Annotated in this window: 42 protein-coding genes (1 of these 42 running past the window's edge); 25 read left to right on the forward strand and 17 right to left on the reverse strand. The window is 73.7% G+C overall.

Annotated features, from left to right (window positions below; translation table 11 throughout):
• Together FHS88_RS17820 and FHS88_RS17825 are read left to right on the forward strand one after the other, a co-directional pair.
• Positions 1-1,052, forward strand: partial view of a DUF4159 domain-containing protein gene (locus FHS88_RS17820; RefSeq protein WP_184486828.1) — the final stretch only. Its footprint begins 1,684 nt before the window's first position; 1,052 of the gene's 2,736 nt are visible here — the last part of the coding sequence; its start codon lies beyond the left edge, outside the window; its stop codon occupies positions 1,050-1,052.
• 94 nt (positions 1,053-1,146) lie between these two features.
• Positions 1,147-3,234 (forward strand): hypothetical protein, encoded by a 2,088-nt coding sequence (locus FHS88_RS17825; RefSeq protein WP_184486829.1) that lies wholly within the window; start codon positions 1,147-1,149, stop codon positions 3,232-3,234.
• A 120-nt stretch (positions 3,235-3,354) separates the two neighbouring features.
• Here the strand turns inward: FHS88_RS17825 and FHS88_RS17830 are convergent, their stop codons facing one another.
• On the reverse strand, positions 3,355-3,777 hold the full coding sequence (locus tag FHS88_RS17830) for a hypothetical protein (protein WP_184486830.1): 423 nt from the start codon (positions 3,775-3,777) through the stop codon (positions 3,355-3,357).
• A gap of 129 nt (positions 3,778-3,906) precedes the next feature.
• Between FHS88_RS17830 and FHS88_RS17835 the strand changes: the two genes are divergently transcribed.
• Positions 3,907-4,554, forward strand: a complete 648-nt coding sequence (locus FHS88_RS17835; RefSeq protein ID WP_184486831.1) for an ankyrin repeat domain-containing protein — start codon at positions 3,907-3,909, stop codon at positions 4,552-4,554.
• Positions 4,555-4,958: 404 nt separating this feature from the next.
• Here FHS88_RS17835 and metX read toward each other — a convergent pair whose 3' ends face one another.
• Entirely contained in the window at positions 4,959-6,113 is a 1,155-nt protein-coding gene (metX, locus tag FHS88_RS17840; protein ID WP_184486832.1) for a homoserine O-acetyltransferase MetX, read from the reverse strand.
• Between the two features lie 99 nt (positions 6,114-6,212).
• Between metX and FHS88_RS17845 the strand changes: the two genes are divergently transcribed.
• The 3 genes from FHS88_RS17845 to FHS88_RS17855 are packed head-to-tail and all read left to right on the forward strand — an operon-like array spanning position 6,213 to position 9,008.
• On the forward strand, positions 6,213-7,049 hold the full coding sequence (locus tag FHS88_RS17845) for a chorismate mutase (RefSeq protein WP_184486833.1): 837 nt from the start codon (positions 6,213-6,215) through the stop codon (positions 7,047-7,049).
• Positions 7,046-8,128: a histidinol-phosphate transaminase gene (gene hisC / locus FHS88_RS17850; RefSeq protein ID WP_184486834.1), complete on the forward strand. Its 1,083-nt coding sequence runs from the start codon at positions 7,046-7,048 to the stop codon at positions 8,126-8,128. Before FHS88_RS17845 ends, hisC begins: the two co-directional genes overlap by 4 nt.
• Positions 8,121-9,008 carry a prephenate/arogenate dehydrogenase family protein gene (locus FHS88_RS17855; protein WP_184486835.1) on the forward strand — a complete coding sequence of 296 codons (888 nt, stop codon included), beginning with the start codon at positions 8,121-8,123 and terminating at the stop codon, positions 9,006-9,008. Before hisC ends, FHS88_RS17855 begins: the two co-directional genes overlap by 8 nt.
• Positions 9,009-9,023: 15 nt before the next feature.
• Here FHS88_RS17855 and FHS88_RS17860 read toward each other — a convergent pair whose 3' ends face one another.
• Genes FHS88_RS17860 through FHS88_RS17870 form a run of 3 tightly spaced genes read right to left on the reverse strand, consistent with a single transcriptional unit; the run spans position 9,024 to position 11,830 of the window.
• Positions 9,024-10,307, reverse strand: coding sequence for a bifunctional folylpolyglutamate synthase/dihydrofolate synthase (locus tag FHS88_RS17860; RefSeq protein ID WP_184486836.1), 1,284 nt, complete (start codon positions 10,305-10,307; stop codon positions 9,024-9,026).
• 5 nt (positions 10,308-10,312) lie between these two features.
• Positions 10,313-11,227: an acetyl-CoA carboxylase, carboxyltransferase subunit beta gene (gene accD / locus FHS88_RS17865; protein WP_184486837.1), complete on the reverse strand. Its 915-nt coding sequence runs from the start codon at positions 11,225-11,227 to the stop codon at positions 10,313-10,315.
• A 51-nt stretch (positions 11,228-11,278) separates the two neighbouring features.
• A complete protein-coding gene (locus FHS88_RS17870; protein WP_184486838.1) occupies positions 11,279-11,830 on the reverse strand; it encodes a Fur family transcriptional regulator in 552 nt (183 codons plus the stop codon).
• A gap of 199 nt (positions 11,831-12,029) precedes the next feature.
• Between FHS88_RS17870 and FHS88_RS17875 the strand changes: the two genes are divergently transcribed.
• The 4 genes from FHS88_RS17875 (at position 12,030) to FHS88_RS17890 (ending at position 17,402) form a co-directional block, all read left to right on the forward strand.
• The gene (locus FHS88_RS17875) at positions 12,030-12,932 is read left to right on the forward strand and encodes a LysR substrate-binding domain-containing protein (protein ID WP_184486839.1); all 903 of its coding nucleotides are present in this window, start codon (positions 12,030-12,032) and stop codon (positions 12,930-12,932) included.
• Positions 12,933-13,007: 75 nt separating this feature from the next.
• Entirely contained in the window at positions 13,008-13,340 is a 333-nt protein-coding gene (locus FHS88_RS17880; RefSeq protein WP_184486840.1) for an FKBP-type peptidyl-prolyl cis-trans isomerase, read from the forward strand.
• Positions 13,341-13,482: 142 nt separating this feature from the next.
• Positions 13,483-14,823 (forward strand): diaminopimelate decarboxylase, encoded by a 1,341-nt coding sequence (gene lysA, locus FHS88_RS17885; protein WP_184486841.1) that lies wholly within the window; start codon positions 13,483-13,485, stop codon positions 14,821-14,823.
• The gene (locus FHS88_RS17890) at positions 14,820-17,402 is read left to right on the forward strand and encodes a TIGR02302 family protein (RefSeq protein ID WP_184486842.1); all 2,583 of its coding nucleotides are present in this window, start codon (positions 14,820-14,822) and stop codon (positions 17,400-17,402) included. Before lysA ends, FHS88_RS17890 begins: the two co-directional genes overlap by 4 nt.
• Before the next feature lie 401 nt (positions 17,403-17,803).
• Here the strand turns inward: FHS88_RS17890 and FHS88_RS17895 are convergent, their stop codons facing one another.
• The 3 genes from FHS88_RS17895 to FHS88_RS17905 are packed head-to-tail and all read right to left on the reverse strand — an operon-like array spanning position 17,804 to position 20,565.
• A complete protein-coding gene (locus FHS88_RS17895) occupies positions 17,804-18,952 on the reverse strand; it encodes a CaiB/BaiF CoA transferase family protein (protein WP_184486843.1) in 1,149 nt (382 codons plus the stop codon).
• Entirely contained in the window at positions 18,949-19,914 is a 966-nt protein-coding gene (locus FHS88_RS17900) for a hydroxymethylglutaryl-CoA lyase (RefSeq protein ID WP_184486844.1), read from the reverse strand. The genes FHS88_RS17895 and FHS88_RS17900 overlap by 4 nt, the downstream gene beginning before the upstream one ends.
• Positions 19,915-19,938: 24 nt before the next feature.
• Positions 19,939-20,565, reverse strand: coding sequence for a DUF938 domain-containing protein (locus FHS88_RS17905; RefSeq protein ID WP_184486845.1), 627 nt, complete (start codon positions 20,563-20,565; stop codon positions 19,939-19,941).
• A 415-nt stretch (positions 20,566-20,980) separates the two neighbouring features.
• Between FHS88_RS17905 and pnp the strand changes: the two genes are divergently transcribed.
• Together pnp and FHS88_RS17915 are read left to right on the forward strand one after the other, a co-directional pair.
• Positions 20,981-23,212 carry a polyribonucleotide nucleotidyltransferase gene (pnp, locus tag FHS88_RS17910; protein WP_184486846.1) on the forward strand — a complete coding sequence of 744 codons (2,232 nt, stop codon included), beginning with the start codon at positions 20,981-20,983 and terminating at the stop codon, positions 23,210-23,212.
• Positions 23,213-23,301: 89 nt separating this feature from the next.
• Positions 23,302-24,702, forward strand: coding sequence for an NAD(P)H-dependent flavin oxidoreductase (locus FHS88_RS17915; RefSeq protein WP_184486872.1), 1,401 nt, complete (start codon positions 23,302-23,304; stop codon positions 24,700-24,702).
• A 21-nt stretch (positions 24,703-24,723) separates the two neighbouring features.
• Here the strand turns inward: FHS88_RS17915 and FHS88_RS17920 are convergent, their stop codons facing one another.
• Complete coding sequence (locus tag FHS88_RS17920; protein WP_184486847.1) at positions 24,724-25,701, reverse strand: Bug family tripartite tricarboxylate transporter substrate binding protein; 978 nt, start codon at positions 25,699-25,701, stop codon at positions 24,724-24,726.
• 168 nt (positions 25,702-25,869) lie between these two features.
• Here FHS88_RS17920 and secB point away from each other — a divergent pair, with 168 nt between their 5' ends.
• From secB to FHS88_RS17935, 3 genes are read left to right on the forward strand one after another with little or no spacing between them, the layout of a single operon-like run.
• The gene (secB, locus tag FHS88_RS17925; RefSeq protein WP_184486848.1) at positions 25,870-26,370 is read left to right on the forward strand and encodes a protein-export chaperone SecB; all 501 of its coding nucleotides are present in this window, start codon (positions 25,870-25,872) and stop codon (positions 26,368-26,370) included.
• A gap of 37 nt (positions 26,371-26,407) precedes the next feature.
• Entirely contained in the window at positions 26,408-27,517 is a 1,110-nt protein-coding gene (hemH, locus tag FHS88_RS17930) for a ferrochelatase (protein WP_184486849.1), read from the forward strand.
• A complete protein-coding gene (locus FHS88_RS17935; RefSeq protein WP_184486850.1) occupies positions 27,514-28,161 on the forward strand; it encodes an HAD family hydrolase in 648 nt (215 codons plus the stop codon). Before hemH ends, FHS88_RS17935 begins: the two co-directional genes overlap by 4 nt.
• Positions 28,162-28,188: 27 nt before the next feature.
• On the opposite strand, the gene FHS88_RS17940 is transcribed toward FHS88_RS17935, so the two are convergent.
• Complete coding sequence (locus FHS88_RS17940; RefSeq protein WP_184486851.1) at positions 28,189-29,223, reverse strand: enoyl-CoA hydratase/isomerase family protein; 1,035 nt, start codon at positions 29,221-29,223, stop codon at positions 28,189-28,191.
• Between the two features lie 84 nt (positions 29,224-29,307).
• Here FHS88_RS17940 and FHS88_RS17945 point away from each other — a divergent pair, with 84 nt between their 5' ends.
• From FHS88_RS17945 to FHS88_RS17975, 7 genes are all read left to right on the forward strand, one after another.
• Positions 29,308-30,411: an ABC transporter ATP-binding protein gene (locus FHS88_RS17945; protein WP_184486852.1), complete on the forward strand. Its 1,104-nt coding sequence runs from the start codon at positions 29,308-29,310 to the stop codon at positions 30,409-30,411.
• 38 nt (positions 30,412-30,449) lie between these two features.
• Positions 30,450-31,493: an ABC transporter substrate-binding protein gene (locus FHS88_RS17950; protein ID WP_184486853.1), complete on the forward strand. Its 1,044-nt coding sequence runs from the start codon at positions 30,450-30,452 to the stop codon at positions 31,491-31,493.
• An 85-nt stretch (positions 31,494-31,578) separates the two neighbouring features.
• Positions 31,579-31,797 carry a DUF4170 domain-containing protein gene (locus tag FHS88_RS17955; RefSeq protein ID WP_184486854.1) on the forward strand — a complete coding sequence of 73 codons (219 nt, stop codon included), beginning with the start codon at positions 31,579-31,581 and terminating at the stop codon, positions 31,795-31,797.
• 75 nt (positions 31,798-31,872) lie between these two features.
• The gene (locus tag FHS88_RS17960; RefSeq protein ID WP_184486855.1) at positions 31,873-32,871 is read left to right on the forward strand and encodes a tripartite tricarboxylate transporter substrate binding protein; all 999 of its coding nucleotides are present in this window, start codon (positions 31,873-31,875) and stop codon (positions 32,869-32,871) included.
• A complete protein-coding gene (locus FHS88_RS17965; RefSeq protein WP_184486856.1) occupies positions 32,868-33,326 on the forward strand; it encodes a tripartite tricarboxylate transporter TctB family protein in 459 nt (152 codons plus the stop codon). The genes FHS88_RS17960 and FHS88_RS17965 overlap by 4 nt, the downstream gene beginning before the upstream one ends.
• A 97-nt stretch (positions 33,327-33,423) precedes the next feature.
• Positions 33,424-34,920: a tripartite tricarboxylate transporter permease gene (locus FHS88_RS17970; RefSeq protein WP_184486857.1), complete on the forward strand. Its 1,497-nt coding sequence runs from the start codon at positions 33,424-33,426 to the stop codon at positions 34,918-34,920.
• 10 nt (positions 34,921-34,930) lie between these two features.
• On the forward strand, positions 34,931-35,560 hold the full coding sequence (locus FHS88_RS17975) for a glutathione S-transferase family protein (RefSeq protein ID WP_184486858.1): 630 nt from the start codon (positions 34,931-34,933) through the stop codon (positions 35,558-35,560).
• Between the two features lie 21 nt (positions 35,561-35,581).
• Here the strand turns inward: FHS88_RS17975 and FHS88_RS17980 are convergent, their stop codons facing one another.
• The 5 genes from FHS88_RS17980 to FHS88_RS18000 form a co-directional block, all read right to left on the reverse strand.
• The gene (locus FHS88_RS17980; protein ID WP_184486859.1) at positions 35,582-36,304 is read right to left on the reverse strand and encodes a hypothetical protein; all 723 of its coding nucleotides are present in this window, start codon (positions 36,302-36,304) and stop codon (positions 35,582-35,584) included.
• Positions 36,305-36,533: 229 nt separating this feature from the next.
• Positions 36,534-37,511 carry a Bug family tripartite tricarboxylate transporter substrate binding protein gene (locus tag FHS88_RS17985; protein WP_184486860.1) on the reverse strand — a complete coding sequence of 326 codons (978 nt, stop codon included), beginning with the start codon at positions 37,509-37,511 and terminating at the stop codon, positions 36,534-36,536.
• Positions 37,508-39,610: a hydantoinase/oxoprolinase family protein gene (locus FHS88_RS17990; protein WP_184486861.1), complete on the reverse strand. Its 2,103-nt coding sequence runs from the start codon at positions 39,608-39,610 to the stop codon at positions 37,508-37,510. Before FHS88_RS17990 ends, FHS88_RS17985 begins: the two co-directional genes overlap by 4 nt.
• Complete coding sequence (locus FHS88_RS17995) at positions 39,607-41,259, reverse strand: hydantoinase B/oxoprolinase family protein (protein WP_184486862.1); 1,653 nt, start codon at positions 41,257-41,259, stop codon at positions 39,607-39,609. The genes FHS88_RS17990 and FHS88_RS17995 overlap by 4 nt, the downstream gene beginning before the upstream one ends.
• A 129-nt stretch (positions 41,260-41,388) precedes the next feature.
• Positions 41,389-42,789: an aminotransferase gene (locus FHS88_RS18000; RefSeq protein ID WP_184486863.1), complete on the reverse strand. Its 1,401-nt coding sequence runs from the start codon at positions 42,787-42,789 to the stop codon at positions 41,389-41,391.
• A gap of 140 nt (positions 42,790-42,929) precedes the next feature.
• On the opposite strand from FHS88_RS18000, the gene FHS88_RS18005 reads away from it, so the two are divergent.
• From FHS88_RS18005 to FHS88_RS18015, 3 genes are all read left to right on the forward strand, one after another.
• Positions 42,930-43,907 (forward strand): aldo/keto reductase, encoded by a 978-nt coding sequence (locus FHS88_RS18005; RefSeq protein ID WP_184486864.1) that lies wholly within the window; start codon positions 42,930-42,932, stop codon positions 43,905-43,907.
• A gap of 227 nt (positions 43,908-44,134) precedes the next feature.
• Positions 44,135-44,557, forward strand: coding sequence for a DUF3775 domain-containing protein (locus FHS88_RS18010; protein ID WP_184486865.1), 423 nt, complete (start codon positions 44,135-44,137; stop codon positions 44,555-44,557).
• Positions 44,554-44,967: a hypothetical protein gene (locus FHS88_RS18015; RefSeq protein ID WP_184486866.1), complete on the forward strand. Its 414-nt coding sequence runs from the start codon at positions 44,554-44,556 to the stop codon at positions 44,965-44,967. Before FHS88_RS18010 ends, FHS88_RS18015 begins: the two co-directional genes overlap by 4 nt.
• Here the strand turns inward: FHS88_RS18015 and FHS88_RS18020 are convergent.
• Positions 44,954-45,676 carry a DUF1194 domain-containing protein gene (locus tag FHS88_RS18020; protein ID WP_184486867.1) on the reverse strand — a complete coding sequence of 241 codons (723 nt, stop codon included), beginning with the start codon at positions 45,674-45,676 and terminating at the stop codon, positions 44,954-44,956. The two genes, FHS88_RS18015 and FHS88_RS18020, sit on opposite strands and share 14 nt — an antisense overlap.
• A gap of 91 nt (positions 45,677-45,767) precedes the next feature.
• Positions 45,768-46,916: a DegT/DnrJ/EryC1/StrS family aminotransferase gene (locus FHS88_RS18025; protein WP_184486868.1), complete on the reverse strand. Its 1,149-nt coding sequence runs from the start codon at positions 46,914-46,916 to the stop codon at positions 45,768-45,770.
• Positions 46,917-47,167 lie beyond the last annotated feature (251 nt).

Consider the following 47,167-nt stretch of genomic DNA (forward strand, 5'->3'; position numbering starts at 1 on the left):
GGGTGGAGGAGACCGCGGCCTCCCCGCGCCATCCGCCGGGCTGGTACGGCACGCCCGGCCAGACGGAGGAGGCGGCCTGGCGGCGCGCGCTGAACGTCTCGGCCCATCTGCCGCCCCCGCGCGCCGCCGCGCCGCCGCCCGCGGGCGCGCGCAGCGAGGCGATCGGCGGCGTGCCGGCCGAGCGCGACCTCGGGCCCTGGCTGCTGGCGCTGGCGCTGCTGCTGCTGGCGGCCGACCTGCTGGTCTCGCTGGTGCAGCGCGGCCTCGTCGGGCCGCAATGGGGCCGGCGCGGGATCGCCGCGGCGCTGGCGCTGGCGCTGGCAGGCCCCGCGGCCGCGCAGGAGGGGCCGGGCGCGGCGGCGATCGCGACGCGGCTCGCCTACATCGTCACCGGCAATGCCCAGGTGGACGAGATCAGCCGGATGGGCCTCGCGGGGCTGTCGGATTTCGTGAACCGGCGCACCGCCGCGGCGCTCGCGGAGCCGCACGGCGTGGTGCCGGGGCGGGACGACCTCTCCTTCTACCCGCTGCTCTACTGGCCCGTGCTGCCCGACGCGCCGCAGCCCGACGCGGCGACGGCCGCGGCGCTGAACGCGTTCATGCGCCATGGCGGCATCATCCTGATGGACACCCGCGACGAGGGCTCGGGCGAGGGGATGAACCCCGGTGCCGGGGCGGCGCTGCGGCGGGTGACGCGGGACCTCGCCGTGCCGCCGCTCGCGCCCGTGCCGGAGGATCATGTGCTCAAGCGCGCCTTCTACCTGCTGCAGGACCTGCCCGGGCGCTATGCGGGCGGCCAGGTCTGGGTGGCGCGCGACCAGGACCGGGCGAATGACAGCGTGAGCCCGGTGATCATCGGCGGCCATGACTGGGCGGCGGCCTGGGCGCAGGACGGGCGCGGGCAGAACCCCTATGCGACCATTCCCGGCGGCGCGCGGCAGCGCATCCTGGCCTACCGCTTCGGCGTCAACCTCGTGATGTACGCGCTGACCGGCAACTACAAGGGCGACCAGGTGCATGTGCCGGCGATCCTGGAAAGGCTCGGGAATTGAGCGCCGCTGCCCTCCGCCCCGCACCCCGCCGATGGCCGATCGGCCTCTGGCCGGAGGGGCCCGGGTGGCGCCGCCCTCCCGGTAGCGAGGCCCCATGACCCAGACCATCGCCGGCCTCGACTTCGCCCCCGTCCTGCCGCCCTGGCTGCTCGGCCTCGCCGCGGCGGCGGCGCTGCTCGCCCTCGTCCCGGCGGCTTGGCGGCGCGCGCGCGGCACGGCGTGGCGGGCGCTCTCCTTCGCGCTGGTGCTGCTCGCGCTCGCCAACCCGCGCCTCGTGGAGGAGACGCGCGAGACGCGTCCCGACATCGCGCTGATGGTCGTGGACCACAGCGATTCCACCGCCATCGGCACCCGCCGCGCCAGCATCGAGGCGGCGCGGCGCGAGATCGAGGCCCGCGCCGGCCGCCTGCCCGACCTCGAACTCCGGACGGTCGAGGTGCCCGAGGCCGGCAACCAGGGCACTCGCCTCTTCGCCGCCATCGAGCGTGCGCTGGCCGAGATCCCGCGCGCGCGGCTCGCCGGCGTGATCGCGCTGACCGACGGCCAGGCGCACGACATCCCCGCCCAGCCGCCCTTCGATGCGCCCTTCCACGCCCTGATGCCCGGCCGCGCGGGGGAGACCGACCGCCGCCTGAGGGTGATCGAGGCGCCGGGCTTCGGCATCGTCGGCCGCGAGGTCGAGATCCGCGTCGCGGTGGATGACCTCGGCGTGCCGAACCCCGCGGGCGCCGCCCGCCTGACCATCCGGCGCGACGGCGAGCAGCCGCGCAGCGCATCGGTGCCGATCGGGCGCGACCAGCGCATCACCGTGCCCATCCAGCGCGGCGGCCCGACCGTAGTCGAGATCGAGGCCGATCCCCGGCCCGGCGAGGTCAGCCCGCTGAACAACCGCCAGGTGGTCACCATCAACGGGGTGCGCGACCGGCTGCGCGTGCTGCTCGTCTCCGGCGAGCCGCATGCCGGGGAGCGGACCTGGCGCCGGCTGCTCAAGGCCGACCCCAATGTGGACCTGGTGCACTTCACCATCCTCCGCCCGCCCGAGAAGGACGACCTGACGCCGCTGAACGAGCTCGCGCTGATCGCCTTCCCGGTGCGCGAGCTGTTCCAGGTGAAGCTGCGCGAGTTCGACCTGATCGTCTTCGACCGCTTCTCCAACCGCGGCATCCTGCCGGCGGTCTATCTGCGCAACATCGCGGATTATGTGCGCGGCGGCGGGGCGCTGCTGATGTCCACCGGGCCGGAGTTCAGCGGGCCGGTCAGCCTGGCGCTGACCCCGCTCGGCCAGGTGCTGCCGGCGCGCCCGGCGGGGCGGCAGGCCATCGTCGCCGAGGCGCCCTTCCGGCCGCGCGTCTCGGCGCTCGGCCACCGCCATCCCGTCACCGAGGGCCTTCCCGGCGCCAATACCGAACAGCGCCCCGAGGCCGAATGGGGCCGCTGGTATCGCTGGCTGCGCGCCGATCCGCGCGGCGGCAGCACGGTGATGGAAGCCCCGGACGGCTCGCCGCTGCTGCTGCTCGATCGCGTGGGGGAGGGCCGGGTCGCGCTGCTGCTGTCGGACCACATCTGGCTGTGGTCGCGCGGGCATGACGGCGGCGGGCCGCAGCAGGAACTGCTCCGCCGCATCGCGCACTGGCTGATGCGCGAGACGGAACTCGAGGAGGAGGACCTGACCGCGCGCATCGAGGCCGGGCGGCTGACCGTCACGCGCCGCAGCCTCGCCGAGGGCCCGCCGCCCGAGATCGCCGTCACCGCGCCCGACGGCACGGTGACGCGCGCCGTGCCGGAGGTGACGGGCGGCGGCCGCGCCGTGCTGAGCCTGCCGGCGGACCGGCCCGGCGTGTGGCAGGCGAGCGATGGCCGGCGCACCGCCTTCGCCGCCTCGGCCGCGGCCAATCCGCTGGAGATGGCGGATCTGCGGGCCGACCCCGAACGCCTGCGGCCGCTGCTGGCCGGCACGGGTGGGGCGGCGCGCTATATCGGCGACGGCGCGGCGCCCAACCTGCCGGAACTGCGTCGCGTGGCGCCCGGGCGGGATGTCGCCGGCGCCGGCTGGATCGGGCTGCGCCGCAATGGCGACCACACCGTGACGGGCATCAGCGCCATGCCTCTGCTGCCGCCCTGGCTGGCGCTGATGCTGGTGCTCGGCGCCGCGGTGGCGGCGTGGCGGCGGGAGGGGCGGTAGGGCCGGTCCCGCTCGGGCGCAGCCGGCAGGTGCGCGCGCAGGCAAGGTGTGGCCCCCGTGTTCGCGCCCCGGGCGCGCAGGCCCGCCACGCCCGTGCCCGCGGCACGCTCCCAGGGGCGATCAGCGCCCCCCCGGCCCCTTGGGCGGCGTCAGCGCTTCGGCCGCCTCCGCCTCGCGCTCGATCCGCTCGGCATCGGCATCGTTGAGGGGAACCACGCCGTAGCCCTGCTGCACGGTGTGCACGGCCTCGTGCGGGAGCAGGTCCAGCGCCGCCGGGGCGGCGCCGAAGGGGTCGCCGAAGCCCGGGCTGCCCACGGTGAAGGCGCGCGCGCCGAGGGCGCCGAAGTGCCCGCCCTTGAGGCGCACCACATCCCCGTCATGGAGCGCCATGCCCGGTGCGACCGGCACGCTGCGCCAACCCTCGGCCCCCTCGCGCAGCACCGCGACATGGTCCGGCATGTCCTGTTCCGGCATGGGCCGGGGCTCGCCCGGCCGGACCACCCCCGCGAGGCGGGCCACCGGTGCTTTCGGCGGGTTCGGCATGGCGGTCCCTTCCTGCGCGATTTGATGCCGGAACAATGCCGCCTTCGGCACCGGCCGGCCACCAACCGGCGGTTGCCGCCCGGCGATTGCCGCTGTTCCCGGCAAGGCGAAGGGGCGTAGAACAGCGCCATGCGACGGCACCTGCTCCTTGTCGCGCCGCTGGCGCTGACGCTTCTTCCCCTCTCCCCCACCGGGCCCGGCCCGGCGCTGGCGCAGTTCGCCACGCCGCCGCCCGCGGCGCCGCAGGCCACGCAGCGCGCGCCCGCCGCCCTGCCGGGCCTTGCGACGCGCCGCGCGCCGGAGCCCATCCCGGCCGATCCCAACGCCACCCTCTCGCCCACCGCGGCGCTGTTCGACGCGATCAACCGCGGCGACCTCGCGGCGGCGCGGGATGCCTTCAACCGCGGCGCCAGCCTCGACGAGCGCAACGTGCTCGGCCTGACCGCGATCGAGGCGGCGGTGGACCAGAACCGCAACGACATCCTGTTCTTCCTGCTCTCCGCCCGCGGCGCCGCGCGCGGCGCGCCGCCGCCGCCCGAGGCGATGCTCACGCCCGCGCAGCGCGCCGCGCGCGACCGCGCCGCGGCGGCCGAAGCGGCGCGCGCCGCGCGGGAGGCCGCCCGCGGCGGCACCGGCCCGCGCGGCCCGGCGCCGGCCACGCGGCCGCGGCTGTTCGCCAATGACGGCGGCGCCCCGCGGCCGGAGATCGGCTTCCTGGGCTTCGATGCGGGCCGCGGCGCCGCGACGGGGGCGGCGCGGGCGCCACGCCGGGGCTGAGGTTTTCGCGGCGCGCCCGCGCCCGGCGCATCCCGGTTCGGTCCGTGCGGGCCATCGCGGCGGGCCGCCGTTTCGCGCAGGGCTTGCGGGCTGGATGAGGCGGCCGCTGCCCCGCCGACGAAGCCTGATCGCTCGCGCCCGGGATCATGCCGGGAGGCGAGAGGCTTGACCGTCCGCTCGCCGGCCTCGCGCGGCTGGCAGCGTGGTCGCGCGCCAGGGCCGGTCCATGCAGCCGGCGGAGGACGGATCAACCCTTGCCCGCCGGGTATCATTACCAACCGGCGTAAGATTGATCTTTCGCCCGCTGGTATGGCGCGTGGGGTTGGCGGGGCGGCCGCGCGCGGAACCGACCCCCGATGACCCGCGGACCAAAGGCAAAGGACCGATCCTCTGCCCGGTGGCTATCAGACCCCCGCCTTCTCCGCCGCGCCGCGCAGGAAGCCGCCGAGGGCGGCGTGGAACTCAGGCTCCTCCAGCAGGAAGGCGTCGTGGCCCTTGTCGGAGGCGATCTCGACGAAGGACACGCTGGCCCCCGCCGCGTTCAGCGCGCGCACGATGGCCCGGCTCTCGCTGGTGGGGAACAGCCAGTCGCTGCTGAAGGAGGCGATGAAGAAGCGCGTCGCCGTGCCGCGGAAGGCCGCGGCGAGGTCGCCCCCGTGCTCGGCGGCGAGGTCGAAGAAATCCATCGCCCGCGTTATGGTCAGGTAGGAATTCGCGTCGAAGCGGCGGACGAAGGTGCTGCCCTGGTGGCGCAGGTAGGATTCCACCTCGAACACGTCCTCGAGGAAGGTCAGCGCCGGGGCACCACGCAGCCGCCGCCCGAACTTGCGCGTCAGCGCCTGTTCCGACAGGTAGGTGATGTGCGCGACCATCCGCGCCACCGCGAGGCCGCGCGCGGGGATGCGCCCATCCTCCCAGTAGCGCCCGCCCTTCCAGTCCGGGTCACCATGGATCGCCTGGCGGCCGACCTCGTGGAAGGCGATGTTCTGCGCCGAGTGATGCGCGGCGGTGGCGATGGGCGCGGCGGCGAAGACGCAGTCGGGATAGGTCGCCGCCCATTCCAGCACCTGCATCCCGCCCATCGAGCCGCCGATCACCGCCAGCCAGCGCGCGATGCCCAGATGCTCCATCAGCCGCTTCTGGGCGCGGACCATGTCGCGGATCGTCACCTGCGGGAAATCCGTGCCCCAGGGACGGCCGAGGCCGCGCCCCTCGGCATCCGTCATCTCGCTGCGCGGCCCGGTCGAGCCCATGCAGCCGCCGAGCACATTGGCGCAGACCAGGAAGTAGCGGTCGGTATCGAGCGGCCGGCCCGGGCCGACGATGCTCTCCCACCAGCCGGGCTTGCCGGTCACGGGATGCGTCTCGGCGAGGTACTGGTCCCCGGTGAGCGCGTGGCAGACCAGCACCGCATTCGACTTCGCCGCGTTCAGCGTGCCGTAGGTGCGATAGGCGACGGTCAGCGGCAGCACCACGGCGCCGCAGTCGAGCGGCAGGCCGTCGGCGAAGACCGCCTGCTGGTGCCCGACCTCGGGGAAGGGTGCGACGAGTTGCGACATGGGGGGCGCAGCATTAGGCCCCGCCGGGCCCAGCCGCAACGCCCATCCCCCCGCCGCCGCTTGGCGGGCCGGGCGGCGCCGTCTATTGCATCCCCGCCCATGCCCGACACGCCCGCACCGCCCCCCGCCGAGGCCGAGATCGCCGCCCTCCGCGCCGAGATCGACGCGCTCGACGATGCCATGCACGACCTGCTGATGCAGCGCGCCGCCGTGGTCGCGCGCCTCGCCGGCAGCCGGGCCAAGGGCCAGGGCTCCCCGCTGCGCCCGGGGCGGGAGGCCGCGGTGCTGCGCCGCCTGCTCGCCCGCCATTCCGGGCCGCTGGCGCGCGAGCGCGTGGTGCGGATCTGGCGCGAGATCTTCATGGCGAGCACCGCCATCCAGGGCCCCTTCAGCGTTGCCGCGCATGCGCCGCAATCGGCCGAGACGCGGCTCGCCCGCACGCATTTCGGCCCGATCACGCCGATCCGCGTGCATCCCACGCCGGCGCGCGCGCTCGCCGCGGTCAGCGACGGGGAGGCCTCGGTCGCCGTGCTGCCCGCCCCGGCCGAGACCGACCAGGCCGAGAGCGCCTGGTGGGCGCGGCTCGACGTGCCACGGCTGCAGGTGGTCGCGCGCCTGCCCTTCATCGCCGCGCCCTCCGCGCCGGAGGCGCTGGTGGTCGCGCCGGTTCCGCCCGACCCCTCGGGCGATGACCGCAGCCTGCTGCTGATCGAGGCCGAGGCCGACGCGCCGCGCGGGCGCATCGCCCAGGCCCTTGCCGATGCCGGGCTGGCGGCCGGGGCGGTGCTGGTGCTGCGCGCGGGGGAGGCGACGCTGGCGCTGGCCGAGATCGAGGGCTTCCTGCGCGCCGACGATGCGCGCCTCGCCGCGCTGCCCTGGGCGCGGCGGACCATCCTCGGCGCCTATGCCGCGCCGGTTGCCGGAGACGCGCCATGACCGTCATGCCCCGCCCCTCGATCCTTTCCGTCGAGCCCTATGTCGGCGGCGAGAGCAAGATCCCGGGCGTCAACCGGATCGTGAAGCTCTCCTCCAACGAGGGGGCCTTCGGCCCGCCGCCCGGCGCGATCGAGGCGATCCGCGCCATGGCGCCCGAGGCGCACCGCTACCCCGACGGCAGCGCCACCGCGCTGCGCGAGGCGATCGGCGCGCGCTTCGGCCTCGATCCCGCGCGCATCGTGGTCGGCAACGGCTCGGACGAGTTGCTGGCGCTGCTGATCCTCGCCTATGGCGGGGAGGGCACCGAGCTGGTGATGAGCGCGCACGGCTTCCTGATGTACGACATCACCGGCCGCTGGGCCGGCTGCCGCGTGATCAAGGTGCCGGAGCGGAACCTGACGGCGGATGTGGACGGGCTGCTCGCCGCGGTCGGGCCGCGCACGCGGCTCGTCTTCCTCGCCAACCCGAACAACCCGACCGGCTCCATCCTGCCGCAGGCGGAGGTGGAGCGCCTGCGCGCCGGGCTGCGCGAGGACATCCTGCTCGTGCTCGATGCCGCCTATGCCGAATACGTCACGCGGCCCGACTACGATGCGGGCGCGAAGCTGGTGGATGCGACCGGCAACACGGTGATGACGCGCACCTTCTCGAAAATCTTCGGCATGGGCGGGATGCGGCTCGGCTGGGCCTACGCGCCGGCGCCGGTGGTGGACATCCTCGGCCGCGTGCGCGGGCCGTTCAACGTGAACGCCGCCGCCATGGCCGCCGGCGTCGCCGCGCTGGCCGAGCCGGGCTGGATCGAGAAGTCCGTCGCGCACAACACCGCCTGGCGCGGCAAGGTGAGCGAGGCGCTGAGCGCCGCGGGGATCAGGGTCTGGCCGAGCGAGGGCAATTTCGTGCTGGCCGATTTCGGCACGGCGGAGAAGGCGCGCGCGGCGGACGCCGCGCTGCGGGCGCGCGGCCTGATCGTGCGCGCCATGGGCGGCTACGGGCTGCCGCAGGCGCTGCGCATCACCATCGGTACCGCCGAGGAATGCACCATGGTGATCGAGGCGCTGAGCGCGTTCATGCATGGCTGAGCCGCTGTTCGAAAGGCTGTGCCTGGTCGGCATCGGGCTGATCGGCTCCTCCATCGCGCGGGTGGCCCGCAAGCGCGGCGACATCGCGCGCCGCATCGTCGTCACCACGCGGCGGCCGGAGACGCTGCAGCGCGCGCGCGAGCTCGGCCTCGCCGACGAGGTCGAGCCCGACATCGGCCGCGCGGTCGAGGGCTGCGACTGCGTCGTGCTCTGCGTGCCGGTCGGCGTCTATGCCCAGGTGATGGCGCAGATCGCGCCGCATCTCGCCAAGGGCTGCATCCTCACCGATGTCGGCTCGACCAAGGGCAGCGTGGTGCGCGACCTCTCGCCGCTGCTGCCCGAGGGGGTGCATCTGGTGCCCGCGCATCCCATGGCGGGCACCGAGCATTCCGGCCCCGATGCCGGCTTCGCGGAGCTGTTCCAGGGGCGCTATGCCATCATCACGCCGCTGCCGGGCTCCGACCCCGCGGCGGTGGAGAAGGTGAAGGAGATGTGGCGGCGCTGCGGCTCGATGATCGAGACGCTCGATCCCGTCACGCACGACAAGGTGGTGGCGATGGTCTCCCACCTGCCGCACCTGATCGCCTTCACCATCTGCGGCACGGCGGACGACCTCGCGGAGGAGACGAAGGAGGCGGTGCTGAACTTCGCCGCCTCGGGCTTCCGGGACTTCACGCGCATCGCCGGTTCCGACGTGGACATGTGGCGCGACATCTTCCTCAACAACCGCGAGGCGCTGCTCGAGATGCTGGCGCGCTTCAGCGAGGACGCGCACGCGCTCGGCCGCGCCGTGCGCTACGGCCAGGCCGACTTCATCGAGGACCGCATCCGCCGCGGGCGGAAGATCCGCCGGGAGCTGATCGAGCGGAAACAGGCGTGAGGCGGGGCCGCGGCCTCAGGCCACGGCCCCGGGCCCGTCCATCTTCAGCACCTCGCCGGCGAGGTAGAGGCTGCCGCAGACCAGCACGCGCCCCGGCGGCCCGCCGGCCCCGATGCGCGCCAGCGCGCCGGCCACGTCCGGCCCGGGCTGCGCCACGCCGCCGCTCGCGGCCACGATGTCCTCCACGCTCATCGCGAGGTGCTGGCCGGGCTCGGCGACGGCCGTCAGCGTGGCGGCGAAGGGGATGAGCGGGCGCAGGAAATCCGCGCTCGCCTTGCCCTTCTTCATGCCCACGACGAGATGCAGCGGCTTGTCGCGCCAGGTCGCGCAATGCGCCGCCAGCGCCACCCCCGCCCCGGCATTGTGGCCGCCATCGAGCCAGAGCTCGTAGCCCGCGGGCAGGCGCGCGGCCAGCGCGCCGCGCAGGCGCTGCAGCCGCGCCGGCCACTCGGCGGCGGCGATGCCGCGGGCGATGGCGAGATCGCTCAGCCAGGGCGGGTTCCAGGCGCGCAGCGCGGCGATGGCGATGCCGGCATTGTCCGCCTGGTGCGGCCCCGGCAGGCCGGGCGGCGGCAGGTCGAGCGTGCCGCGCGCATCGGCGTAGTGCAGCCCGTCGGCGCGCCATTCGCTGCGCCACTCCCGCCCGCGCGCGAGCAGCGGCGCGCCGCGTTCGGCCGCGACGCGGGCGATCGCCGCGAGCGCCTCGGGCGCCTGCGCGCCGGTCGCGCAGGGCACGCCCGGGCGGATGATGCCCGCCTTCTCGAAGGCGATGGCGCCGAGCGTGTCGCCGAGGAACTCCATGTGGTCCATGGAGATGGAGGCGATCGCCGTCGCCGCCGGGCTCTCGACCACGTTGGTCGCGTCGAGCCGCCCGCCGAGACCGACCTCCAGCACCAGCATGTCCGCCGGCACGCGGCTGAACAGCAGGAAGGCGGCGGCGGTGGTGATCTCGAAGACGGTGATGGGCTCGCCCGCATTCGCCGCCTCCGCCTCCTCCAGCGCGGCGGTCAGCGTCGCGTCGTCCACGAGGCGGCCGGCAAGGCGGATGCGCTCGTGGAACCGCACGAGATGGGGCGAGGTGTAGACATGCACCCTGAGCCCCGCGGCCTCGGCGATGGCGCGCAGGAAGGCGCAGGTCGAGCCTTTGCCGTTGGTGCCCGCGACATGGACCACCGGCGGCAGCCGGCGCTCGGGATGGCCGAGTGCCGCGAGCGCGCGACGCATCCGCCCGAGGCTGAGGTCGATCAGCTTGGGATGCAGCGCGTGCAGGCGCTCGACGATGGCCTCGGCGCGGGACATGCGCGTCAGCCCTGGGCCGGCGCGGCCTCCTCGGCGGGCGGGGGCGTCTCGGGCTCGGCGGCGGGGGGCGGAAGCACGAGCGGCTCGCGCAGCAGGCCGATCAGGCGCGCGAGCGTCGCCTTCATCTCGCCGCGCTTGACCACCATGTCGAGGATGCCGTGCTCGAGCAGGTATTCGGCGCGCTGGAAGCCTTCGGGCAGCTTCTCGCGCACCGTCTGCTCGATCACGCGGGCGCCGGCGAAGCCGATCATGGCACCCGGCTCGGCGATGTGGATGTCGCCGAGCATGGCGAAGGAGGCGGTGACGCCGCCCGTCGTCGGGTCGCACAGCACCACGATGAAGGGCAGGCCGGCTTCCTTGACCAGGCGCGTCGCGATCACCGTGCGCGGCATCTGCATCAGGCTGATCGCGCCTTCCTGCATGCGCGCCCCGCCCGAGGCGGTGAACACGATCAGCGGCGCGTCCTGCAGCACGGCGAGCTTGGCGGCGGTGACGATCGCCTCGCCCACGCCCGCGCCCATCGAGCCGCCCATGAAGGCGAACTCCATCGCCGCGACCACCGCGCGGCGGCCCCCGATGGTGCCGTGCGCGACCGCCACCGCATCATCCATCGCGGACTTGGCCTGCGCCTCCTTCAGCCGGTCGGAATAGCGGCGCTGGTCGCGGAAGCGCAGCGGGTCGGCCGGGGCCTTGGGCAGCTCGATGCGCGAGAAGCCCTCATCGAGCGTGCATTCGAGCCGCCGCAGCGCCGAGATGCGCATGTGGTGCCCGCAATGGGGGCAGACATGCAGCGCCGCCTCGAGGTCGCGGCGGAAGATCATCTGCTCGCAGGCGGGGCACTTGTGCCAGAGGTTCTCCGGCACCTCGCGCTTGAACAGGCCGGAGATCTTCGGCAGGGCCCAGTCGGAAATCCAGTTCATGCTCGTCTTCGTCCTCGGGCGCCGGAAGCCGGGCCGCCGTGATCGGGCGCCTTATAGGTCCTGGCCCGGCCGAGGGCTACCGCGCCGCGGCCGGCCCCGGCGCCTGGCCGGCTGCGGCGCCCCCGGCTCCCCCGGCCGGGGCGCGCGGATGCGCAGCAGCACCTCCACCCGGCCCGGCCGGTCGGCCAGCAGCCGCCCGATGACGGCGAGCAGCGTCTCGGCCGAGACCTCGAGATCCGTCACGCCGCCCGTCGCCTCCTCGACGATGTGCGCATGGGCTTCGGGCACCGTGTCGTAGAGGGGCGGGCCTTCGGTGACCGGCAGGCGGCCGAGCAGCCCCGCGCGCACCAGCGATTCGAGCAGGGCGGCGGCCTCGGAGCGCGCGAGCGCGAGCCCGCCCTCGGCCGCGAGGCGCTGCGCCGCCGCGGCATCCAGATGCGTCTCGGGCGCGGCGCGCAGCAGGGCGAGCAGCGCGGCCTCGGGCCCGTCGGGCGGGAGGCCGGCCGCGCGGAGCGCGCGCCTCAGGGCGGTGTCAGGGCCGGGCGTGGTCCGGCTCCGGCGGCGCGGGGGCCGCAGCGGCGGCCCGCGGGGGGCGGCCCGCATGCGCCGCCCCTGCCTTCCGGCGCGGGGCGGAGGGCGGGCCGGGGCGCGGGATCGGGCGCTTGCTCATGCGTCGGGATCCTCGGCTCGCGGGGATCCTCGGAGCCTACCCGCCGCCGCCCCTTGCCGCACCTGCCCGCTGGGCGGGGCGCGGCGGCGTGCTAGATGCGGGGCGGCTGCATGGGAAGGGCCTGGCCGGGGCATGAACCTCCGCGATCTCCGCTACCTGCTCGCGGTTGCCGAGCACCGTCATTTCGGCCGCGCGGCCGAGGCCTGCCGCGTCAGCCAGCCCACGCTCTCCGTCCAGCTCCGCAAGCTCGAGGCCGCGCTCGGCGTGGTGCTGTTCGAGCGGTCGAACCGCCAGGTGGTGCCGACGCCGGTCTGCGAGCAGCTTCTGCCCCATGCCCGCCTCGCGGTGGCGGAGGCGGATGCGATGGCCGCCCTCGCCCGCGCCGCGGCCGACCCGCTGCGCGGCACCCTCAGGCTCGGCATCATCCCGACGCTCGGGCCGCATCTGCTGCCGCTCGTCTTCGGCCCGCTGCGCGAGGCGCTGCCCGGGCTGGAGCTCGAGCCCTGGGAGGACATCACGCCCGCGCTGCTCGACCGGCTGCGCGGGCACGACCTCGATGCCGCGATCCTCGCGACCGAGCCCGACGGGACCGACCTCCTGAGCCTGCCGCTGTTCACCGAGCCCTTCCTCGCCGCCCTGCCGCCCGAGCACGCGCTGACCGGCCGCGCCCGCGTGGCGGAGGAGGAGCTGGCGCCCGACGTGCTCGTGCTGGCCGACGGGCATTGCCTGCGCGACCAGGCGCTCGCCGCCTGCGGCCTGGCCGGGCCGCGCGGCGGCTCGCTGCGCGCCTCCTCGCTCGCGACGCTGATCAACATGGTCGCGGCCGGCTACGGCACCACGCTGATCCCGGGGCTGGCGGCCGGGGCGGCGCAGGATGCGGGCATCGTGCTGCGGCCGCTCAAGCGCGGCGTGTCGCGCACCGCGCGCATCGTCTGGCGCGCCGCCTTCCCGCGGCGGGCGGCGGTGGAGGCGGTGGCGCGCGTCATCGCCGAGCGGCTGCGCCCCTTCTCCGCGGCGGCCGAGGCGGCGGCCTGAGCGGGGCTGGCGCGCCGCGCGCCGCGCGGGCAGGCTGCCGCCCGGACCCGACACGCGGAACAGGACGAGACACCCATGCGCGACACCACCATCGGCACCGGCGCTGAGGCCGTGCCCGGCCGGACCATCCAGGTCCACTACACCGGCTGGCTGTTCGACGAATCGGCGCCGGAGGGCAAGGGCCGCAAGTTCGACAGCAGCCTCGACCGCGGCCAGCCCTTCGCGTTCGAGCTCGGCGCCGGCATGGTCATCGCGGGCTGGGACCAGGGCTTCGCCGGGATGCGCGTGGGCGGGCGCCGGACGCTCGTGATCCCGCCCGAGCTCGGCTACGGCGCGCGTGGCGCGGGCGGCGTGATCCCGCCCAATGCGACGCTGATCTTCGAGGTGGAGCTGCTCGGGGTCGGCTGAGGGCGCCGGTCCGGCAAGCGCGGGGCGGGCGCGCCCTGCATCGGCCGCGCACAGGCGGGGCGCGGAGCCGTCGTTCGGGCCCGCCCCGTCACGAAGCGTCTCCGGCCTTGCGGAGCCCGCCCCCCGTCCCGACAATGACGGGATGGCCGCCCCGCTCGCCCTGACCGATGCCGAGGACCCCTCCTTCGCGGAGCTCCTGGCGCTGCGCCCCCATCTCTCGTTGCACGCCATGGACGGGCTCGTGATGGAGGGCGTGCCTCTCGCCCGCATCGCGCGCGAGGTCGGCACCCCCGCCTGGGTCTATTCCGCCGGGGCGCTGCGGCGCCGCGCCCGCGCGCTGAAGTCCGCGCTCGCGGATGCTGGTCTGACGGCCAGCGTGCACTTCGCGATGAAGTGCAACGACAACCTCGCGGTGCTGAAGGTGCTCGCCGCCGAGGGGCTCGGCGCCGACGTGGTGAGCGGCGGCGAGCTGCGCATCGCCCGCGCCGCGGGCATCCCCGGCCCGGCCATCGTGTTCTCGGGCGTCGGCAAGACCGAGGCCGAGATCCGCCTCGCCCTCGCGGAGGACATCTTCCAGATCAACGCCGAGAGCGCGGAGGAGATCGCCATGATCTCCGCCATCGCCTCGGCCATGGGCCGCACCGCGCGCGTGGCGCTGCGCGTGAACCCGGACGTGGACGCGCGCACCCACGCCAAGATCACCACCGGCAAGAGCGAGAACAAGTTCGGCGTCCATTTCGACGAGGCGCCCGCCATCTATGCGCGCATGGCCGCGCTGCCCGGAATCGCCCCGGTCGGCATCGCGACCCATATCGGCAGCCAGATCACCGCCGGCATGGCGGCCTACCGCGCCGCCTATGCGCGCCTTGCGGAGATGGTGCAGGCGCTGCGCGCGGCCGGGCTGCCGGTCGAACGTGTGGATTGCGGCGGCGGCCTCGGCATCCCCTACCGCGACGAGCCCGCGCCGAGCCCGGAGGCGCTGGCCGGCGCGATCAAGGCGACGCTCGGACCGCTCGGCCTGCCCGTGATGCTCGAGCCCGGCCGCTGGATCGCCGGCCCGGCGGGCGTGCTGCTGGCCTCGGTGGTGCTGCAGAAGCGGGGCGCGTCCCATCGCTTCGTGGTGGTGGACGCGGCGATGAACGACCTCGTCCGCCCGGCGATGTACGAGGCCTGGCACGGCATCGTGCCCCTCTCGGCCGCCCGCGCCGCCGCGCCGCTCTCGCCTGCCGAGGTGGTCGGGCCGGTCTGCGAGACCGGCGACACCTTCGCGCGCGGCCGGCTGCTGCCCGACCTGTCTCCCGGCGATGTCGTCGCCTTCCTCGATGCCGGCGCCTATGGCGCGGTGATGTCCTCGACCTACAACGCCCGGCCGCTCGCGCCCGAGGTGCTGGTGGACGGCACGCGCCACGCCGTGGTGCGCGCGCGCCAGACGCATGAGGAGCTGCTCCACGGCCAGCGCGTGCCGGAGTGGCTCGCGACATGAACGGCCCCGCGCGGCTCGCGGCGCGGCTCGCCCGCCGGACGCGGCTCGCGCGGCTCGCGCTGTGGTGGGAGGCCGCCTGGCCGGCGCTCTGGCCGCCGCTCGGCGTCATCGGCCTGTTCCTCGTCGTCGCGCTGTCCGGGCTGCCGCTGGTCCTGCCCGGGCTCGCGCATGTTCTGCTCCTCGCGGGCTTCGCCGCGGCGCTGGCCTGGACGCTGCGCCACGCCTGGCGGCGGCTGGCCCCGCCCGGCGCGGAGGCGGCCGAGCGGCGCCTCGAGCGCGATTCCGGCCTCGAGCACCGGCCGATCGCGACCCTGGCCGACCGGCCCGCGGGCGACGACCCCGTGGCGCTCGCGCTGTGGGAGGCGCATCGCCGCCGCGCCGCCGGGCGGCTCGCCGCGCTGCGCGTCGCGCCGCCGCGCCCGGGGCTCGCTGCGCGCGACCGGCGCGCGCTGCGCGGGGGGCTTGCCGTCGCGCTGGTGGCGGCCCTCGGCATCGCCGGGGCCGAGGCGCCGGAGCGGCTGCGCCGGGCGCTGACCCCGCATTTCGGCGCCGCCGCGCTGCCCACCGCGCAGGCCATGCGGCTCGAGGCCTGGATCACCCCGCCCGCCTATACGGGCGCGGCGCCGGTCTTCCTCGAGGCGCGCGGCGGCGCGGTGGTGGTGCCGGCGGGCAGCCGCCTGCAGGTCGCGCTCTCGGGCGGCACGGGCGGCACGCCCGAACTGGTGCTGGATGCGGAGGCGCAGCCCTTCCGCGCGCTCGACCGCGGCTCCTTCGCCATCGAGACCGGGCTCGAGGCCGGGGCGCGGCTGGCGGTGCGGCGGGACGGGGCGGAACTCGCCCACTGGTCGCTGACCGTGCGCGCGGACGCACCGCCCACCGCCGCCTGGGACCAGCCGCCGGCGCGCGCGGCGCGCGGCCTCGCCATCCGCCTGCCCTGGCGCGCCGAGGACGATTGGGGCCTCGCCGGGCTGCGCGTCGAACTGCGCCTCAAGCTGCGCCCGGATGCCGAGCCGGAGGTGCTCGAACTGCCCATCCCCGCCGGCAGCCCGCGCAGCGCGCGCGGCGCGTCGCAGCCCGACCTCTCCGCCCATCCCTGGGCCGGGCTGGAGGTGGAGGCGCGGCTGGTCGCGCGCGACCATGCCGGGCAGGAGGGTCGCAGCGAGGGCGCCTTCCTCGAACTGCCCGAACGCAGCTTCACCCACCCGGTCGCGCAGGCGCTGATCGCGCTGCGCAAGGCGCTCTCGGTGGATCCTGCCGGGCGGGAGCCTGCGCGGCGCGAGCTCGACCGCATCGCCGGCGCGCCCGAGGCCTTCGAGCACGACAGCGGCGTCTATCTCGCGCTGCGCGCGGCCCGCCACCGCCTCCAGCGCGACCGCAGGCCGGCCGCCATCGCCGAGGTGCAGGAGATCCTGTGGGACGTGGCGGTCGCCCTCGAGGAAGGGCGCACCGACCGCACCGCCCGCGCGCTCGCCGAGGCGCGGCAGGCGCTGCGCGAGGCGCTGGAGGAGCAGCGCCGCAACCCCGATGCCCGCACCGAGGAGCAGCGCGCCGAGCTCCAGCGCCGCATCGAGGACCTGCGCGAGGCCATCCGCCGCCACCTGGAGGCGCTCGCCGAGCGCCTGCAGCGCGAGAACGCCGAGGCCCTGCCCTACGACCCGCAACAGCGGCTGATGGACCAGCGCGAGCTCGACCGCCGCACCCGCCGCATGGAGGAAGCCGCCCGCCAGGGCCGCACCGAGGATGCCGAGCGGGAGCTCGCGGAACTCGAGGAGATGCTCCGCGCCCTCGAGGAAGGGCGCAACATGCGCGCCGAGGAACGCCAGCGCCAGCAGCAGCGCCAGCGCGGCCAGCAGCAGATGGGCGTGGTGCAGGACATGGTGCGCCGCCAGGCCGAGATGCTCGACCGCGGCCACCAGCGCAGCGAGGCCGCCGAGCGCGAGCGCGCCCAGCAGCGCCGCCAGCAGCCGCTGAGCCGCAACTTCCAGCAGCCGCCGCAGCCGCCCCCCCAGGCCGGCCCGAACGAGCAGCAGCGCGCCGAGAGCCAGCAGGATGCGCGCATCCAGCGCGCGCTGCGCCGCGCTTTGGGCGAGCTGATGCAGCAGTTCGGCGACCTGACCGGCGACGTGCCGCCGCAGCTCGGCGAGGCCGACCGCGCCATGCGCGATTCGGCCGAGGCGCTCGCCGAGGGGCGGGACGCGCGCGACGCGCAGCAGCGCGCCATCCGCGCCCTGACCGAGGGCGGCCGGCAGATGGCGCAGCAGATGCAGCGCCAGTTCGGCCAGGGCCAGCCCGGCGAGGGCGAGGAGGAGGACGGCGAGGGCGAGGGCATGGCCGGCGGCCAGCAGGGCGGCGAGGGCCAGGACCAGGCGCAGGAGCAGGGGCCGGGCCGCGACCCGCTCGGCCGCCGCACGCGCGAGGCGACGGGCGGGCAGGACAATGCCTCCGATACCCGCGTGCCGGACGAGGCGGAGCTGCTCAAGACCCGCCGGCTGCAGGAGGAGCTGCGCCGCCGCGGGGCCGAGCGCGAAAGGCCGCCGGCGGAGCTGGACTACATCGAGCGGCTGCTGCGCCGGTTCTGATGCGCCGCGGGCAAGGGCACCGCCCTTCTCCGCCGGGTGAGGACCTCAGGATTCGCTCGGCCGTCCCGCTTGTCGCGCGCGCGATGCCCACCGGCGAAAGGTGGAAGCCCTGATGCGCTGCGGACCATGGATCGGCCCTTGTCCGCAGGGGTTTCCGCGCGCGGCCGCCCCGCCGGCCCAGCGCGCCATACCAGCGGGCGAACAGTCAACGCTTTCGCCCGCCGCCATGATGCGCCGGCAAGGCAGCCGCGGAACCGGGATCGGTCCCAGGCAGCGCGGTGACTGCCGTTGCTGCCGAGGGGGAGGGACGCAGGCCGAACCCCCGCCACGGCGATCGGGCGTGCCCGGCCCGGCGCGGGCTGGTTCTGCTCGCGCCGGACGCAGCCCCGCCGCGCCGGGGCTCACTCCGCCACGTCGCGCGCCGCGCGCAGCGGGCCGAGGATCTCGGCGTCGTGCTCACCGGGACGAGGCAGGTCGAGCCGCACGCCCAGGCGTTCGGCGCCGAACCGGATCGGCAGGGCGGGCACCGCGCAGGGCCTGCCGTCCGGCAGGGTGATCGGCAGCAATCCGCCGCTCGCCTTGAGATGAGGATCCTCGAACAGGTCCCAGGGCCGCGCGATGCGGGAGAAGGGCAGGCCCGCCCGCTCGCACATGCGCTCCAGCGTCGCGACGTCGTGCTTGACGAGCAGCGACTGCACCAGCGGGATCAGCGTCTCCCGCCGGGCCGCGCGGTCGGTGTTGGTGGCGTAGGCGGGGTCGTCGAGCACCGGCTCGTTCAGTTCGCGGCGGAAGATCTCCCATTGGCGCTCGGTGACGACGCCGATGAAGATCTGCTGCCCGTCCCGGGTGTCGAACACGTCATAGACGCCCCAGGCGCGGCGGCCGGCGGGCATGGGCGTCGGATCCTGCCCGGTCATCGCCTGCTGCAGCATGGCGGTGGAGACGAGGAAGGCCGCGTTCTCGAACAGGCCGGATTGCAGGTGCTGGCCCCGCCCCGTCGCATCCCGCTGGCGCAGCGCGGCCATGATGGCGATGGCGCCGAACATACCGCCCATCATGTCGTTCACCGGCGCGCCGGCGCGCAGGGGGCGTCCCGGCGGGCCGGTCATGTAGGCGAGGCCGGACTGCATCTGCACCACCTCGTCGAGCGCGGTGCGGTTCTCATAGGGCCCGGGCAGGTAGCCCTTGAGCGAGAGGTAGATCAGCCGCGGGTTGCGCGCCGCGAGCGCATCGTAGCCGAGGCCCTTCTCCGCCAGCGCGCCGGGGCGGAAGTTCTCGATCACCACGTCGGCGGTATCGATCAGGCGGCGCAGCGTGTCGAGGTCGGCCTCGTCCTCGGTGTCGAGTTGCACCGACTTCTTGTTGCGGCTGAAGGCCGGGAAGAAGCCGGTGCCGGAGGCGGTGAGGTAGCGCGTGCGGTCGCCGCGCCCGGGCGGTTCCACCTTGATCACCTCGGCGCCGAGATCGGCCAGCACCAGCCCGCAGGTCGGGCCCATGACCATGTGGGAGAACTCGACGACGCGGATGCCCCGCAACGGAAGAGGGTTCATGCCGCGCGCGCCTTCGCCCGGAACGCCGCCAGGGACCCGCCGCGCAGCAGCGCCGAGGGCAGGGTGCGGCCCAGGATGCGCTCCGCCAGGTGCCCCGCCGCGATCAGCGCATCGAGGTCGATGCCGGTGGCGATGCCCATTTCCTCACACAACAGGACCAGTTCCTCCGTCGCGATGTTCCCAGGCGCGCCGGGATGCCCGGCGAAGGGGCAGCCGCCCGCGCCGCCCACCGCCGCGTCGAACTCCTCCACCCCCATGCGCAGCCCGGCGAGCGCGTTGGCGATGCCAAGCCCGCGCGTGTCGTGCAGGTGCAGCGAGAGCTTCTGCGCCGGCCAGCGCGCCCGCACCTCGCCCACCACGCGCTCGATCAGCAGCGGGTTGGCCCAGCCCATGGTGTCGGCAAGCGAGATGCGCTCGATCGCGCAGCCCGCCTCGGCCGCCAGCGCCATGGCGTCGGCCACGGCGGTGATCGCCTGGGCGGGCGCGATGTCGCCGGCGAAGTTGCAGCCGAAGGCCGCCTGCACCGAGACGCGCGTGACCGGCACGCCGGCCGCCTGGTGCTCCGCCACGTTCTCGCGCTGCGCGGCGATCTGGCCGGCGCGGTCGCGGTTGAGGTTCCTGAGCGAGAAGGCCTCGCTCGCCGCCACGGTGATCGAGCCCGCGATGGCGAGCCGGTCGCGGAAGGCCAGCGCGCGCGCGAGGCCCTGCGGGTTGAACCACAGCGCGGTGTAGGCGACGCCCGCGCGCGGGGCGAAGCCGGCGACCACCGCATCGGCATCCGCCCAGCCCGGCACGCGCTTCGGGCTGACGAAGGAGGCGACCTGGATGCGCGGCGCGCCGGTGGCCGAGAGCGCGTCGATCAGCGCGATCTTCTCGGCAGTGGGAACCGGCGCGCTCGCGATCTGGAAGCCCTCGCGCGGGCCTTCCTCGGTGATGCGTACGCTGCGCGGCAGGTCGGTCATCCTCTCTCTCCCCGTGCGGGCCGACTATCGCAGGGCGGGCGGTGGGCCGTCGAGGCGGCGGAAGACGACAATGAGGTTGTTGGCCGGCATCGGCACCACCTCCGGCGCGGCGAAGCCCTCGGCCGCGGCGAGGGCTGCGACCGCCTCGAGGTCGCGCACGCCCCAGCGCGGGTCCTGCGCGCGCAGGCTGTCGTCGAAGGCGGCGTTGGAGGGCGCGGTATGCGCGCCCCCGCGGCGGAACGGGCCGTAGAGCACGAGCGGGCCGTCCGGCGGCAGGAGGCGCGCGGCGCCGCGGACCAGCCCCTCGCAGGCCTGCCAGGGCGCGATGTGGATCATGTTGATGCACAGCACCGCATCGGCCCGCGCGACCGGCCACGCGGCGGCGGCGGCATCGAGCGCGAGGGGCGGGCGGATGTTGGGCAGCCCCGTCTCCGCCGCCCAGGCGGCGATGCTCGCCCGCGCATCCGGGTCGGGGTCGCTCGGCTGGATGGTCAGCGCGGGGAAGGCGGCGGCGAGATGCACCGCGTGCTCGCCGCTGCCGCTCGCCACCTCCAGCAACAGGCCGGAGGCGGGCAGGCGGCCGCGCAGGGCCTCGAGGATCGGCCCCCGGTTGCGGGCGGCGGCGGGGGCGAAGCGGCGGGCATCGGCCATGGCCGTGTCCTAGGCCGCGAACGGCCGGCGGGACAGCCCCGCGCAGTTTCCGGTGGCGTTTTCGCCCGATCCGCGCCATATGGGCGCCCGGCGACGTCCGGCCGGATGCCGGCGCGCCGACCGCCGCGACCGCGGCGGGCCGACAGAGAAAGCCGCGGGACCGGGACCGGACCGCCGCGGCGTTTCCGGCCACATGGGCGGCCTTCCCGTCGCGCGACCCGCGATGGGCCCACCCCATGCCGCCCGAGACGCCGATCCACCGGCCCCTCGTCCTGGACCCCCGGTCCCGACCTGTTTCGCCCTCCGTGTCGCATCCGGGGCCCCTGACGGGGCCCATCCCGCCGTGCCGCCGCCCGCGAAGGTCGGGCGGGCATGGCCCCCGTGGCGCAGCGCGCCGCGGCCGAGAGGACGACAGATGTTCGACAACTACTTCCGCAAGGAAATCAACTGGGGCGGCAAGACGCTGGTGCTCGAGACCGGCAAGATCGCCCGCCAGGCCGATGGCGCGGTGATGGCGCGTCTCGGCGACACCATCGTGCTGTGCACCGCCGTCGGCGCGCGGAGCGTGAAGCCCGGCCAGGACTTCTTCCCGCTGACCGTGAACTACCAGGAGAAGGCCTTCGCCGCGGGCAAGATCCCGGGCGGCTTCTTCAAGCGCGAGGGCCGGCCCTCGGAGCACGAGACGCTGGTCTCCCGCCTGATCGACCGGCCGATCCGCCCGCTGTTCCCGGAAGGCTTCCGCAACGAGGTCCAGGTGGTGGCCACCGTGCTGTCGCATGACCTCGAGAACGAGGCCGACATCGTGGCCATGGTGGGCTGCTCGGCGGCGCTGACGCTCTCGGGCATTCCCTTCTTCGGGCCGGTGGGTGCGGCGCGCGTCGGCTACATCAACGGCCAGTACGTGCTGAACCCGACCGCCGAGGAGCGGAAGGCGAGCGTGCTCGACCTCGTGCTCGCCGGCACGGCCGAGGGCGTGCTGATGGTGGAATCCGAGGCGAGCGAACTGACCGAGGAGGTCATGCTCGGCGCCGTTGAGTTCGGCCACCGCTCCTTCCAGCCGGTGATCCAGGCGATCATCGAACTGGCCGAGGTCGCGGCCAAGGACCCCTGGCCGCTGGCCGAGGAGAGCGAGGCGACCAAGGCGCTCAAGGCCCGCATCGCCGAGCTCGGCCGCGCCGAGATGGCGGTGGCCTACACCGAGACGCAGAAGCTCGTGCGCCAGGAGAAGGTCGCCGCGGTCAAGAAGAAGGTGATCGAGGCGCTGGAGGCCGAGGGCGCGGACGTGGCCGCCGCCAAGGGGCTGCTGAAGGAGCTCGAGGCCGACGTCGTCCGCAACAACATCCTCGACACCGGCCGGCGCATCGACGGGCGCGACACGCGCACCGTGCGCCCGATCGTGGCCGAGGTGGGCGTGCTGCCGCGCGCGCATGGCTCGGCGCTGTTCACCCGCGGGGAGACGCAGGCGCTCTGCGTCGCCACCCTCGGCACCGGGCAGGACGAGCAGATCATCGACGCCCTCACGGGCGAATACCGTGAGGACTTCATGCTGCACTACAACTTCCCGCCCTACAGCGTGAACGAGACGGGCCGCATGGGCTCGCCGGGCCGGCGCGAGGTCGGCCACGGCAAGCTCGCCTGGCGCGCCATCCATCCGCTGCTGCCGGAGAAGGAGAAGTTCCCCTACACCATCCGCGTCGTCTCCGAGATCACGGAGTCCAACGGCTCCTCCTCCATGGCCACCGTCTGCGGCACCTCGCTCTCGCTGATGGATGCGGGCGTGCCGCTCAAGCGCCCCTGCGCGGGCATCGCCATGGGGCTGATCAAGGAGGACCGCGGCTTCGCCGTGCTCTCGGACATCCTGGGCGACGAGGACCACCTCGGCGACATGGATTTCAAGGTGGCCGGCACCGAGGCGGGCATCACCAGCCTGCAGATGGACATCAAGATCACGTCCATCACCTTCGAGATCATGAAGATCGCGCTGGAGCAGGCGAAGGAAGGCCGCCTGCACATCCTGGGCGAGATGGCCAAGGGCCTGACCGGCCACCGCACGGACGTGGCGGCGACCGCGCCGCGCATCACCGTCATCACCGTGCCCAAGGACAAGATCCGCGACGTGATCGGCTCGGGCGGCAAGGTGATCCGCGAGATCACCGAGCAGACCGGCACCAAGATCGACATCGAGGACGACGGCACGATCAAGGTGGCGGCGACCAGCACCGAGGCCGCGCAGCGCGCCATCGACTGGATCCGCGGCATCGTCGCCGAGCCCGAGGTGGGCGTGATCTACACCGGCAAGGTGGTCAAGACCGCCGAGTTCGGCGCCTTCGTGAACTTCCTCGGCGCCAAGGACGGGCTCGTGCACATCAGCGAGCTGGCGCAGGAGCGGGTCAACAAGACCACCGATGTCGTCAAGGAAGGCGACGTGGTGAAGGTCAAGGTCCTCGGCTTCGACGACCGCGGCAAGGTGAAGCTGTCCATGCGGGTGGTGGACCAGGCCACCGGGGCGGACATCACCGAGCAGGTCGGCGCGAGGCGCCCCCGCCCCGAGGGCGAGGAGCGCGGCGAGCGCCGGGACCGGGGCGAGCGCGGCGAGCGCCGGGACCGCCGCGACCGGCCCGAGCGCGGCGGCGAGGCCGCCGAATAAACAAGCGAAACGGCGCGCCCGGGGTCCCTGCACAGGCGCCCCGGGCGATGCCATATTCCCGTCATCATGTTCCCGGGGGCGTGCGTCACTTGAAGGCCATCAACGCGATCCGCATGGGCGGGGTCGAGGTCCTGCCGCTGGTCGAGGGCGGCAAGGGCGTGTCCGTCTCGAACGGCGCCTCCTGCGGCGCCTGGGCCGCGTCCGGCGGCGTGGGCACATTCTCGGCCGTCAACGCCGATTCCTACGACGCGGACGGCAAGCCCATCCCGCAGGTCTACCACGGCAAGACCCGCCGGGACCGGCACGAGGAGCTCGTCCGCTACGCGATCGACGGCGCCATCGCCCAGGCCCGGCGCGCCTGGGACATCGCCGGCGGCAAGGGCCGGATCCACGCCAACATCCTGTGGGAGATGGGCGGGGCCGAGCGCGTCGCGCGCGGCATGCTGGAAGGGGCGAAGGGCCTCATCCACGGCATCACCTGCGGCGCGGGCATGCCCTATCGCCTCGCCGACATCGCCCGCGACTACGGCGTGTTCTACTACCCCATCGTCTCCTCGGCGCGCGCCTTCAACGCGCTGTGGAAGCGCGCCTATTCCAAGACGCGCGAATGGCTCGGCGGCGTGGTCTATGAGGACCCGTGGCTGGCCGGCGGGCACAACGGGCTCTCCAACTCCGAGGACCCGAAGGTGCCGGAGCATCCCTATCCCCGCGTCGCCAAGCTGCGCGAGCAGATGCGCGCCTTCGGCCTCGACGACACGCCGATCATCATGGCCGGCGGCGTCTGGTGGCTCGAGGAATGGGAGGACTGGATCGACAACCCCGAGCTCGGCCCCGTCGCCTTCCAGTTCGGTACCCGCCCGCTGGTGACACAGGAGAGCCCGATCTCGGAGGCCTGGAAGCAGAAGCTGCTGACGCTGAAGAAGGGCGACGTGCTGCTGCAGCCCTTCTCGCCGACCGGCTTCTATTCCTCGGCGGTGCGCAACGAGTTCCTGCGCGAGCTCGAGGAACGCAACGAGCGCCAGGTCGCCTACACCGCCGAGCCGGTGGGCGAGCACATCGCGGAATACGGCGTGGGCCCGCGCAAGCGGAAAGTCTATGTCACGCCGCACGACCTCGCGCGCATCAACCACTGGGAGGCGGAAGGCTTCGTCGAGGCGATGCGCACGCCCGACAACACGCTGATCTTCGTGACACCCGAGAAGTCGCGCGAGATCGTGCAGGACCAGATCGACTGCATGGGCTGCCTCTCGCAGTGCCGCTTCAGCAACTGGTCGCAGCACGAGCCCGAGTATTCCACCGGCAAGAAGGCCGATCCGCGCTCCTTCTGCATCCAGAAGACGCTGCAGGACATCAGCCATGACGGCGCGCTGGAGCGCAACCTGATGTTCGCCGGGCACAATGCCTACCGCTTCGGGCAGGATCCGTTCTACTCGAACGGCTTCATCCCGACAGTGAAGCAGCTCGTCGAACGGATCATGACGGGGCGGTAGGCCCGCCCCGCCGCCGGCGCATCAATCCACCCTGGCCCCCGAGGCGCGGATGATGGGCGCGAGGCGCCGTTCCTCGCTCGCGCGGAAATCCGCGATCTGCTCGGGCGTGGTCCACCAGGCGGTCGCCCCCTGGTCGAGGTAGCCGCGCTTCAGCCCCTCATCCTCCAGCGCGCGGCGCGCGAGCGCGGAGATCCGCGCCACCGTCGCGGGCGGGATGCCGGCCGGCCCGCAGAGGCAGGTCCAGGAGGACATGTCGAAGCCCGGCAGCGTCTCGGCGATGGTCGGCGTGTCGGGCACCACCGGGCTGCGCCGGGCCGAGGTGACGCCGAGCGGCCGCACTCGCCCCGCCCGCGCCTGCGCGAGCGCGCCGGGGATGTTGTCGAAGATCATGTGCACCCGGCCCGCCAGGATGTCCGGATAGGCCGCCGCGCTGCCGCGATAGGGCACATGGGTGATGTCCACCCCGGCCATGCTCTTGAACAGCTCGCCCGAGATGTGCAGCGTCGTGCCCGACCCGGCCGAGGCGTAGGAATACCGGCCCGGATTGGCCTTCAGATGGGCGATCAGCTCCGGCACCGTCGTCGCCGGGATGTCGAGGTTGACGACGAGCAGGTTCGGCAGCTGCCACATGCCGGTCACGAAGGTGAAGTCCCGCGCCGCGTCGAAGGGCATGCGGGCATAGAGGGTGGGCGCGATCGCATGGGTCGCGATGCCGCCCAAGCCGAGCGTGTAGCCGTCGGCCGGGGATTGCGCGATGGCCTGGTTGCCGACCAGCCCGGCCGAGCCGGTGCGGTTCTCCACCACGAATTGCTGGCCCGAGATCTCGGCCATCTTCTGGCACAGCAGGCGCGAGAGCGTGTCGGTCGGCCCGCCCGCGGTGTAGGGGTTGATGTAGCGCACCGGCCGCGACGGCCAGGCATCCTGCGCGGCGGCGAGGCGCGGCGCGGCCAGGGCGGCGGCGCCGGCGAGAAGGACATGGCGTCGGGCGACAGGCGGCATGCGGTTCTCCTCCCTTCCGGCCCTGATCCGGCCGGTTCGGCGGCAGCCTAGGCCGGCCGCGGCGCGGCGCGCGAGACAATCCTGCCGGTTTGCCGCCCCCGCCCCCGCGTGCTAACCGCCCCGCGACCGTCCGACGCGCCCGCCGCGTCCGTAGCGAGAGGCCCCGACATGTCCGACCAGCAGACCCCGCCCGCCCCGGGTGCCAATGGCGCCCCGGCCACCGGTCCGGTCGTCCTGAACCTGCAGTTCACCAAGGACCTGTCCTTCGAGGTCCCGAACGCGCCGGAGATCTACCTGACGCTGCGCGAGGCGCCGCGGATCGACATCGCCCTCGATGTGCAGGCGCGCCGCCTGCAGGAGGGGCAGGAGACCTTCGAGATCTCCCTCAACATCCGCGCCGAGGCCAAGACCACGGACAACAAGCCGGCCTTCATCGCCGAGCTGGTCTATTGCGGCATCTTCACGCTGAACGGCGTGCCGGCCGAGATGGTCGAGCCGGTGCTGCTCGTCGAATGCCCGCGCCTGCTCTTCCCCTTCGCGCGCAACATCCTCGCCGACGTGACGCGCGATGGCGGCTTCCCGCCGGTGCTGCTGGCGCCGATCGATTTCGTGCAGCTCTGGCAGACCCGGCGCGGCCAGGCCGCCGCCGCGCCCGTGGCCAATGCCTGACGGAGGCCGGGGCCTTGACGCCGGGACGGCGCGCGACATGTCGGGCGCAGCCATGAAGAAGCGGCGCGTCGCCATCGTCCTGTTCAACCTCGGCGGCCCCGACCGGCCCGAGAGCGTCCGCCCCTTCCTGGTGAACCTCTTCACCGACCCGGCGATCCTGCGCGTGCCGGGCTTCCTGCGCCCGCTGCTCGGCCGGCTGATCGCCTGGCGGCGCACCAGGCCCGCGCTCGAGAACTACGCCGTGCTCGGCGGCCGCTCGCCGCTGCTCGAACTGACCGAGGAGCAGGCGCGCGCGCTGCAGGCCGCGCTCGCGGGCGAGCCGGGCATCGAGGCGCGCTGCTTCATCGCCATGCGCTACTGGCACCCGATGAGCGAGGAGGCCGCCCGCGCCGTGCAGGCCTGGGCGCCGGACGAGGTGCTGCTGCTGCCGCTCTACCCGCAGTATTCCACCACCACCACCGGCAGCAGCATCGCCGCCTGGGAGGAGGCCTGCCGCCGGCTGCGCTTCTCCGCCCCCACCACCACGCTGTGCTGCTGGCATTCGCATGGCGGCTTCGCCGCAGCGACCGCCGCGCTGGTGCGCGAGGCCTACGCCAAGGCGCGCGCCGCGCTGCCCGCCGATGTCGGCCTGCGGGTCCTGTTCTCCGCCCATGGCCTGCCGGAGAGCATCGTCACAGCCGGCGATCCCTACCAGTGGCAGGTGGAGCGGAGCGTCGAGGCGGTGGTGCAGGCGCTGGCGATCGAGGGGCTCGATCACGTCGTCTGCTACCAGTCCCGCGTGACGCCGCAGAAATGGATCGGCCCCTCCACCGAGGAGGAGATCGAGCGCGCCGCGCATGACAAGGTGGCGATCCTGGTCTGCCCGATCGCCTTCGTCTCCGAGCATTCGGAGACGCTGGTCGAGCTCGACGTCGAATACCGCGAGGAGGCCGAGAAGCTCGGCGTGCCCGGCTATTTCCGCGTCCCCGCGCAGAACAGCGACCCGGCCTTCATCGCCGCGCTCGCCGACCTCGCGCGCGCCGCGCTCGGCTCGGGCCGCGCGCTCTGCTCCTTCGCCGGCGCGCGGCAATGCCCGAAGAAGCACGGCGACTGCCCGCATGCCCGCGCCGCCGCCGCCCAGCGCGAGAGCGTGACCGAGCCGGCATGAGCCGCCCGCGCGCGGTCCTCTTCGACTGCGACGGCGTGCTCGCGGATTCCGAGATGGTGGTGAACCGGCTCGTCGCCGAGCAGCTCACCGCCCTCGGCTGGCCCATGAGCGCGGCGGAATCGCGCGAGACCTTCCTCGGCCTCGCCCTGCCCGACATGGTCCCGCGCATCGAGGCGCGCGTCGGCCCGCTGCCGCCGGGCTGGGCGGAGGAGCTCTCGGCGCTGATCGCCCAGGAGATGACGCTGCACACGCCGCCCGTGGAGGGCGCGGTCGAGGCGGTGCGCGCCATCGCCGCGGGCGGGCTCGCGGTGGCGGTGGCCTCGAACTCGGCGCGCGCGGAACTTGCGGCGAAGATGCGCGCGCTCGGCCTCGCGCATGTCTTCGCCGGGCGCGTCTTCTCCTTCGAGGATGTGGAGCGGCCAAAGCCCTGGCCGGACATCTACCTCGCCGCCGCGGCCGCCTGCGACGCGGCGCCGCAGGATTGCGTCGTCGTCGAGGACAGCGTGCCGGGCGTGCGCGCAGGCCGCGCGGCTGGCTCCCGGGTGCTGGGCTATGCGCGGGAGACGCCGGCGGGCGTGCTCGCCGCGCATGGGGCGGAGCCGTTCGGCGCCATGGCGGAACTGCCGGGGCTGCTGGGGCTGTAGAAGGGAACGTCTCCCCCCGGACGCCCCTCAACCTTCCTTGGTCACCGGGACGAACATCGCGCGGATCGCGGCGGGGTCCACGTCCTCGATGCGCGCGGGCTGCCATTTCGGCGCGCCGTCCTTGTCCACCAGCACCGAGCGCACGCCCTCGGCGAAGTCCGGGTGGTCGTTGACGACCACGCGCGTCAGCGCGAGCTCCGTCGCGAGGCAGGCGGCGAGGTCCTGCCGCGCCCCGCGCTGCAGCAGCTCGAGCGAGACGCAGAGCGAGGTGGGCGACATCCGCCGCAGGATCTTGGCCTGGCCCGCCGCCCATTCCGTGCCCTCGGCGTCGAGCGCGGCCAGGATCTCGGGCACGCTTGCGCGCGAGAAGCAGCGGTCGATCGCCGCGCGATGCGGCGCGAAGCCCGCCTCGGGGGGCGCGACCGCGAAGCGCGCCACGGCATCGGCGCCTTCGGCCACCAGCGCGGCGCGCAGCGCGGGCAGGCGCTCGCGCGGGACGAAATGCGTGGCGAGCCCCGCATGCACGGAATCCGCCCCGGTCAGGCGCGCGCCCGTCAGCGCGAGCCAGGTGCCGATCGCGCCGGGCAGGCGCGGCAGCACATAGGAGGTGCCGACATCGGGGAACAGCGCGATCGCCGTCTCCGGCATCGCCACCAGCGCGTGCTCGGTGACGATGCGCGGGCCGTTGTGGACCGCGACCCCGATGCCACCGCCCATGCAGACGCCGTCGATCAGGCTGACCCAGGGCTTGGGGAAGGTCGCGATGCCGGTGTTGACCGCGTATTCCTCGGAGAAGAACGCCTCGACCGCCGCGCGGTCGCCCGCCAGCGCCGCCTCGCGCACCGCGCGCACATCCCCGCCGGCGCAGAAGGCCCGACCGCCCGCGCCTTCCAGCACCACGAGCCGCACCGCCGCATCGTCCTTCCACGCGGCGATGGCATCGGCGAAGGCGCGGATCATCTCGAGCGTCAGCGCGTTCAGCGCCTTGGGGCGGTTCATCAGCAGCGTGCCGGCGATGCCCTCGCGCCTCGCGATCAGTGTGGGTTCGGCGGTCTCGCTCATGGCTCGTGCTCCGGTGGCTCCGGCCGCGGCGTTACCGGCCCGCCCCGCCGTTGACAAGCCGCCCCGGCCGCCGGAGGAAGCCGCATGGCCGAGACGCTGGTGCGCTTCGAGGGCGTGCGGAAGACCTACGGCGCGGGCGGGCCCGCGGCGGTGGCGGGGCTCGACCTCGACATCGCGCGCGGGGAGCTGATGACGCTGCTCGGCCCCTCGGGCTCGGGCAAGACCACCACGCTGATGATGCTCGCCGGCTTCGAGGCGCCGAGCGCGGGGCGCATCCTGCTCGACGGGCGCGACATCGCGCCTCTCCCGCCGCACCGGCGCGGCATCGGCGTGGTGTTCCAGTCCTACGCGCTGTTCCCGCACATGAGCGTGGCGGAGAACGTCGCCTTCCCCCTCTCGGTGCGCGGCGTCCCGCGCGCCGAGCGGCAGGCGCGCGTCGCCCGGGCGCTCGAGATGGTGCGCCTCGGCGGCTTTGGGGAACGCAGGCCGGCGCAGCTCTCGGGCGGCCAGCAGCAGCGCGTGGCGCTGGCCCGCGCCCTGGTGTTCGAGCCCCCGATCGTGCTGCTCGACGAACCGCTCGGCGCGCTCGACAAGGCGCTGCGGGAGGAGATGCAGCTCGAGATCCGCCACCTCCACCAGCGCCTCGGCGTGACGATGATGTACGTGACGCACGACCAGGCCGAGGCGCTGACCCTCGCCGACCGCATTGCGGTGTTCGAGGGCGGGCGCATCCGCCAGGTCGCCGACCCGGCGACGCTCTACAACCGGCCGGCCGATGCCTTCGTCGCCGGCTTCGTCGGCGAGAACAACCTGCTGCCCGGCGAGATCGCGGCGCGCGAGGGCGAGGAGGTCACGGTGCGGCTGCGCTGCGGCCCCGTGGTCGCGGCCCAGGCCGCCGATTGCGGCGGGCCGGGGGAGGCCTGCCTGCTCGCCATCCGGCCCGAGCGCATCGCCGTCGCCGCGGTGACGGCGGCCGAGCTCGGCGCGGGGGCGCTGCCCGCCGTGCTGCGGGAGGCGATCTTCCTCGGCGACCATGTCCGGCTGCGCCTTGCGGTCGGCGATGGCGGAGAGCTGCTGGCCAAGCGGCCCGCCGGCCTCGGACGCCTGCCGGAGCCGGGCGGGCCCGCCGCCATCGCCTGGCCGGAAGGTGCGGCCTTCGCCTTCCGCGACACGCCGCGCAGGGGCTAGTCTCCCGCACCGGGGGAGTGGGTCCAGGAGTCGTCTCGATGAACCGCCGCAGCATCCTCAAGGGCGCAATCGCCGCATCCGTCCTCCCGCTCGCCGCCCGCGCGCAGGGGCGCGACCTGACCGTCGTCTCCTGGGGCGGCGCCTACCAGGACGCGCAGCGCGAGGTGTTCTTCCGCCCCTTCCAGCAGCAGACCCGCACCCGCCTGCTCGAGGAGACATGGGACGGCGGCATCGGCGTGCTGCGCAGCCGCATCGCCTCGGGCGCCAATACCTGGGACATCGTGCAGGTCGAATCCGAGGAACTGCTGATCGGCGCCGAGGAAGGGCTGTTCGAGCCGATGGACTGGGCCGCGATCGGCGGCCGCGACGCCTACATCCCGCAGGCCTTCCACGAATACGGCGTCGGCGCGATCCTCTACTCCTTCATCTTCGCCTATGACCGCGCGCGCATGGCGCAGGGCCCGGCCAACTGGGCCGAGTTCTTCGACACCGCGCGCTTCCCCGGCAAGCGCGGCCTCCGCCGCGGGCCCAAGACGACGCTCGAGATCGCGCTGATGGCCGACGGCGTGGCGCCGGACCGGGTCTATGCGACGCTCGGCACGGCGGCGGGCGTGGACCGCGCCTTCCGCAAGCTCGATTCCATCAAGGGCGAGCTGGCCTGGTGGGAGCGTGGCGCGCAGCCCCCGCAATGGCTCGCCGCGGGGGAGGTGGCGCTGACGGTCGCCTACAACGGCCGCATCGCCGCGGCCAATGCCACCGACAACCGCGACTTCGCGATCGTCTGGACCAACAACCTCTACACGCTCGATTCCTGGGTCATCATGAAGGGCAGCCCGAACCGGGCGCGCGCGCTCGATTTCCTGCGCTTCGCCGGCCAGCCCGAGGTGCAGGCGGGGCTGCCCCCGCGCATCCCCTATGGCGTGACCGCGCGCGGGGCCAATGACCGCCTGCCCGCCGCGCTGCTGCCCAACCTGCCGACGGCGCCGCAGAACCTCGAGAGCGCGCTGCAGATCAGCGACCGCTTCTGGCTCGACAACCTCGACCGTCTGACCCAGCGCTTCAACACCTGGGTCGCGCGCTGAGGGCGCCGGCGGGGGGGCGCGCCATGCCTCTTGCTGCGCCGCAGCAAGACGCGGCATGAAGCCCCCGCAGCAACGGAGGCGCATCATGGCCGAACGCAAGCTCTACTACGTCTGGGGCGGCGTGTTCCTCGATTCCACCTGGCAGGACCTCGAACCCGGCACGGAGGAAAGCCACGGCCCCTTCCACGACGCCGAGACCGCCGAGCGCGTCTGGCGCGACGAGACGCGCCGCCGCGTGGACACCGCCCTGCACCGCCTCTTCGTCGTCGAGGCGCCCCGCCCGCCCGCCCCCGCCTCCCGTTGACGCGCGGCGGGCCGGCGGAGAGAAATCCCGCAAGGCGCCGCGACGGCGCCGCCTGACCCAGGGGAGACGCCCGCCATGATCACCCGCCGCTCGCTCGGCGCCCTCGCCGCGCTGCCGCTGCTGCCCGGCGCCGCTGCCGCACAGGCCTTCCCCGCGCGGGAACTGACCGGGATCATCATGTGGGGCGCGGGCGGCGCGACCGACGTGGTGGCGCGGGCGCTGACGCCGATCGCCGAGCGCGCCCTCGGCCAGTCCATCGTGCTGCAGAACAGGCCGGGCGGCGCGGGCGCCATCTCGGTCCAGGCGGTCGCGACCGCCGCCGCCGACGGCCACACGCTGCTCTACGGCGCCGAGAACCCGCAGCTGCACAAGGTGCTCGGCCTCGGCCAGCGCGACTATGCGGACTTCTTTCCGGTGAACCTCACCGCACGCGGCGTCGCCGTGGTGGTCGCGAACAAGGACAAGCCCTGGGCCTCGATGAAGGACGTGGTGGCCGAGGCGCAGCGCAACCCGGGCCGGCTGCGCATGGGCGCGACCGGCCCCGGCGGCCTGCCGCATGTGGTCGGCGCGATGATCAACACGGTGACGCAGATGCGCGTCATCGCCGTCCCCTTCGACGGCGAGGGCCCGGGCCTGACCGCGCTGCAGGGCGGGCATGTGGACTTCATGCCGGTGGGCCTCGGCGCCGCCGCCGAGCACATCCGCGCCGGCCGCGTGAAGCCGCTCGCGGTGGTCAACACCGAAGCGGTGCCGACCCTGCCCGATGTGCCGCCCATCACCGCCGACCTGCCCGGCATGGCGCGGCTGCTGCCCTGGGGGCCCTTCTACGGCGTGTGGGTGCGGCGCGAGGTGCCCGAGGCCGCGCGCACGCGGCTCGTCGCCGCCTTCCGCGAGGCCGCGTCCAGCGAGGCCTTCACGACGCTGATGCGCAACGCCGGCAACATCATGATGAACATCAGCGGCGAGGAGGCCGACGCCTTCCTCCGCCGCTGGCAGTCCGTCACCGCCTGGACGCTGCAGGAAGCCGGCGCGGCGCGGCGCAGCCCCGAGGAGTTCGGCATCCCCCGCCCGTGACCGCGCGCGCCGCACCGCGCCCGCCCGGCGAGGCCGCCTTCTGCTGGGCGATGGTGCTGCTCGGCGCCTTCGTCACCTGGCAGGGGAGCGCCATCGGCCATTTCGACGGCCCCTCGGCCGCCGGCGTCTTCCCGGTCGCGGCGGGCGGGGCGATGACGCTCGCCGCGCTGGTCGCCGCCATATCGGCGACGCGGCGCGCGGAGCCCGGCCTGGGGCCGGTGCTGCCGCGCGATGTCGCGGCGATCGGCGTGCTGGTGCTGGGCTACATGGCGGGGCTCGAGGCGCTGGGCTTCGTCGCGGCCTCGCTCGCCTTCCTCTTCCTCGCCATCCTCTGGCTGCAGCGCGGGCGGGTGCTGCGCGCGGGCCTTGTCGCGGCCCTGGCGGTGGCGGTGGTGTGGGTGGTGTTCCGGATGGTGTTCCGGGTGGTGCTGCCGCAGGGGTGGGTGTTCGCGTGACGCAGGCGGTCAGGAGCGGGGGGAGAAGGGAACGCCTCCCGGCGGACCCCGCTCAACCTTCTTTGGGACTTCGGGACCGCGCGCCGCGTCCTTCGCCATGACCGACGCCCTCTCCTACTTCCTGCTGTCCTGGACCGACCCCTCGCTGCTCGCGCTGACGGCGGCGGGCACCTTCGCGGGCATCTACATCGGCGCGATTCCCGGGCTTTCGGTGACGATGGCGGTGGCCATCCTCATCTCCTTCACCTTCACCTGGTCGGTGAATCCCGCGCTGGCGCTGATCGCGGGCGTCTACACGGGCGGCGTCTATGGCGGCAGCCGCAGCGCGGTGCTGCTCAACATCCCCGGCGCGCCGGCCGCCATCGCCACCGCGCTCGACGGCTACCCCATGGCGCAGCGCGGAGAGGCCGGGCGCGCCATCGGCCTCGCCACCGTGATGAGCGTGATCGGCGGCTTCATCGGCATCGCGGCCCTCGCGATCGCCGCGCCGGCCATCTCGGACATCGCGCTCGCCGTCGCGCCCAGGGACTATCTGCTGCTCGCGCTGCTCGGCCTGCTGCTGGTGGGCAGCCTCTCGGGCGAATCCTTCGCCAAGGGCCTGTTCTGCGGGGCGCTGGGCGTCGCCCTCGGCCTGGTCGGGCTCGACCAGATGACGGCGGAGCCGCGCTTCACCTTCGGCACCACGGCGCTGATGGGCGGCATCCCCTATGTCGCGGCGATGATCGGCTTCTTCGGCGTCAGCGAGGCGCTGGTCCAGCTCCGCCGCCCCGATCTGCCGCCGATCCGCCAGCAGGTGGAGCGCATCGTCCCGCCCTGGGCCGCGGTGCGCAGGCACGCGCCGCTGACGCTGCGTTCCTCGCTGATCGGCGTGGTGGTGGGCGCGCTGCCCGGCACCGGCGGGGACATCGCCGCGCTGCTCGCCTACGATTCCGCGCGGCGGACGGTGAAGGCGCCCACCCATCCTTTCGGCCAGGGCGCCGAGGAAGGCATCGTCGCGCCCGAATCCGCGAACAACGCCGCGGTGGGCGGCGCCTACATCCCCATGCTCACCCTCGGCATCCCCGGCGACGCGGTGACGGCGGTGATCATCGGCGCGCTCTTCATCCACGGGCTGAAGCCGGGGCCCATGCTGATGGTCGAGACGCCGCACCTGTTCTGGTTCACCGTCGGCAACCTGACGCTCGCCAACATCTTCCTGCTGGTCTTCGGCCTTTCGGGCATCCGCGTCTTCGCGAAGCTGGCCGAAGCGCCGCGCGCGCTGCTCGTGCCGCTGATCCTGGTGCTGTCGGTCGTAGGCACCTTCGCCATCCAGAACAGCGCGACGGATGTGCTGTGGATGCTCGGCTTCGGCGTGTTCGGCTACTTCCTGCGCATCTACGGCTTCGAGGTGGGGCCCGTGGTGCTGGGCATGATCCTCGGCCCGCTGATGGATGCCTCCTATCGCCGGGCGATGATCTCGGCCGCCGATGATCCGCTGGAGTTCGTCATGGGCTTTGGGGAATCCTGGATCTCCGGGGGGCTCGCGGCCTTCTGCATCGCGGTCCTGGCGCAGGCGGGGCTGAAGGCGCTGCGCCGCAAGCGCGGCCGCGCGTAGGATGCAGCCCATGCGCCTGTTCCACGCCCCCGGCTCCCCCTATGCGCGCATCGCCCGCATGGCGGTGATCGAGCTCGGCCTCGAGGATCGCATCGCGGTCGAGGAAGCGACGCTGCGCGACCCCGGTTCCGTGCTGCTTCCCTTCAACCCCGTGGGCCGCGTGCCGACACTGGTGCTGGCGGACGGCACCGCCGTGACGGAGACGACGCCGGTGCTGATGGTGCTCGACAGCCTCGTCGAGCCGCCGCGCCGCCTGCTGCCGGGCGCGGAGGCGCCGCGCGCGCTCGCCGCCTATGGCCGCGTGCTCGGCATGATGGACGGCATCGCCGTCTGGAACCGCGAGCTGCGCCGGCCGGAGCATGAACGTTCGCCCGGCGTCATCGCGCTGGAGCGCGTCCGCGCCGCGCGCATCGCCGATGCGCTGGAACGCGACGTCGCGGGCGGCGGCTACGTGGTGCGGGATGCGGGCTGGCTCGCGCTGGTCGCGCTGCTCGGCTACTGCGAGCGCCGCCACCGCGCCTTCGCCTGGCGCGAGGGGCGGCCCGCGCTCGCGGCCCTGTTCGATACGGCGCAGGCGAGGCCCTGCGTCGCGCGCACCGTGCCGCCCGAGGGCATGGGCGGCACGGCGGCAAGCGGCTGACGGGGCGCGACCCGCCGCGGGTCAGGCCATCGTCCGCCGCCGCGCGACGCCGAGGGCAAGGCCAAGCAGGCCGATGCCGAACAGCCCCAGCGCCGCGGGGGCCGGCACCGGCACGCTGATCGTCAGGTCCTGGCTGCCCACGCGCAGGATCACGCCGGGTTCCGTGCCGGCCGGGCTGATCCAGTTGGCCTGATCGAGATAGGCCATGGCCTGGGTCTTCACCGCGCCGGTGGTGTTGAGCTGGAAGCTGCCGGAGGTGAGGCTGCCGCCGCCGTCATAGGCGACCTCCCACAGCGCGACCTGGAAGGCGGCGGACTTGGTCGCATCGGTCAGCGAATCCGCGAACCAGGTGTTCCACAGCCGGGTGAGGTCGTTCGCGCGCGCGGCGTATTCGGCCGTCTCGGACAGCGTGCCGCGCAGCGTGCCGGCGGTCGGCGTGGCGCCGACATTCAGCAGCTCGTCCGGCTCGAGGCAGTAGGTGAGGAAATCGGTGAAGGGGCCGGTCGGGGAGAAGCCGTACTGCAGCGCGAAGGCGCCGGCGCTGACGCTCTGGTTGTTGCCGTCCACGCGGATCGAGAGGTTCACATAGCCCGGGCCGCCGTTGAAGACGGTGCCGCCATTGCCGTCGCGCACCCAGACGGGTGTCGCCTCGGCGGGCGCCGCGGCGGCGAAGAGGCCCGCGGCGAGCAGCGCGCCGCAGACCGCGTTCCGGAGCAGGGCCTTGGGGGAGGTCATGCGTGTCATGGAGAGGGAGTGCTTCCTTGTGGCCTTTCCACCCGGGCGGGGAGCACGCCGCGGATGGCGGTGCTCCCCGTCACGGGCGATGCGCGAACCGCGCACGGCAAGCCATCAGGCAAGCGCCATGCCGGCGCACAAGCCATTGAAACGAAACGCTAGAAATGGCCTCGTCCGCACACCTGTAACGGCCGCCTACACAACCGATGGTAGGGCGGCTGCCGGCAGGCCCCTGGCCTCAGCGCGGGATGGTGATGCCGCGCGCGCGGATCAGCTTTCCCCACTTGTCCGATTCGGCCGTCCAGTAGGCGTCGAACTCCGCCGGCGTGCTGCCGACCGGCGTGGCGCCCTGGGCGATGATCTGCTGGCGGAAGGGCGGGTCGTTCACCGCCTCGCGCACCGCCTCCGCGAGGAATGCGACGAGCGGGGCGGAGAGGCCGGCCGGCGCCAGCAGCGCCATGTCGGTCGAGGATTCGAATCCCGCCACGCCGGCTTCCTGCAGCGTCGGCACGTCCTCGGCCAGCGGCGAGCGCGTCGCGGTCGAGACGGCGAGCATCTTCAGCGTCCCGGCACGGCGATGCGGCAGCGCGGTGATGGCGTCGATGAAGGACATCCGCGTCTCGCCCGACAGCACGGCCTGGGCGGAGGGCGCGCCGCCGCGATAGGGCACGTGCACCATGGCGAGGTCGGCCGCGGCCATCAGCAGTTCCGTCGCGAGATGGCTTGTCGCGCCGATGCCGGCCGAGGAGAAGGTGACCTGGCCCGGCCGTGCGCGGACATAGGCGAGGAACTCCTGGATCGTGTTCACCGGCACCGATGGATGCACGCAGAGCGCCTGCGCCGTCCGCGCGACGAGGCTGATGCCGGTGAAGGCCGCGCGGTTGTCGTAAGGCAGCGGGGCGATCAGGTGCGGCGCGATGGCGTAGGTGCTGTTCGTCGCGAAAAGCAGCGTGTAGCCGTCCGGCCGCTGCTGCGCGACATGGTTGTGGCCGATCGTCCCCGATGCGCCGGCGCGGTTCTCGACCACGACGCTCTGGCCGAACATCTGCGTGAAGCGCTGGGCGAAGAGCCGCGCCATGGTGTCGGAGGAGCCGCCCGGCGGCCAGGGATTGACCATGATGACCGGCCGCGTCGGCCAGGACTGCGCGCAGGCGAGGCGCAGCGCGGGCAGGGCGAGCGTGGCGCCGAGAAGGGCGCGGCGATGCAGTCTTGTCATTGTGAAACCTCCCTGGGGGGTGGAAGTTCGATGACGAGATTGCGGAAGGCGTCCACCCGCACCTGCGCGCCGGGGGGCACGACGCAGGTGGACTCGCGCTCCTCCACCAGCGCGGGGCCGGCGAAGGCATCGCCGGGCGCCAGCGCGTAGCGGTCATAGACGTCGCAGTCCTGCCAGCCATGGCCTTCGAACAGCGCGCGCCGCCGGCCGCGCGCGGCGTGACGGCCCTCCGCGAGGTTCGCGCCCTTGAGGTCGATGTCGCGCCCCGGCGCCGCGGCGGCGAGGCGCCAGGTCAGCGCCTCCACCGGCAGCTCCTCGAGCGCGCGGCCGAAGCGTTCGCGGTAGGCGTCGAGGAAGGCCTCGCGGATCGCGCCGACATCCGCGGCCGTCGGGCTCATGCCCGGCAGCGGGACCGGGATCTCGAAGCCCTGGCCGACATAGCGCATGTCGGCGGCTGGCCGGAACACGATCGCCGCCGGGTCGGCGCCCGCGCCGGTCAGCAGCGCGCGCGCTTCCTCCGCCATCTCGGCATAGAGCGATGCCACCTTCGCCCAGTCGAGCCGCTCCAGCCGCCCGACCAGGGAGCGCACGAGATCGGTCGCCGGGGGCGCGACCAGGAAGCCGAGCGCGGAGGCCACGCCGGCGCCGAGCGGCACCACCACGCGCCGCATCTTCAGCAGCCGCGCGAGGTCGCAGGCATGCACGGGCCCCGCGCCGCCGAAGGCGATCAGCGTGTAGCGGCGCGGGTCGCGGCCCTTCTCCGCGAGGTGCATGCGCGTGGCCGCAGCCATGGTCTCGTCCACGATGCGGCGGATGCCGAGCGCGGCATCGTCGGGCGTGACGCGCAGCGCCGCCGCCAGGCGATCGGTGACGGCGCGCTTCACCGCATCGAGGTCGAGCGCCATCTCCCCGCCCAGGAAATAGGCCGGATCGAGGCGGCCGAGCACGAGGTCGGAATCCGTCACCGTCGGCTCCGTTCCGCCGCGCCCGTAGCAGATCGGCCCGGGCTTCGCGCCGGCGCTGCGGGGCCCGACCTTCATCAGCCCGGAGCCTTCCTCGACGCGGGCGATGGAGCCCCCGCCGGCGCCGATCTCGATCATGTCCACGACCGAGACCTTCAGCGGCAGGCCGGAGCCCTTCTGGAAGCGGCGCACGCGGCCCGCCTCGAACTCGAACTTGCGGTCTGGCGCGCCGTTCTCGATCAGGCACATCTTCGCGGTGGTGCCGCCCATGTCGTAGGACACGACGTGGTCGAGCCCCGCCTGCCGCGCGAGCCAGGACGCCGCCATGGCCCCTGCCGCCGGGCCGGATTCGATCAGGCGGATCGGGAAGTCCTTCGCCTCCTGCACCGAGGCGATGCCGCCGCCCGAGAGCATGACATAGAGCGCGCCGGTGACGCCGAGCTCCGCCAGCCGCGCTTCCAGCCTGCCGAGGTAGCGCAGCATGCGCGGCTGCGCATAGGCATTGGCGCAGGCGGTCGAGATGCGCTCGAACTCGCGGATCTCGGGCGCCACGGCGGAGGAGAGCGTCAGCGCAATGGCGGGATGCGCGGCGCGGACGATCTCCGCCGCGCGGCGCTCGTGCCGCGGATCGCGCCATGAATGCATGAAGCCGATGGCGATGGCCTCGACGCCTTCGGCGACCAGCGTCGCGGCGTGGCGCGCGACGGCGGCCTCGTCGAGCGGCTTCAGCTCATGGCCATGAACGTCGAGGCGGCCCGGCACCTCCAGCCGCAGCGCGCGCGGCACCAGCGTCGGGGCCGGTTCGAGGAACAGGTCGTAGAGGTCGTAGCGCGTCTCCTTGCCGATCTCGATGGAATCGCGGAAGCCTTCGGTCGTCAGCAGCCCGACCTTGCAGCCGGTGCGCTCGATGATGGTGTTGGTGACGAGCGTCGTGCCGTGCACCACCGAATGCAGCGCGCCCGGCGCAAGCCCCGTCTCGTCCAGCAGCCGCGCGATGCCGGCGACGATGGCCTCGGAGGGGTCGTCGGGCGTGGTCAGGCGCTTGCCGGTGGCGACGAGGTTGCGCGCCGGATCGTGCAGCACGAAGTCGGTGAAGGTGCCGCCGACATCCACGCCAATGCGCGCCGTCCCGCTCATGGCGTCACCCCGTAGTCGCGTGCCGCGCCCTCGGCCGTCACGTAGCCGTTGCGGATATCCTCAGCGAGCGCCGCCGGATCGCGCTCGCGCGGGTCGCCATAGCCGCCGCCGCCGGCATAGTGCATGCGCAGCCGCGCGCCGGGCGGGACGGTGGTGCGCGACTTCGGATGCGGCCGCGTCCCGTCGCCGAGCTCGATCACCGCGGCCCCGCCCGGCAGCCCGCCGAGCACGCCCTGCGCCGGGTGGTCGCGCCGGTCCGAGAGAAGGGAGAGCCGCACCTCCTCCGGCGCGCGCACCTCGATCTCCACCTCCTGGCCCAGGCCGCCGCGGAACTTCCCCGCGCCGCCGGAATCCGGCAGCAGCTGCTTCTTCCACACCACCAGGGGAGCGACGCTCTCATAGGCTTCGATGGAGCCCGCGCCGACATTCGTGGGGAAGGCGGTGGTGGGAAGACCGTCGCGGTGCGGCGCAGCACCCATCCCGCCCGAGGCGAACAGCACCTGCGAGAAGCGGTCGCCCTCGGCGGTCGTGCCGCTGAACAGCGCGCGCATGGTGGGCGCGCCGCCGCATTCGGCGATGATCCTCTCCGGCATGACCGGCGCCAGCGCCTTGTAGATCGCGCCGGCCAGCAGATGCCCGGTGAGCTGCCGCGCTGAACAGGGCGCGGGGAAGCGCGGGTTGAGGATGCTGCCCTCCGGCGCGCTGACCGTGATCGCCTTGTAGGATCCCTCGTTGCGCGGCGTGAAGGGATCGAGCGAGCATTTGATCGGATAGACCGAATAGGCGTGGGTGTAGTTCATCACGCAGTTGATGCCGCGATCCACCTGCCTCGACGTGCCGGCATAGTCGATATGCATCGCATCGCCGCGGATCGTCACCTCGCAGCAGATGCGGGTGATGGCATCGTCGAAGCCATCGGCTTCCAGCACGCTCCGCCAGGTGCCGTCGGGCAGGGCCCTGATGGCGGCGCGCATCGCCGCATCCGCCCTGGCGCTGAGCGCGGAGGACAGGCCCTGCAGGTCGGGCAGCCCGGCATCGGCCAGGAACTCCGCCACGCCGCGCGCGCAGACCTGGTTGGCGACGACCTGCGCCTCGAGGTCGCCCATGGTCTGGCGCGGAAGGCGGACATTGGCGAGCAGCACCTCGGCCAGCGCCTCGTTCCGCACCCCCTCGCGATAGAGGTGCATCGGCGGGATGCGGATGCCTTCCTCGAACAGCTCGCGGCAATCGGCCGACCACAGCGAGCCGCCGACATCCGGCGAATGGGCGATCGAGCCCGCGAAGCCGACCAGCGCGCCGCGATGGAAGACCGGCGTCACAGCCGTGAAATCCGGCAGGTGCCCGGTGGCGAGCCACGGATCGTTGGTGATGACGCAATCCCCCGGCCGCCAGGTCTCGGCGGGGAAGCGGCGCAGGAACGCCTTGGTCGTCACCGGCAGGATGCAGGAGAAGGAGGCGATGCCGCCGGTGTTCTCCGACACGCTGTCGCCGTTGCGGTCCATCAGCACGGTGGCGAAGTCATTGGATTCGCGCACGATGGTGGAGAAGGCGGTCCGCAGCAGGCCGGTCGCGGCCTCGTCGGCGATGGAGATCAGCCGCGACCAGTGGATCTCGAGGCTGATGGGATCGAAGGGGCCGGGCGCGCTCATGCGGGTGTATGGTTCTCCCGCGCGGTCCCGGGCGCAAGGGCTGAAGTGCCGGCGGCAGCCCCTGATGGCGGGCGCCGCCGGTTCGTCCGTGACGATGCGCGGCGCCGCCCGAAGGCGCCGCGCGCCGGCTCAGCCCTGGCCCGCCATGCGCGCCACCGTCGCCGCGAGGGCCTTGTCCAGCACCTCGATCAGCGTGTCGCATTCTGAGCGGGTGATGATGAGTGGCGGCGACAGCACGATGGTGTTGGAATGCCGCGCCCCGCCGCCCGAGCGCCCGACGATCACGCCATTCGCCTTGCAGAAATCCACCACGCCCTGCACCAGCGCGCCGTCGAGCTGGGTCCTGCTCTCGCGGTCCGTCACCAGCTCGATGCCGATCAGCAGCCCCTTGCCGCGCACGTCGCCGGTGATGGCGTGGCGGAACAGCCTCTCGCGCAGGCCCTCGATCAGGTGGGCGCCCATGGTGGCGGAACGGTCGGCGAGCTTCTCCTCGAGCATGATCTCGATGTTGCGCACCGCGACCGCCGCGGCCGCCGGATGTCCGCCATAGGTGTTCACCTGCATCACCTGGCGTGCCTCCGCGACCTCCCCGAGGAAGCTGTTGAAGACCGAATCCTTCACCACCGTCGCGGCGATCGGCAGGTAGGCCGAGACGATGCCCTTCGCCACCGCCATGATGTCCGGGCTGATGCCGTAGTGCTGGTGGCCGAACATCTTCCCGGTGCGGCCGAAGCCGTTGATCACCTCGTCCACATGCAGCAGCACGTCGTACTTGCGGCAGATGGCCTCGACCATCGGCAGGTACTCGTCGGGCGGCACGGCGACGCCGACGCCGGACATGATCGGCTCGACGATCACCTCGGCGACCGTCTGCGGGCCTTCGCCGAGGATGGTGGTCTCGATCGCCTTGGCGCAGGCCACCTTGCAGGAGGGGTATTCGAGCCCGAGCGGGCAGCGGTAGCAGGTCGGCGCGGGAACATGGATGAACTCGCCCGCGAAGGGCTCGAACTTCATCTTGCGCTCGCCCATGCCGCCGGCCGCGAGCGTGGCGAGCGTGGTGCCGTGATAGGCGTAGTAGCGCGCGATGGTCTTGAAGCGGAACTGGCCGGGGAACTCGTGCTTGGCGTATTGCCGCGCGACCTTGAAGCCCGCCTCGTTCGCCTCGGAGCCCGAGTTGACGAAGTAGGTGTGGTAGCCGCCGCCCATCAGCGCGTTGATCTGCTCGGCCAGGCGCGCGGCGGGCAGGTTCATCGCCGTGTGCGGGTAGTAGGCCACCTGCTCCATCTGCTCGGCGGCGATCTGCGCGAGCTCGGTGCGGCCATAGCCGATGTTCACGCACCACAGGCCGGCCATGGCGTCGAGATAGGTGGAGCCGTCCGCGTCCACGATGGTCGAGCCCTGCGCGCCGGTGACCACGAGCTGCGACTTCTCGAGCGCGCGGTGCTGCACGATCGGGTGCATCACGTTCTGCAGGTCCTGCGCGACGACGCGCGCGCGCGCCTCGGGATCGGGCTGGTTGGTCAGGGACATGGCTTCACCTCGCGGCGGCTGGGGCGGTCATGGTCGCGCGGGCGGGGCGGCAAGGGAAGGCCCTTGCTCGTGCGCCCACGCCTTGCCGCCGCGCGGCGGGCACCGCAGGATCGGCCGCGCAACCGCGCGCGGTGATGGCGATGGAACGGCGGCGACTGGGGCGCAGCGGCATCATGGTCTCGGTGCTCGGCTACGGCTGCGGCGCGATCGGCGGGCTGATGGTGAGGGGCACGCAGGCCGAGCAGGAGCGCGCCATCGCCCGCGCCATCGAGGCCGGCGTGACCTATTTCGACACCGCCGCCGCCTACGGCGACGGCGCATCGGAGCGCAATCTCGGCCGCGCGCTGAAGGCGCTGCGGGCGGAGGCGACCATCGGCACCAAGGTCCGCATCCGCGGCGAGCAGCGCACCGGCATCGCGGGCGCGATCGCGGCTTCGGTGGAGGCGAGCCTCGCGCGCCTCGGCCGCGAGGCGGTGGACATCCTGCATCTGCACGAGCCCATCACCCTCGCGGGCGAGGCGCCGGCCTTCACGCCCGAGCGCATCCTCGACGAGGCCGTGCCCGCCCTGCATCGCCTGCGGCAGCAGGGCAAGGCGCGCTTCGTCGGCATCACCGGCCTGGGCGATGCGCCCGCGCTGCGCCGGGTGCTGGAGGAAGCGGACTTCGCCTCCGCGCAGATGCCCTACAACCTGCTCAACCCCTCGGGCATCGCGCCGCTGCCGCCGGGGAGTGGCATGCCCGACCTCGGCGGCTGCATCCGCCACGCGGCGGCGGCGGATGTGGGCGTGATGGCGATCCGCGTCCTCGCCGGCGGCGCGCTGTCGGGCAGCGAGGCGCGCGGACCGCTCGGCGTGCCGCAGGTGGCGCCCATCGCCTCGGGCGCGAGCTACGCCGCGGACGTGGCGGCGGCGCGGCGCTTCCTGCCGCTCATCGAGGCGGGATATGCCGCCGATCTGGTGGAACTGGCGCTGCGCTTCGCGGCGATGCCGGCGGAGATCGCGACCGTGCTGGTGGGCACGGGCAGCGTCGAGGAGTTCGACCACGCCGCCGCCGCCATCGCAAAGGGGCCGCTGCCGGCCGAGGCGCTGGCGATGATCGAGACGCTGCGCGGCAGTTGAGCCTCCCACGGTCAGGGCAGGGGGGCGGAGCCCGGTCCGGCGCCGCCTGCGCGCCCGTCCCCGGATCGCCCGCACAGGCGCTCCGGGCCGGCGCTCGCGGAACCGGCGCGGTCGCGGCCCGTCCCGCCCGTCTGCGGAACGGGCGGAGGGCACCCGCCCCGAGGGGGTGGAAGCCCCCCCGCCGCCCATGCTTGATTGCGCCCGCACCGACAGCAGGAGTGGAGCCCATGGCCGCGCGCGACCGCGACGACGATGAGGATTTCGACCTCGGCATCAGCCTGGAGGCCGTCGCCGCCATCGTGGACGCCGCTCGCGCCGTGCAGGAAGGCGAGGAAAGCGGCCGCCTGGCGCGCGAGGAGGAGGACGAGGAAGGCCTCGACGCCGAGGACGAGGAGAACATGGACGAGGATGCCCTGCGCGCCTTCATCGCCGACCTCAACGAGGATGAGCAGGCCTCCCTCATCGCCCTCGCCTGGATCGGCCGCGGCGACTATTCCGGCGAGGAGTGGGAGGAGGCGCGCGCGCTCGCGAAGGAGCGCAACACGCGCGACACCGCGGAATACCTGCTCGGCATCGACATGCTGGGCGACATGATCGAGGAGGGCCTGTCCGAGCTCGGCCTCTCGCTCGAGGATGCCGACGGGTCGTGAGGCGGCTCGCCATCCTGCTGCTGCCGGTCGCGTTGGCGGCCTGCTCGGCGCGCGATTCCGCGCTGGCCGAGGACGGGCGCGAACGCCTGGTCGGCCTGCGCGCGGACGACCTGCGCCTGTGCGCGGGCGTGCCCAACCTGACCGCCACCTCGCCGGGCGGGGAGTTCTGGACCTATGACCGCACGCCGCCCGCCGCGGGCGTCTCGGCGCCGGTGCCGGTGATCGGCGGCTCGCTCAGCGTCGCCGCGGGCTCGACCTGCCGCGTCACCTTCCAGCTCGTGGACGGCAGGGTCACGCGCATCGGCTATTCGGCGGAGTCGGCGCTGCCGCTCTCGCAGAACGCCGCCTGCGCGCCGGTGGTGCAGGGCTGCCTGCGCCTCGTGGACCAGGGCGCCGTCAGGCGGGAATGACGCCGGCCGGCAGGTTTGCGATCTCGCGGATCAGCTTGCGCTTCACCGCCATGCCGAAGCTTTCGAAATCCTCGGCCACGATCATGAAGGCGCCGGTCCCGCCGATCACGTTCTCCCGGTAGTAGTCGTCGAGCGGCACCGGCGGCAGCCGCCCGAAGGTCGGGCGGTCGTTGATGATCGGCAGGCCGTTGATGGTGATGCCCTCGGCCACCGCGGCGTCGCGCTCGGTGTCGGCCGGCGGGCCGGAATTGTTCACCCCGTCGCCCGAGACGTCGATGACCTTGCGCGTGGAATCCCAGGGGCATTCCGCCATCACCGCGCGGGAATGGCGGATGGCGCCCGAGATCGAGGTCCAGGACAGGGAGGCGCGCGGCGCGGCCTCGAGTTCCGCCGCCCAGGCATCGGCCTGCTGCTGGCCGGCGATGCGCCGCCACGGGATCACCGTGCGCTGATACTCGATGCCCGCCCATTCGACATAGGCGATGGCGACCGCGCCGATCATGCCGCCGCGGATCGCCGCCACCACCACGGGGTCCGAGACGGCGAGGCGATAGCCCTCGCGCTGCAGTCGCGCCTCGTCCTCGTCGATCGAGCGCGACACATCCACGGCGAGGACGAGGGCGACATCCACCGCCTCCTCGGCACGGGCTGGGCGGATCGCGGGCAGGGCCGCGGCACCGACCGCGGACAGCAGCATCCGGCGACGCATGCGGACCTCCTCGGCTCGAGGAGGCAAAGTGCCGCGCGGCGGCGCGGCGATTCAACCATTCCGTGCAGGCGGTTACAAAACGGCCGCAGCCTCACAGCGCGGCGAGGACGACGCCCGCGACGCGCCGCGCATCCGCCTCGCTCATGTAGGGGTGCATGGGCAGCGACAACACGCGGTGGCAGAGCGATTCGCTGACCGGCAGCGGCGCCGGCCCGCCCGCGATCGCGCCCGCGTGGTGCGCGGCATAGGCCGGCTGGTGGTGCAGCGGCTTGGGGTAGTAGATGCCCGAGCCGATCCCCTCGGCCGCGAGCGCCTGCTGCACGCGCGCCCGCGCGGCCGCATCCGGCAGGCGGATGGTATAGAGGCCGTAGGCATTCTCCGCCCCCGGCTGCGCGACCTGCACGCCGACGCGGCCGGCCAATGCGGCGTCATAGGCCGCCCCGATGCGCCGCCGCTGCGCGAGCTCGCCCTCGAACAGCCCCATCTTCGCGCACAGGATGGTCGCCTGGATGGTGTCGAGCCGCCCGTTCATGCCGGTGCGCTCCACCTCGTAGCGCGTACGCCCCTCGCCATGGGTGCGCAGCGAGCGGTAGAGCTCGGCGCGCGCCGCATCGTCGGTCAGCAGCGCGCCGCCGTCGCCATAGGCCCCGAGCGTCTTGGTCGGGTAGAAGGACAGCGCCGCGGCATCGCCCCAGCGGCCCAGCCGCTTGCCGTCCAGCGCGGCGCCGAAGGCCTGCGCCGCGTCGTCGAGCGCGAACATCCCCTCCCGCGCGCAGATCGCCTCGATCGCCGGCCAGTCCGCGGGCAGGCCGAAGAGGTCCACGCCCACCACCGCGCGCGGGCGCAGCCGCCCGTCCTTGCGCACCGCCGCAATGCGCGCCTCGAGGTCGGCGATGGCGATGTTGAAGCTCTCCTCCTCTACATCCACGAAGACCGGCGTGGCGCCGAGCACCAGCGGGACCTCGGCGGTGGCGGTGTAGGTGAAGGCGGGCAGGAACACCGCATCCCCCGGCCCGATCCCCTCGGCCATCATCGCGATCTGCAGCGCGTCGGTGCCCGAAGAGACGCCGACCGCATGCGCGCAGCCCGCGAAGACGGCGAGACGCTCCTCGATCTCGGCCACTTCCGGGCCGTTGATGAAGCGGCCGGAATCCAGCACGGCGGCGATGCGGCGGTCGAGCTCGGGCCGGATCAGCGCCTGCTGGGCCTTCACGTCGAACAGCGCGATGGGGGTGGTCATGGGGTGGCGGGGCCTCGTGGTGCGGAACGCGGCGCCGTCATAGACCCGCCCGCCGCGTCGCGCGAAATCACCGATCGTGTCCTTGTGCAACGCAGCATGCGCGCACTGCGCCAGGAACGATGGTCTCTGGAACAGGACATCCGCCCTGATGGTGCCCTAGGCCGCGTGGACAAACCTGATCCACAGTCGGATGGAGGCGAGTGTCGCGAAGCCGAGGAAGCTCTCGGCGGTCTGGTCGTAGCGGGTAGCGA

It is taken from the genome of Neoroseomonas alkaliterrae (genome assembly GCF_014199195.1).
Lineage (GTDB): Bacteria > Pseudomonadota > Alphaproteobacteria > Acetobacterales > Acetobacteraceae > Neoroseomonas > Neoroseomonas alkaliterrae.

Bases quoted from the DNA above. Each gene is read 5' to 3' on its own strand.
- accD (WP_184486837.1), bottom strand. From the start codon at position 11,227: ATGAACTGGATTTCCGACTGGGCCCTGCCGAAGATCTCCGGCCTGTTC.
- FHS88_RS17860 (WP_184486836.1), bottom strand. From the start codon at position 10,307: ATGTCCCGCGCCGAGGCCATCGTCGAGCGCCTGCACGCGCTGCATCCC.
- hisC (WP_184486834.1), top strand. From the start codon at position 7,046: ATGACCGTCATGCCCCGCCCCTCGATCCTTTCCGTCGAGCCCTATGTC.
- FHS88_RS17940 (WP_184486851.1), bottom strand. From the start codon at position 29,223: ATGAGCGAGACCGCCGAACCCACACTGATCGCGAGGCGCGAGGGCATC.
- FHS88_RS17880 (WP_184486840.1), top strand. From the start codon at position 13,008: ATGCGCGACACCACCATCGGCACCGGCGCTGAGGCCGTGCCCGGCCGG.
- FHS88_RS17945 (WP_184486852.1), top strand. From the start codon at position 29,308: ATGGCCGAGACGCTGGTGCGCTTCGAGGGCGTGCGGAAGACCTACGGC.
- FHS88_RS17960 (WP_184486855.1), top strand. From the start codon at position 31,873: ATGATCACCCGCCGCTCGCTCGGCGCCCTCGCCGCGCTGCCGCTGCTG.
- secB (WP_184486848.1), top strand. From the start codon at position 25,870: ATGTCCGACCAGCAGACCCCGCCCGCCCCGGGTGCCAATGGCGCCCCG.
- lysA (WP_184486841.1), top strand. From the start codon at position 13,483: ATGGCCGCCCCGCTCGCCCTGACCGATGCCGAGGACCCCTCCTTCGCG.
- FHS88_RS18025 (WP_184486868.1), bottom strand. From the start codon at position 46,916: ATGACCACCCCCATCGCGCTGTTCGACGTGAAGGCCCAGCAGGCGCTG.
- metX (WP_184486832.1), bottom strand. From the start codon at position 6,113: ATGTCGCAACTCGTCGCACCCTTCCCCGAGGTCGGGCACCAGCAGGCG.
- FHS88_RS17970 (WP_184486857.1), top strand. From the start codon at position 33,424: ATGACCGACGCCCTCTCCTACTTCCTGCTGTCCTGGACCGACCCCTCG.
- FHS88_RS17830 (WP_184486830.1), bottom strand. From the start codon at position 3,777: ATGCCGAACCCGCCGAAAGCACCGGTGGCCCGCCTCGCGGGGGTGGTC.
- FHS88_RS17835 (WP_184486831.1), top strand. From the start codon at position 3,907: ATGCGACGGCACCTGCTCCTTGTCGCGCCGCTGGCGCTGACGCTTCTT.
- FHS88_RS17890 (WP_184486842.1), top strand. From the start codon at position 14,820: ATGAACGGCCCCGCGCGGCTCGCGGCGCGGCTCGCCCGCCGGACGCGG.
- FHS88_RS18020 (WP_184486867.1), bottom strand. From the start codon at position 45,676: ATGCGTCGCCGGATGCTGCTGTCCGCGGTCGGTGCCGCGGCCCTGCCC.
- FHS88_RS17825 (WP_184486829.1), top strand. From the start codon at position 1,147: ATGACCCAGACCATCGCCGGCCTCGACTTCGCCCCCGTCCTGCCGCCC.
- FHS88_RS17950 (WP_184486853.1), top strand. From the start codon at position 30,450: ATGAACCGCCGCAGCATCCTCAAGGGCGCAATCGCCGCATCCGTCCTC.
- FHS88_RS17875 (WP_184486839.1), top strand. From the start codon at position 12,030: ATGAACCTCCGCGATCTCCGCTACCTGCTCGCGGTTGCCGAGCACCGT.
- FHS88_RS17985 (WP_184486860.1), bottom strand. From the start codon at position 37,511: ATGACAAGACTGCATCGCCGCGCCCTTCTCGGCGCCACGCTCGCCCTG.
- FHS88_RS17975 (WP_184486858.1), top strand. From the start codon at position 34,931: ATGCGCCTGTTCCACGCCCCCGGCTCCCCCTATGCGCGCATCGCCCGC.
- FHS88_RS17900 (WP_184486844.1), bottom strand. From the start codon at position 19,914: ATGACCGACCTGCCGCGCAGCGTACGCATCACCGAGGAAGGCCCGCGC.
- FHS88_RS17980 (WP_184486859.1), bottom strand. From the start codon at position 36,304: ATGACACGCATGACCTCCCCCAAGGCCCTGCTCCGGAACGCGGTCTGC.
- FHS88_RS17935 (WP_184486850.1), top strand. From the start codon at position 27,514: ATGAGCCGCCCGCGCGCGGTCCTCTTCGACTGCGACGGCGTGCTCGCG.
- pnp (WP_184486846.1), top strand. From the start codon at position 20,981: ATGTTCGACAACTACTTCCGCAAGGAAATCAACTGGGGCGGCAAGACG.
- FHS88_RS17870 (WP_184486838.1), bottom strand. From the start codon at position 11,830: ATGCGGGCCGCCCCCCGCGGGCCGCCGCTGCGGCCCCCGCGCCGCCGG.
- FHS88_RS17855 (WP_184486835.1), top strand. From the start codon at position 8,121: ATGGCTGAGCCGCTGTTCGAAAGGCTGTGCCTGGTCGGCATCGGGCTG.
- FHS88_RS18000 (WP_184486863.1), bottom strand. From the start codon at position 42,789: ATGTCCCTGACCAACCAGCCCGATCCCGAGGCGCGCGCGCGCGTCGTC.
- FHS88_RS17995 (WP_184486862.1), bottom strand. From the start codon at position 41,259: ATGAGCGCGCCCGGCCCCTTCGATCCCATCAGCCTCGAGATCCACTGG.
- FHS88_RS17955 (WP_184486854.1), top strand. From the start codon at position 31,579: ATGGCCGAACGCAAGCTCTACTACGTCTGGGGCGGCGTGTTCCTCGAT.
- hemH (WP_184486849.1), top strand. From the start codon at position 26,408: ATGTCGGGCGCAGCCATGAAGAAGCGGCGCGTCGCCATCGTCCTGTTC.
- FHS88_RS17920 (WP_184486847.1), bottom strand. From the start codon at position 25,701: ATGCCGCCTGTCGCCCGACGCCATGTCCTTCTCGCCGGCGCCGCCGCC.
- FHS88_RS17905 (WP_184486845.1), bottom strand. From the start codon at position 20,565: ATGGCCGATGCCCGCCGCTTCGCCCCCGCCGCCGCCCGCAACCGGGGG.
- FHS88_RS17990 (WP_184486861.1), bottom strand. From the start codon at position 39,610: ATGAGCGGGACGGCGCGCATTGGCGTGGATGTCGGCGGCACCTTCACC.
- FHS88_RS17895 (WP_184486843.1), bottom strand. From the start codon at position 18,952: ATGAACCCTCTTCCGTTGCGGGGCATCCGCGTCGTCGAGTTCTCCCAC.
- FHS88_RS18005 (WP_184486864.1), top strand. From the start codon at position 42,930: ATGGAACGGCGGCGACTGGGGCGCAGCGGCATCATGGTCTCGGTGCTC.
- FHS88_RS18010 (WP_184486865.1), top strand. From the start codon at position 44,135: ATGGCCGCGCGCGACCGCGACGACGATGAGGATTTCGACCTCGGCATC.
- FHS88_RS17845 (WP_184486833.1), top strand. From the start codon at position 6,213: ATGCCCGACACGCCCGCACCGCCCCCCGCCGAGGCCGAGATCGCCGCC.